The sequence below is a fragment of the Gemmatimonadaceae bacterium genome, assembly GCA_019752115.1.
Lineage (GTDB): Bacteria > Gemmatimonadota > Gemmatimonadetes > Gemmatimonadales > Gemmatimonadaceae > Gemmatimonas.
The window spans coordinates 57,672-113,687 of sequence record JAIEMN010000004.1; the positions used below are offsets into that span (position 1 = coordinate 57,672).

The 56,016-nt window shown below is 68.3% G+C and carries 53 protein-coding genes (2 of these 53 running past the window's edge); 16 read left to right on the forward strand and 37 right to left on the reverse strand.

Features of this window, described 5'->3' with window-relative positions:
* Positions 1–578: the final stretch of a PAS domain S-box protein gene (locus K2R93_02005; GenBank protein MBY0488591.1), read on the forward strand. It extends 1,543 nt beyond the left edge of the window; 578 of the gene's 2,121 nt are visible here — the last part of the coding sequence; its start codon lies beyond the left edge, outside the window; its stop codon occupies positions 576–578.
* A gap of 184 nt (positions 579–762) precedes the next feature.
* Positions 763–1,689, forward strand: a complete 927-nt coding sequence (locus K2R93_02010) for a helix-turn-helix domain-containing GNAT family N-acetyltransferase (protein ID MBY0488592.1) — start codon at positions 763–765, stop codon at positions 1,687–1,689.
* A gap of 157 nt (positions 1,690–1,846) precedes the next feature.
* On the opposite strand, the gene K2R93_02015 is transcribed toward K2R93_02010, so the two are convergent.
* Positions 1,847–2,383: a GNAT family N-acetyltransferase gene (locus tag K2R93_02015; GenBank protein ID MBY0488593.1), complete on the reverse strand. Its 537-nt coding sequence runs from the start codon at positions 2,381–2,383 to the stop codon at positions 1,847–1,849.
* Between the two features lie 55 nt (positions 2,384–2,438).
* On the reverse strand, positions 2,439–4,175 hold the full coding sequence (locus tag K2R93_02020) for an amidase (protein MBY0488594.1): 1,737 nt from the start codon (positions 4,173–4,175) through the stop codon (positions 2,439–2,441).
* A 128-nt stretch (positions 4,176–4,303) separates the two neighbouring features.
* Here K2R93_02020 and K2R93_02025 point away from each other — a divergent pair, with 128 nt between their 5' ends.
* Both K2R93_02025 and K2R93_02030 read left to right on the forward strand, forming a co-directional pair.
* Positions 4,304–4,807: a hypothetical protein gene (locus tag K2R93_02025; GenBank protein ID MBY0488595.1), complete on the forward strand. Its 504-nt coding sequence runs from the start codon at positions 4,304–4,306 to the stop codon at positions 4,805–4,807.
* 5 nt (positions 4,808–4,812) lie between these two features.
* Complete coding sequence (locus K2R93_02030) at positions 4,813–5,283, forward strand: DUF1569 domain-containing protein (GenBank protein ID MBY0488596.1); 471 nt, start codon at positions 4,813–4,815, stop codon at positions 5,281–5,283.
* A 28-nt stretch (positions 5,284–5,311) separates the two neighbouring features.
* Here the strand turns inward: K2R93_02030 and K2R93_02035 are convergent, their stop codons facing one another.
* Positions 5,312–5,704, reverse strand: a complete 393-nt coding sequence (locus K2R93_02035) for a DoxX family protein (protein ID MBY0488597.1) — start codon at positions 5,702–5,704, stop codon at positions 5,312–5,314.
* Between the two features lie 113 nt (positions 5,705–5,817).
* Between K2R93_02035 and K2R93_02040 the strand changes: the two genes are divergently transcribed.
* The gene (locus K2R93_02040) at positions 5,818–6,315 is read left to right on the forward strand and encodes a MarR family transcriptional regulator (GenBank protein ID MBY0488598.1); all 498 of its coding nucleotides are present in this window, start codon (positions 5,818–5,820) and stop codon (positions 6,313–6,315) included.
* A gap of 227 nt (positions 6,316–6,542) precedes the next feature.
* Here the strand turns inward: K2R93_02040 and K2R93_02045 are convergent, their stop codons facing one another.
* The 9 genes from K2R93_02045 to K2R93_02085 form a co-directional block, all read right to left on the reverse strand.
* Entirely contained in the window at positions 6,543–7,394 is an 852-nt protein-coding gene (locus tag K2R93_02045) for an alpha/beta fold hydrolase (GenBank protein ID MBY0488599.1), read from the reverse strand.
* 2 nt (positions 7,395–7,396) lie between these two features.
* On the reverse strand, positions 7,397–9,127 hold the full coding sequence (locus K2R93_02050) for a hypothetical protein (protein ID MBY0488600.1): 1,731 nt from the start codon (positions 9,125–9,127) through the stop codon (positions 7,397–7,399).
* Between the two features lie 143 nt (positions 9,128–9,270).
* On the reverse strand, positions 9,271–9,570 hold the full coding sequence (locus K2R93_02055) for a hypothetical protein (GenBank protein MBY0488601.1): 300 nt from the start codon (positions 9,568–9,570) through the stop codon (positions 9,271–9,273).
* A 113-nt stretch (positions 9,571–9,683) separates the two neighbouring features.
* Positions 9,684–11,030 carry a hypothetical protein gene (locus K2R93_02060; protein ID MBY0488602.1) on the reverse strand — a complete coding sequence of 449 codons (1,347 nt, stop codon included), beginning with the start codon at positions 11,028–11,030 and terminating at the stop codon, positions 9,684–9,686.
* Positions 11,031–11,217: 187 nt separating this feature from the next.
* On the reverse strand, positions 11,218–12,606 hold the full coding sequence (locus K2R93_02065; GenBank protein MBY0488603.1) for an FAD-binding oxidoreductase: 1,389 nt from the start codon (positions 12,604–12,606) through the stop codon (positions 11,218–11,220).
* 14 nt (positions 12,607–12,620) lie between these two features.
* Positions 12,621–13,412 (reverse strand): SDR family NAD(P)-dependent oxidoreductase, encoded by a 792-nt coding sequence (locus K2R93_02070; protein MBY0488604.1) that lies wholly within the window; start codon positions 13,410–13,412, stop codon positions 12,621–12,623.
* 4 nt (positions 13,413–13,416) lie between these two features.
* On the reverse strand, positions 13,417–13,935 hold the full coding sequence (locus K2R93_02075) for a hypothetical protein (protein ID MBY0488605.1): 519 nt from the start codon (positions 13,933–13,935) through the stop codon (positions 13,417–13,419).
* A gap of 14 nt (positions 13,936–13,949) precedes the next feature.
* On the reverse strand, positions 13,950–17,090 hold the full coding sequence (locus tag K2R93_02080; protein MBY0488606.1) for a hypothetical protein: 3,141 nt from the start codon (positions 17,088–17,090) through the stop codon (positions 13,950–13,952).
* 5 nt (positions 17,091–17,095) lie between these two features.
* Complete coding sequence (locus K2R93_02085; GenBank protein ID MBY0488607.1) at positions 17,096–19,165, reverse strand: hypothetical protein; 2,070 nt, start codon at positions 19,163–19,165, stop codon at positions 17,096–17,098.
* Between the two features lie 75 nt (positions 19,166–19,240).
* Between K2R93_02085 and K2R93_02090 the strand changes: the two genes are divergently transcribed.
* A complete protein-coding gene (locus K2R93_02090; protein MBY0488608.1) occupies positions 19,241–20,629 on the forward strand; it encodes an alpha-L-fucosidase in 1,389 nt (462 codons plus the stop codon).
* Here K2R93_02090 and K2R93_02095 read toward each other — a convergent pair.
* The 3 genes from K2R93_02095 to K2R93_02105 are packed head-to-tail and all read right to left on the reverse strand — an operon-like array spanning position 20,619 to position 23,532.
* On the reverse strand, positions 20,619–21,542 hold the full coding sequence (locus K2R93_02095) for a hypothetical protein (protein MBY0488609.1): 924 nt from the start codon (positions 21,540–21,542) through the stop codon (positions 20,619–20,621). The two genes, K2R93_02090 and K2R93_02095, sit on opposite strands and share 11 nt — an antisense overlap.
* On the reverse strand, positions 21,539–22,525 hold the full coding sequence (locus K2R93_02100; GenBank protein MBY0488610.1) for a hypothetical protein: 987 nt from the start codon (positions 22,523–22,525) through the stop codon (positions 21,539–21,541). The genes K2R93_02095 and K2R93_02100 overlap by 4 nt, the downstream gene beginning before the upstream one ends.
* Positions 22,522–23,532: a hypothetical protein gene (locus tag K2R93_02105; GenBank protein MBY0488611.1), complete on the reverse strand. Its 1,011-nt coding sequence runs from the start codon at positions 23,530–23,532 to the stop codon at positions 22,522–22,524. The genes K2R93_02100 and K2R93_02105 overlap by 4 nt, the downstream gene beginning before the upstream one ends.
* Positions 23,533–23,675: 143 nt before the next feature.
* Here K2R93_02105 and K2R93_02110 point away from each other — a divergent pair, with 143 nt between their 5' ends.
* Both K2R93_02110 and K2R93_02115 read left to right on the forward strand, forming a co-directional pair.
* Positions 23,676–24,044, forward strand: a complete 369-nt coding sequence (locus tag K2R93_02110) for a metalloregulator ArsR/SmtB family transcription factor (GenBank protein MBY0488612.1) — start codon at positions 23,676–23,678, stop codon at positions 24,042–24,044.
* A gap of 3 nt (positions 24,045–24,047) precedes the next feature.
* The gene (locus K2R93_02115) at positions 24,048–25,025 is read left to right on the forward strand and encodes an SRPBCC domain-containing protein (protein MBY0488613.1); all 978 of its coding nucleotides are present in this window, start codon (positions 24,048–24,050) and stop codon (positions 25,023–25,025) included.
* 3 nt (positions 25,026–25,028) lie between these two features.
* Here the strand turns inward: K2R93_02115 and K2R93_02120 are convergent, their stop codons facing one another.
* Positions 25,029–25,631 carry a YbhB/YbcL family Raf kinase inhibitor-like protein gene (locus K2R93_02120; GenBank protein ID MBY0488614.1) on the reverse strand — a complete coding sequence of 201 codons (603 nt, stop codon included), beginning with the start codon at positions 25,629–25,631 and terminating at the stop codon, positions 25,029–25,031.
* Positions 25,632–25,674: 43 nt separating this feature from the next.
* A complete protein-coding gene (locus K2R93_02125; protein ID MBY0488615.1) occupies positions 25,675–27,378 on the reverse strand; it encodes a DUF885 family protein in 1,704 nt (567 codons plus the stop codon).
* 94 nt (positions 27,379–27,472) lie between these two features.
* Between K2R93_02125 and K2R93_02130 the strand changes: the two genes are divergently transcribed.
* Positions 27,473–30,115, forward strand: coding sequence for a hypothetical protein (locus K2R93_02130; GenBank protein MBY0488616.1), 2,643 nt, complete (start codon positions 27,473–27,475; stop codon positions 30,113–30,115).
* Positions 30,116–30,134: 19 nt separating this feature from the next.
* On the opposite strand, the gene K2R93_02135 is transcribed toward K2R93_02130, so the two are convergent.
* Both K2R93_02135 and K2R93_02140 read right to left on the reverse strand, forming a co-directional pair.
* Positions 30,135–30,536, reverse strand: a complete 402-nt coding sequence (locus K2R93_02135) for a VOC family protein (protein ID MBY0488617.1) — start codon at positions 30,534–30,536, stop codon at positions 30,135–30,137.
* Entirely contained in the window at positions 30,533–31,051 is a 519-nt protein-coding gene (locus K2R93_02140) for a helix-turn-helix transcriptional regulator (GenBank protein MBY0488618.1), read from the reverse strand. Before K2R93_02140 ends, K2R93_02135 begins: the two co-directional genes overlap by 4 nt.
* Before the next feature lie 140 nt (positions 31,052–31,191).
* On the opposite strand from K2R93_02140, the gene K2R93_02145 reads away from it, so the two are divergent.
* Both K2R93_02145 and K2R93_02150 read left to right on the forward strand, forming a co-directional pair.
* Complete coding sequence (locus K2R93_02145) at positions 31,192–33,777, forward strand: protein kinase (GenBank protein ID MBY0488619.1); 2,586 nt, start codon at positions 31,192–31,194, stop codon at positions 33,775–33,777.
* Positions 33,778–33,857: 80 nt separating this feature from the next.
* Positions 33,858–35,276, forward strand: coding sequence for a sulfatase-like hydrolase/transferase (locus K2R93_02150; protein ID MBY0488620.1), 1,419 nt, complete (start codon positions 33,858–33,860; stop codon positions 35,274–35,276).
* Between the two features lie 15 nt (positions 35,277–35,291).
* Here the strand turns inward: K2R93_02150 and K2R93_02155 are convergent, their stop codons facing one another.
* From K2R93_02155 to K2R93_02180, 6 genes are read right to left on the reverse strand one after another with little or no spacing between them, the layout of a single operon-like run.
* Entirely contained in the window at positions 35,292–35,849 is a 558-nt protein-coding gene (locus K2R93_02155; GenBank protein ID MBY0488621.1) for a hypothetical protein, read from the reverse strand.
* Between the two features lie 10 nt (positions 35,850–35,859).
* Positions 35,860–36,912, reverse strand: a complete 1,053-nt coding sequence (locus K2R93_02160; GenBank protein ID MBY0488622.1) for a DUF1028 domain-containing protein — start codon at positions 36,910–36,912, stop codon at positions 35,860–35,862.
* A gap of 29 nt (positions 36,913–36,941) precedes the next feature.
* Entirely contained in the window at positions 36,942–37,412 is a 471-nt protein-coding gene (locus K2R93_02165; GenBank protein ID MBY0488623.1) for a GNAT family N-acetyltransferase, read from the reverse strand.
* Positions 37,409–37,765 carry a DUF2200 domain-containing protein gene (locus tag K2R93_02170; protein ID MBY0488624.1) on the reverse strand — a complete coding sequence of 119 codons (357 nt, stop codon included), beginning with the start codon at positions 37,763–37,765 and terminating at the stop codon, positions 37,409–37,411. Before K2R93_02170 ends, K2R93_02165 begins: the two co-directional genes overlap by 4 nt.
* A 28-nt stretch (positions 37,766–37,793) precedes the next feature.
* Positions 37,794–38,159 (reverse strand): hypothetical protein, encoded by a 366-nt coding sequence (locus K2R93_02175; GenBank protein MBY0488625.1) that lies wholly within the window; start codon positions 38,157–38,159, stop codon positions 37,794–37,796.
* Positions 38,135–38,521 (reverse strand): VOC family protein, encoded by a 387-nt coding sequence (locus K2R93_02180; protein ID MBY0488626.1) that lies wholly within the window; start codon positions 38,519–38,521, stop codon positions 38,135–38,137. Before K2R93_02180 ends, K2R93_02175 begins: the two co-directional genes overlap by 25 nt.
* Before the next feature lie 179 nt (positions 38,522–38,700).
* Here K2R93_02180 and K2R93_02185 point away from each other — a divergent pair, with 179 nt between their 5' ends.
* Complete coding sequence (locus tag K2R93_02185) at positions 38,701–39,252, forward strand: PadR family transcriptional regulator (protein ID MBY0488627.1); 552 nt, start codon at positions 38,701–38,703, stop codon at positions 39,250–39,252.
* 18 nt (positions 39,253–39,270) lie between these two features.
* On the opposite strand, the gene K2R93_02190 is transcribed toward K2R93_02185, so the two are convergent.
* From K2R93_02190 to K2R93_02220, 7 genes are all read right to left on the reverse strand, one after another.
* A complete protein-coding gene (locus K2R93_02190; GenBank protein ID MBY0488628.1) occupies positions 39,271–39,639 on the reverse strand; it encodes a hypothetical protein in 369 nt (122 codons plus the stop codon).
* Positions 39,640–39,771: 132 nt separating this feature from the next.
* On the reverse strand, positions 39,772–40,356 hold the full coding sequence (locus tag K2R93_02195; protein MBY0488629.1) for a hypothetical protein: 585 nt from the start codon (positions 40,354–40,356) through the stop codon (positions 39,772–39,774).
* 2 nt (positions 40,357–40,358) lie between these two features.
* On the reverse strand, positions 40,359–40,862 hold the full coding sequence (locus K2R93_02200) for a hypothetical protein (GenBank protein ID MBY0488630.1): 504 nt from the start codon (positions 40,860–40,862) through the stop codon (positions 40,359–40,361).
* Positions 40,844–42,058, reverse strand: a complete 1,215-nt coding sequence (locus tag K2R93_02205) for a DUF3179 domain-containing protein (GenBank protein MBY0488631.1) — start codon at positions 42,056–42,058, stop codon at positions 40,844–40,846. The genes K2R93_02200 and K2R93_02205 overlap by 19 nt, the downstream gene beginning before the upstream one ends.
* A 32-nt stretch (positions 42,059–42,090) precedes the next feature.
* Entirely contained in the window at positions 42,091–42,882 is a 792-nt protein-coding gene (locus tag K2R93_02210) for a dienelactone hydrolase family protein (GenBank protein ID MBY0488632.1), read from the reverse strand.
* On the reverse strand, positions 42,879–43,745 hold the full coding sequence (locus tag K2R93_02215) for an HAD hydrolase-like protein (GenBank protein ID MBY0488633.1): 867 nt from the start codon (positions 43,743–43,745) through the stop codon (positions 42,879–42,881). The genes K2R93_02210 and K2R93_02215 overlap by 4 nt, the downstream gene beginning before the upstream one ends.
* On the reverse strand, positions 43,738–44,301 hold the full coding sequence (locus K2R93_02220) for a DUF1697 domain-containing protein (protein ID MBY0488634.1): 564 nt from the start codon (positions 44,299–44,301) through the stop codon (positions 43,738–43,740). Before K2R93_02220 ends, K2R93_02215 begins: the two co-directional genes overlap by 8 nt.
* 111 nt (positions 44,302–44,412) lie before the next feature.
* Here K2R93_02220 and K2R93_02225 point away from each other — a divergent pair, with 111 nt between their 5' ends.
* The 3 genes from K2R93_02225 (at position 44,413) to K2R93_02235 (ending at position 47,355) form a co-directional block, all read left to right on the forward strand.
* Positions 44,413–44,955, forward strand: coding sequence for a hypothetical protein (locus tag K2R93_02225; GenBank protein MBY0488635.1), 543 nt, complete (start codon positions 44,413–44,415; stop codon positions 44,953–44,955).
* A gap of 67 nt (positions 44,956–45,022) precedes the next feature.
* Positions 45,023–46,297, forward strand: coding sequence for a beta-lactamase family protein (locus K2R93_02230; protein MBY0488636.1), 1,275 nt, complete (start codon positions 45,023–45,025; stop codon positions 46,295–46,297).
* Positions 46,298–46,317: 20 nt separating this feature from the next.
* On the forward strand, positions 46,318–47,355 hold the full coding sequence (locus K2R93_02235) for a zinc-binding dehydrogenase (protein MBY0488637.1): 1,038 nt from the start codon (positions 46,318–46,320) through the stop codon (positions 47,353–47,355).
* Between the two features lie 135 nt (positions 47,356–47,490).
* Here K2R93_02235 and K2R93_02240 read toward each other — a convergent pair whose 3' ends face one another.
* Genes K2R93_02240 through K2R93_02255 form a run of 4 tightly spaced genes read right to left on the reverse strand, consistent with a single transcriptional unit; the run spans position 47,491 to position 50,958 of the window.
* Positions 47,491–48,141: a hypothetical protein gene (locus tag K2R93_02240; GenBank protein MBY0488638.1), complete on the reverse strand. Its 651-nt coding sequence runs from the start codon at positions 48,139–48,141 to the stop codon at positions 47,491–47,493.
* Positions 48,141–48,845 carry a DUF1080 domain-containing protein gene (locus K2R93_02245; GenBank protein ID MBY0488639.1) on the reverse strand — a complete coding sequence of 235 codons (705 nt, stop codon included), beginning with the start codon at positions 48,843–48,845 and terminating at the stop codon, positions 48,141–48,143. Before K2R93_02245 ends, K2R93_02240 begins: the two co-directional genes overlap by 1 nt.
* Positions 48,846–48,896: 51 nt before the next feature.
* Positions 48,897–50,243 (reverse strand): hypothetical protein, encoded by a 1,347-nt coding sequence (locus tag K2R93_02250; protein MBY0488640.1) that lies wholly within the window; start codon positions 50,241–50,243, stop codon positions 48,897–48,899.
* The gene (locus tag K2R93_02255) at positions 50,230–50,958 is read right to left on the reverse strand and encodes an ABC transporter ATP-binding protein (protein ID MBY0488641.1); all 729 of its coding nucleotides are present in this window, start codon (positions 50,956–50,958) and stop codon (positions 50,230–50,232) included. The genes K2R93_02250 and K2R93_02255 overlap by 14 nt, the downstream gene beginning before the upstream one ends.
* A gap of 97 nt (positions 50,959–51,055) precedes the next feature.
* Between K2R93_02255 and K2R93_02260 the strand changes: the two genes are divergently transcribed.
* Positions 51,056–53,383, forward strand: coding sequence for a TonB-dependent receptor (locus K2R93_02260; protein ID MBY0488642.1), 2,328 nt, complete (start codon positions 51,056–51,058; stop codon positions 53,381–53,383).
* 147 nt (positions 53,384–53,530) lie between these two features.
* Here K2R93_02260 and K2R93_02265 read toward each other — a convergent pair whose 3' ends face one another.
* Positions 53,531–56,016, reverse strand: the 3' portion of a protein-coding gene (locus K2R93_02265) for an EAL domain-containing protein (GenBank protein ID MBY0488643.1). 223 nt of this gene lie beyond the right edge of the window; the window shows 2,486 of its 2,709 coding nt (coding positions 224–2,709); its start codon lies beyond the right edge, outside the window; the stop codon is at positions 53,531–53,533.

Consider the following 56,016-nt stretch of genomic DNA (forward strand, 5'->3'; position numbering starts at 1 on the left):
TGCCGCAGGGCGGGATGGTCGTGGTGGTGCGCGATATCTCCGACCGCAAGGCGCACGAACAGAAGCTCCGCGATCTGTCCATCCGCGACGAGCTGACCGGGCTCCTCAATCGCCGGGGCTTCATGGAGACCGCGCGGCCGCTCATCGCCGGCGCCCTGCGCGCCGGTGAGCCGTGTGCGATGCTCTACGGCGATCTCGATCGCTTCAAGCAGATCAATGACGTGCACGGTCATGCCTGCGGTGACACCGCGCTGCAAGAGATCGCGAAGCTGCTGCAACGCACCTTCCGCGATGCCGACGTCGTGGCGCGTCTGGGCGGTGACGAGTTCACGGTACTGGCCCCCGGCCTGGGCGCCGAAGACATCCCGCGCCTGATGGAGCGTCTCGAGCAGGCGATGGCCACGCACAACGCCGCGCGCGCCGACGACCCGTCGCAGAACTGGGTGCTCGGCATGAGCCTGGGCGTCGCGTGGGCGGAGCCGGGCGACAGCCATGATGTGGAGGCGCTGCTCAAGCGGGCGGATGCGGCGCAGTACGCGGTGAAGAAGACGCGGCGAGCGGGAGCGGTGGCGCGCTGAGGTGAGTAGTGAGGAACCCCTCAGGCATCAGGGTGGAGGGATACAGGGAGTGGGCGTCAGGACAGCACCAACCGCGGTCCTGACGCCCACTCCCTTTCGTCCTCCCACCTGACGCCTGAGGGGTTCACTCACCACCCCAAACCCAATACTTGCCAAAAGCAACTATTGCCCCCACTCTCCCCCCATGCCCGTCTCCCCCGCCGCCGTCTCAGCCATCCGCGAGCTCAACCGCACCGTCACCCAGCGGTTCGGGCTGCTCGCCGACCTCCCCTACGGTCGCGGGCTCTCGCTGCCGCAGGCGCGCATCATCTTCGAGTTGGCGCAGGGGGAACAGCCGCAGTCTGCCCTCGCGGACTCGCTCGGGCTCAATCAGGGCTACATCAGCCGTCTCGTCGCGCGCCTCGTGGCGCGCAAGCTGGTGCGGCGGCGGGTACTCCCGAGTGATCGACGCACGCGGCTCCTCTCGCTCACCGCCGTGGGGCGCAAGGCGTTCACCGCCGTGGATGAGGCCTCCCAGGCGCAGGTGCGGGACGTGCTCGCTACCGTACCCGCCACACAACGTGCGGCCCTGGTGAGTGCGAGTCGCTCGGTGACCACCCTGTTGGGTGGTCGCTACGAGCCGGAGGCGCCGTACGCGCTACGCGAGGCGCGCCCCGGCGACTACGGCTGGATCGTGAGCGTGCACGGCGAGCAGTATGCCGCCGAGTACGGATGGGATGGCACCTTTGAAGGCCTGGTCGCCGAGATCGCGGGGGCGTTTGCGCGGCAGCATGACCCGGCGCGTGAGCGGTGCTGGATCGCCGAGCGCCACGGGGACCGTGTGGGCTCCGTGATGCTGGTGCAGCACCCCGACCGCCCCGGTGTCTGCAAGCTGCGCCTGCTCATCGTCCTCCCCGAAGCCCGCGGCCTCGGCATCGGCAAACGTCTCGTGCAGGAGTGCGCCGCGTTCGCGAAGGCGGCCGGCTATCACACGGTCACACTGTGGACGAACAGCGTGTTGCATGCGGCGCGCGCGCTGTACGTGGCCGATGGCTACCGGCTGGTGGACTCGGCGCCGCATCAGAGCTTTGGCGTGGGATTGGTGGGGGAGACGTGGGAGCGGGCCCTTTAGGGTTTGGGGTTTTGGGCAACCCCTCAGGCGTCAGGGGGGGAGGGATAAAGGGAGTGGGCATCAGGACAGCACAAACCGCCGTCCTGATGCCCACTCCCTTTCGTCCTCCCCCCTGACGCCTGAGGGGTTACTCACCACGCATCTCCGACCTCTCACCTCAGGAGAGCCGCTCCCGTATCCCCTCCCAATTCTCCTTCCGCATCTCAAACACCACCCGATCTCCGCGCACTGCGTCCACCACCTGCCCCACGCGGGTGCCGCCGATGCGCTCCATCGCGGTCTGCGAGCGAATGTTGTTGGGTCCCACGTTGAACAGCACGCGGTCGACATACTGAAACGCGTGTTCGAGCATGAGCCGCTTCATCTCGCGGTTCCACGCGCCGCCCCAGTACGCACGCCCGAGAAAGGTCCAGCCGATCTCCACTTCGCGCGCCTCGGCGTTGTAGCCGTGATAGCGCGACGAGCCAATGATCGCGCCGGTGGCGTTGTTGATGGCCACGAACGCGCTGCCACCGGCGAGCGCCTCGTCCACAAAGGTGCGAAAGACCGCGAGCTCGTAGCGATTCCACGCCGGGTGCTGCGCCCAGATCAGCGGATCACTGGCGACGGCATACAGATCGTCAAAGTCGGCCTCGCGCAGCGGGCGGAGCGTGAGGTGCAAGCCGGTGAGTGTGGGCTGCGGGTTCCAGGACATGTGCGGGCGTGTGAGGTGGCGAACGCGAGAACGGTCGGGCGCAACGCGAGGCGGATCAGCGCGCCTGGCGTGGTGTGTGGTCGGCAAGCAGCCCCTGCTCCACCAACACGGGCGGCTTCCGCCACGTGCCTGTTCTGGCAAACGCGGCGGCGATACTCAGCAGATCACCGTCGCGCCAGGGGCGCGCGCTGAACTCCAGGCCGAACGGCAGGCCGCTCGCATAGAAGCCACCGGGCACGACGATGGCCGGCACGCCGATCATGTTCACCCAGCTCGTCGCGCTGTGCGGGCCGGTGCTGAGGACTCCATCCTGCGGCATCGACTCATCCGGCGGCGGCATCTGGATGGCGGGGTAGACGAAGCCGTCGAGCTTGAGGCGGTCCATCGTGGCGAGATAGGCATCAAGCACCGCTTTACGCGGTGCATGATACATGCGCTCCGCATCGGGGTCGGTGGCCAGCACGCGCTGCGTGAGGGTCACGCCCGGAAGCGTATTGAATCCCGATTCGGTGCCGATGGAGCTCGCGTACAGCGGCTGCCCGATCTTGGCCTGATACTCGGCGCTCGAGTGATATTCGGCGGGTCCGAAGTGCGCGAGGAACTGATCGGTGCCGTCGCGCATGTAGGCGTACGTCGCCACTCGGCTCGCGAGTCGCGCGAAATCGGCGCCGAGCACCGTGTCGCCCATGACGATCTCGGCGCCCGCAGCGCGCAAGGCGTCGAGCGTCTTGAGAAAGGCCGCCTTCGTCTCCGGGCGAAGTGGCATGTCGGCGGCATGGCGCATCGAGTCGGCCTTCGCCTCGGGCACGGCGTAGGGGATGCCGTGAAACGGCACACCGCGGCCGGTCATGATGAACGCCGGCACGCCAAAGCGCTTGCCCTTGAGCGAGGCGCCAGCGAGGGCACGGACCGACGGCAGCACGCGGGCTGAATCAGGCGCGGCCAGCGACGGCGCGTCGAGCGAGTCCTTGCTGGCCATCACCTGCAACGCGACGGTGGCGTCGTCGATGGTGCGCGCGATGGGCCCGGTGTTGTCGAGCAACCAGTCGAGTGGCGCGATGCCGGCGATGCTCACGAGCCCGCGCGTCGGGAAGATCCCGACCAGCGCGCTCGTCGCCGCGGGCATGCGAATGGAGTTGCCGGTATCGGTCCCATTGCCGAGCACCGCCATGTTGGCCGCGATCGCGGTGACCACGCCGCCGGACGAGCCGCCGGGGGAAAAGCGCACATCGTACGCATTGCCGGTGCGCCCAAAGCTCGTGCTGCGGTTGGTGTCACTGTTGGCGAGATCGGGCATGTTGGCGAGCCCCACGATGATCGCCCCAGCCGCCTTGAACTGCGCCACGATGGTCGCGTCACGCGGTGCGACGAGCTCATGCCCGGGCTTCGCGAATCCCGCCCAGCCAGCGGTGGTCACCTGCCCCCGCACACTGGTGTTGGCCTTGATGACCACCGGCACGCCCCAGAGCGGGCCACGCGTGGTATCGCCGCGCGCGACGGCGGCGTCGAGGCTGTCCGCGCGGGCGAGCGCCTGATCGCGCAGCACGGTTTCGATGGCCCCGTACACGCCGTTGTAACGATCGATGCGCGCGAGGTGCCATTCAGTGACCTGGCGAGCAGTGTACGTGCGGCTGGCGTAGAGCTGCTGCAGCTTCGCCACACTGACATCGAGGAGATCGGTGTCGATGGCTGGCGTACTGTCACGCGTCGAAGCAGACGGGGCCGTGTCACCCGCGCAGGCGACGAGCATCAGCGCGGCCAGGGGGCCAAGAAAGGCGTGTCGGAGGGTCATCCCGTCACGATACGGTCGAGCGGGGCGCCTCGCGAGCGCCAACGGACCGCGGACGCTGGCGCCGTGGGGACGCACCGCGCACCTTTTCCGCCTGCGGTCCCGCCCCTTCCCCTCCTCTGATCCCCACCATGGTTCTCGCGAAAGACGAACTCGTTGGCCTGCTGGCCCACGAAGTGAATGTGCTCCGCCACCTCATCACGAAGATCGACGACAGCTCGGTCAACTATCGCCCCACCGAAAAACAGCGCAGCTCGATCGAGCTGGTGCGCTATCTCGTGGTGCAGGGCCCGATCCTCGTGGGGGCCGTCAAGGCCGGCAAGTTCGACGGGGCCGCGTGGGGTGCCGCGCAGGCCGAGGCCGATGCGCTCGATCTCGCCGGCCTGGATGCCAAGCTGGCCGGTCAGGCGGCGTGGTATGCCAACGAGATCGGCGCCATGAGCGACGACGACTTCCGTGGCATCATTCAGCTCTTCGGCCCGCCGGGCTCGCGCGGCGCGCACATCGTGAGCATGATCCTCGGCAACTATGCCGCCTACCGCACGCAGCTGTTCTGCTACCTCAAGCTGTGCGGCAAGACGGAACTCACCACGTCGAACCTGTGGCGCGGCATGGACGCGCCGGCGCAGGCGTAACGCGCATGGGTGCGCCGGCCAACTATCCCGACCTGTTCGACGCGCGCACCCTCGACGCGACGATCGCGCGCATCAATGCCCTCACACCGGCGTCGCAGCCGGTGTGGGGCAAGATGAACGCGGCGCAGATGCTCGCGCACTGCTGCGTGACGTACGAAATGGTCTACACCGACAAGCATCCGCGCCCCAACCCGATCATGCGCTGGGTGCTGAAGAAGATCGTGAAAGCCAAGGTGGTCGGGCCGGATCCCTACCCGAAGAACACGCCCACGGCGCCGGCGTTTCGCATCACCGACGCGCGTGAGTTCGACGCCGAGCGCGAGCGTCTCATCGCGTACCTGCGGCGCGCGCAGCAGGACGGCCCACGGTTCTACGAGGGGCATCCGTCGCTGAGCTTTGGCCCGCTCACGGCGGCCGAGTGGCGCGTGCTGTTCGGCAAGCACCTCGACCATCATCTGCAGCAGTTCGGCGTCTAGCGCAATTCGGCGTCGAGCGCGGCCTGGCTCAGGCGGCGGCCGCGACGAGCCGCTGCTGACGCTGCCGGCGCCCGCGCAGCAGCCCCACACTCAGCGCAAGCACACCGAGGACCGCCGGGGCCACGGGCGGCTCCCCGCGGCGCAGGTGCGTCGCGGTCGCGCCGCCCATGAGGAGTGCGAGTCCAGTACCGGCCACGGGCGTGAGCACCGGAACGATCCCCGTGGCGGCGGGGAGGATCAGGCCGGCGGCGCCGAGGAGCTCCGCGCTGCCGATGGCGCGGATGTCGCCGTTGCTGAAATCCTGTGTCCACGCCATCTGGGGGTTGGCCCGCAGTGCATCGGGATTGGCGACCTTCATGCCGCCCGAGGCGGCAAAGGCGAGGGCGACGAGCGCCTGCAGGGTCCAGAGCAGCTTGTTCATGAGAGGTTCCGGTTGGAGGAATACCGTCAGCAGAACTGATCGTCAGTACTACTGATCATCAGCTGAGGGTACTATTATACTCCAGAAGCCGCCCGTCAAGTCCATCTTTCGCCATGCCCAAGAAGCGCCTCCCCACCGTGCCCGATCCGGACCAGCCGGCCCTCCCCAAGGCCGTGACCTCGAGCGTGGGGTTCCTCTGCGGTCAGGTCGCCGCGCTCTTTCGGGCGCGCTTCGAAGAGGACATGCGCGAGCACCGCCTGCACCCGCGGCAGTTCCTGATGCTCATGGTGCTGCGCGATGAAGGGACGATGCCGCAGCAAGCGGTCGGTCAGCGGCTCGGCATGGATCGCACGACCACGATGCAAGCCGCGCTCGGCCTCGCCGAGGCCGGCTACGTGGAGCGGCAGGACGATCCGGATGATCGTCGCGTCTATCAGCTCGCACTCACGCCCAATGGTCGCCGCCTCGTCGCCACGCTCGAGGGGCGCATGAAGCGCGTGGAGACGGAGCTGCTCGCGCCGCTCGCGGTACCGGAGCGCGCGGTGTTCGCGCAGCAGCTGCGCGCGGTACTCGCGGCGGCGGGTGAGGCGACGGACTGCACTGGCAGCTGAGCTGCGACGTATGCGCAGAGGATTGCGCGGATTGTTTGGATAACCGGGATAACAGAAACAGCCCTGGTGGATCACGCGGATTAAGGGGATCACTCCGTCCCAATCCGATAAATCCCCAAGATCCCTGCATGCTGTTTCAGTGATCCGCGAAATCCTGCGCCTCCGCGAGATCCACCGCAGCCGCCAGATCCACCGCGGCCGCCAGATCCACGGCAGCCGATGCCAGGTCAGCGAACGGTCGTCTCAAGCCAGGCGAGAATCTCGGCCGGCAAGCGTGTGTGCAGTGCCGTGCGATCAAACCCCGGCGGGTCCTGCGACGGCGGAAAGTCGGGGCGACGCAGTGCGTCGGGGAATGGCGTCAGAAAGGCGAAGTGCCCACCACCGGCGACCTCGCGCATGTCGCACGGCGTGTCGGGCGGCAGGTGCGCGAGCACTGCGCGCACCCGCGTCGGCGGCGTGACCGGATCGTGCTCGGCGACATACACCAGCAGCGGCGTGCGGACGCGCGCGAGTGCGTCGGGCGCCATGAACCAGTCCGTGGCCGGCGCCAGCAGCACGGCGGCGCGGACGCGGGGGTCGTGCTGCACGTCGAGCGGCACGCGCGCCATGCTCCACGGCTGCCCGCCCACCATCGTGAGGGCGGTGAGGCCCCCCATCGAGTGGCCGATCGCGGCGATGCGGGCCCGATCGACGTGCGCACCGAGCGCCTCGTGCGCGATGACCGCATCGAGCGCCAGCGACGCATGCCGCGCGCGGCGTGCCGCGGCGAGGTCGGTGTTCACCAGCGAGCGATCATTGCGATTGTCCCCGGGATGCTCGGGACAGACCACGATCCAGCCGTGCGCCGCGAGATGGGTCGCGATCGAGCGATAGAGCAGATGCGAGCCACCGCCGCCGTGCGACACGACCGCGAGCGGATGGATGCCGGCAGCGATGGGTGCATCGCGCGTGGCCTCGAACACATAAGGGCCGAGCATTGTGCCGGCCGATGTATCTGGGGTGGGATAGCACACGACGGCGGGATACTCGAGCCCGAGCTCGACGTCGTGCACCGTGATCGACCGCAGGCCAGCCGTCACGGTCAGGGGGGCCCCATCGGCACACACCCGCCGATGCTCTTGAGTTCGGGATCGGTTCGCCGCGCGACCCACTTGCCATTCTGGCGACGGACCTCGGTCACCACCATCACGTCGTAGCGCAGGCGGCAGCGGTTGCCATTCGCGGTGAACGGCGTGCTCCAGCGCACGCGCGTCGTCACGAGAGCGGGCTCACCCGGCGACGCAAGATCGCGTGTGAGCTGCTGCAGAGCGATCGTCACCGTATCGTCGCCCATGCGGCTACTGCTCGCGATCGGGAGGTTGCGCCGCACCATGGCGCGATGCAGCGGCGCCGCCACCAGCTGGCTCGTGACCGAGTCCAGCAACGTCAGCATGGTGGTCAGCCGCGGCACGTGCGCCGCCGTCTCGGCCTTGAGGACGGCCCCCATGATCTCGGCGGTGTCGGCGGCCAGCGCTTCCGCGGTGTTCATGCGGAGCACCCCACACTTCGCCGCCGTGGGGCCGTACCGACGCGCGATCGAGGGCGGCACCAGGGTGGCCGACGCAATCGCGTCGCTCAGGGTCGCCGGAATGGTCGCCGATTCATAGCGTCCGAGGTACACATCATCCAGAATCGCGATGGTGTTGGGTGCGATTTTGGTGACCGGTCGCTCGATCAGCAGTTGCGTCTTTGCCGCTTCCGCGACGGAGTCGGCCCCGCACGACGCCGGTGGCTTGGCCGTCACCAAGGTCACGAAGTCGGCGATCGTGCGCACGAGTCCCGGCGCCAACGGTTCGTTGGGATCGCGCCACGCCGCTTCCTGCTGGGCGAGTTCGCTGCCGCCCCGTTTGAGCGTATGCGTCATGCTGTCCACCGAGGCGCGCAGACAGAGCGGCTGCGCCTTGGCCAGCGTATCCGCTTCTGCGGCCGTCTGCTGCAGATCGTGAACACCATGCACGAGCAGACACGGGGCCAGGATGCGGCTCATCTCCGCGGCGGGATGATAGCGCATCCACGAGATGAGATACGGCTGCAGCGTGGGGCGAAAGAGCCCCGCGAGCTGAAAGGGCACCGCATCGACGATACTGTCGGCGCGCATGGCGCGAATGAGCGTATCGATGCGGGCGGCCACATCGGCCGGCTGCCCCGGCAGGAGCTGTTCGCGCAACAGTTCATCGGCCTGACGCGACGGCCCGCCGATGAAGATGTAGGCATCGGCCGGTACGCCACGCTGCGACACGGCCGCCACGAGCGCCCCCTCGTCGTGTCCGAGCACCACCACGGGCGCCATCGTCCGGCGGCGAAGCTCGTAGATCCACGCGCCCACATCGAGACTGAAGACGTCGAAGACGGTCTGATGCTCGGGGAGCGTGGCCGGGGCATTGGCGCCGACGCCGCGCTTGTCGTAGCGCAACGACGCGATCCCCCGTGTGGCGAGTGATTCGGCCAGCTGCCGGAACGCATCGGTGCGCAGGGGCGCCCCCGCCAGATTCCCGTTCCGATCGACCGGACCGGCGCCACCGACAAAGAGCACGATTGGCGGTTTGGAGACCCCGCGTGGCGTCAGCAGGGTGCCCACCATGCGGGCCGGATCACGCGTGACCTTGATCTCACTCGTGTCGAACGCGAACGGCGTATTCGGCTGCAATCGGACCACCTGCGCCGGGAGCAACCCCGCAACGCCGGCGAGCGCAACGAGGCCGAGTAACCCGGCACGCACCGCCACGCGCCAACGCGGCACCAGCGCAATCCATATAGGCAACAGAGCGACCATCCCCAAGAATGAACCCGCGCGGCAGAAGTGGCGAGCGCCGCCGTTGCCGCCATCGCGAGCGCGGGCGCCGCCCCGGGGATGACAGGGCGAACCGGCGACAGCGTTGCCGCACGGGCGCCGTGGACTGCGCGAACCGGCGCGCCTTAGCGCGGATACACCGTCACCGGGCCGGTCGCGCCGTCCAGCACCCCGGGGAGTTCCCGCACCGACGGAAACCCGTCGAGCACATCGGCGCCGTGATCCATGAGATCGTCCCAGCCGGGGGCGTCGTCGTGCGCGGTGAACGTTTTGCCGTTCTTGAGCTGCAGCCGCAGGGTGATGACGAAGCCCTCGCGCTGCAGTTCAGCGCGGACCACATCCTCCCATTGCCCCGAGGCGATGGGACGCGTGCCCTTGAGCAGGCTGAAGTCGACGTCGGTGGCGACGAGGAGTTCGGGGAGCATACGAAGCGGGGTGCGGGGCTCGGTCGGTGTCCCCGCGAACGTACGCCGCGGAACGCCCCGCCACAATTCCGTGACGGGGCGCCGCGGGCGGGCGCCAAGCCGGCGCCGTGCCCTTAGAAGAACATGAACGCGAACCGGCCGCCGCTGGCCCCGAGGCTGCTGAAGCGCTGGTTCACGATGGTGTTGTAGATCGAGCCGAAGGTGTAGCGGATGCCGATGTTCGTGGTGATGCGGAACCCGGTCTGAAGCGCCTGCCGCTGCAGCAGGATCTCCTCTTCGGTGTTGCCGGCGCGCGGCAGGTAGATCTGGTCGTTCACGCGCGCCGCCGAGCCACCCACGTTGAGCGAGAAACCGCGCCCGAGGCGGAGGTCCACATTGCCGCTCAGCGTGAGCGCGTGGCGGTTGAAGTCGTGGAGATAGTTGAGCCAGTCGAGCGACACATTGCTCGAGCCCCACGACTGACGCGCCACATACGACGCGGTCAGCTGCTGACTGACCCGCAGCTCGTGGTCCTTGTCGAAGACCGTCGTGCGCTGATAGTCGTAGTAGTTGGGCCCGACGTTGTAGAGGAACGTGAGCTGCCGGCGCGTCTGCTCGGTCCAGGGGAAGACGTTGTACTCCACCGCCGGCTGCGCGCGCAGCGCCAGATCCTGGTTCAGGAAGTCGGAGTACCCCGCGCCGAGCTTGAGACCGGCCGACCAGTGCGTATTGAGCGAGCGCACGATGAGCGAGTTCGCGTTGTACGTGCGCTGCTCATTCGTGACCGTGAACGCCGGACGCGTCCGCGACGCGGGAATCTCGAAGCGCTGCGCGTTCACATTCCCGCTCACCGACACGTTGAGCTTCCACTGCTCGGTGGCGCGGTTCGCCGAGAGGGCGAGCGAGCCGTTGATGGAGCGCTGCTGCTCCTCCGCACGAATGAAGGCGTTGAAGTTCGTGGTGTACGTCCAGAGGTTCCACTTGTCCTTCAGATTCGCGGCGGTGGCCTGTTGCTGCTGCGCCCCGAACGGCGGGATGTAGGCGAGCTGAATGCGCGAGGCGATAGGCGACTTCGCGACATAGCGCGCGAGCCCGATCTTGAAGGTGCGCGCGAGCTCGCGCCGAATACGATCGTCGGGATCGTTCGGGAGCGTGTTCAACACCAGCGTGTCGGCCATCCCCTCGAAGCGACGGCGGCCGATGAAGGTGATCGTGTTCTCGTTGCCACCGCCGCCATTCTGCAGGCCGGAGACGAGGATCTGCACGTCGGCATCGAAGCGATCGCGCATCCAGTTCACGAAGTTCACATCGGTGACGATGAAGTCGCGGTCGCAGCCGCGAATGCGCCCCTGGCAGTCGAGGAAGACGCGGATGGCCTGGGACTGCAGCGTCAGCGAATCGGGCGCCGCCGGACGTGCGGCGGCCGAGAGACCAGCCGGCGGACCGGCCGGGCGGCCCTGCGCCATGGCGGCGCTGGACACGCACAACAGAAGGGTCGCAGCTGTCGCCGCGACCCGAAAATGGGCACTGGACATGAACACACGGTCAGGGCCCGGCGCCGAACCGCGCGCCCGGCCGGTGGGGCGGGATGGTCGAACCTTGGCCAGCATCGGCCGCCCCAATAATGCCGAATTCCTTTGTCGGATTGCACTGCCCGCCAGGCCCGGCCTACAGCTGGCCGGTGCTTCCCCAGCGTTCGAGGCGGGCCAGATAGGCGGGATCGGCGAAGCGCCCGGGGGCGACGGCCGCGGCGTAGGGCGGTGATGGCACCCCCAGGATGGCATCGGCGACGATCTCCGCACAGGCCGGTGCGGCCATGAGCCCAAAGCCACTGAAGCCGGCGCAGACAAAGGCCCCGCGGGCCCCCGACGCCCCGACCAGCGGGCGATTCTCGACCGTCTTCGTGTAGTAGCCGCCGTCCACGTAGTTGTGCGGCAAGCGGTCGAGATAACGCGCGAGGCCGGGGGCGAGGCGCGTCATCCCGCGCAGCACCACTTCGGGATAGAACGGATCATCAGGGAGCGGATACTCGGGCGCGTCGAAGCGATGCGCGCTGTGATAATCCCAGAGCATCAGCACCGTGGTGCTCGCGCCGTACCCTTCGGGACGCAGGTGAATCCCGGCCGGGAGTGGCTCGGTGAGCCACCGCGTGCTGTCATCGGCCGCGAGCTCGGCGCGCTCGTCGTCGCTCCACTCGAGCGGCTGGGGATCATCCAGAATCACGAGCCCGGTGCCGCGATCGACGGCGCCGTGCGGATCTTCGATGCTCACCTTGTAGTGCGCCTCGGAGAAGAGCGGCAGGGTCTGCCCGGCGAGTGCGCCCACCGCTTTGGCAAACGGGCCGGCGCAGTTCACGAACGTGGGCGTCACGATATCGTGCGCGGTGCCGTCGCTCGCGAGCACCTGCACGCCAGCCACCGCACCGTTCGCAGTGTGCACCGCCGCAACGCGCCCGCTGACCAGCACCGCGCCGCGCGCCTTCGCGTCCTCGAGCAGATACGCACCCAGTTGCTGCCCGCTGAACCACCCGCAGCGCCGCGCATGCAGCACCGCCACCAGATCCGTCGCGAGCCAGGGGAACTGCGCGCGAATGACATCGGTGCCGAGAAAGAGGTCGGCCCCCGTGGGATGATCACGCCACCCCGTGGTCGCGCTTGGGGCGTACGCCGCGAGTTCCTCACGGGAACGGTAGACGCGCACCGGCCCGGCGCCCTGCGCACTGGCAAGCGCCGCCTCGGCTTCGAACTGCGCCGCGCGCTCAGCCCGCGCCGTGCAGTAGAAGTAGCCGCGGCGATTGAGGAGGAACCGATTGTGGCTCGCGTCGGCCCACTGCTCGAGCCGGTCGATGGCGCGGTTCATCAGCTGCACCATGGCGTCGTCGGGACCGGGCCACCAGTTACGATAGGCCTCGGTGCTCTTGTCGCTTGTGAGCGTGAGCGGCGCGCGGTCATCCACGAGCACGACGCGGGTGAGCCCGCGTCGCGTGAGCTCCTGCGCCACCGCCACGCCGGCGATCCCGGCACCGCAGATCACGGCGTCGGCCGTCGTCGGCCTCATCGTCTGCACGGTTGTCACACCTTCAAACGATCGCGGCGGTAGCGCTGGCGGAGTCCGCCGAGCACCCAGATCGCGTGCTTGAGGAAGAACACGATGAGCTTGAAGCGCTTGCCCGGCACGCAGACCACGGCCCCGCGCGCGTTGGCCTGCGCGAGACTCTCACTGACCACGCGATCGGCCGACAACCACGCCCAGGTGGGAATCCCCTTCCGCCCATTGCCGAGGCGATCGTGGAATTCGGTGTACGTGAAGCCTGGGCAGAGCGCCTGGATGTGCACGCCGGTGCCATCGAGTTCGGTGGCCAGCGCCTCGCAGTACATGCGCTGGTAGGCCTTGGTGGCGTTGTAGTTCACGTTGCCGGCGGTGGGGCTCCAGCTGGCGACGCTCGCGACCACAATGATCGTCCCCTGCTTGCGCTCCACCATACCGGGGAGCGCGGCGCTCACGAGCTCGTGCGTGGCCACCACATGCAGCTGGATCATCTGCCGCTGCTTGGCCGGATCCGCTGTGAGAATGGTGCCGCGCGTGCCGAAGCCGGCGTTGCTCACCAGCGTGGCAAGGCGCGATTCGCCGCGCAGCCGGTCCGCGAGGCGCGCGATGTCGGCCGGGTCGCTCAGGTCGGCGTTGAATGCTTCGGCGCCGATGCCGTGCTGCTTGGCCAGCTCCAGGCACACGCCCGTGAGGCGTTCGGCGTCACGGGCCACGAGCAGCAGGTCATGTCCACTGGCAGCCAGTTTCTGCGCGAAGACATGACCAATACCGGCGGTGGCGCCGGTGACCACGGCGAGAGGGCGAGAGGGCGTCATGCCCTCAAGCTATCGCGATTCGCCGACGCTGGCGTCTCCATACCGCGAGGCCGCCCAGTACGAGTGAGGCGGCGGCGACCAGCGCCCAGAGCCGCACATCCTCCCGGCGGAGCTGCGCCCGAACATCGCGAACCCCCACCTCCCGAATGCGCCGCAGATCGTCCTGCGTGGCGCGGATGGCATCGGCCTCCGCCTGCGTGCGCGGCGTCTGTGCGCCGTCCGCCCGGAAGGGGTTGAGATACATCGCCTGCCAGAGCGAATCCACCGGCGGGTCCGGCAACAGCGGATACTCCACCCGCACCGCGGTGCCGTGCAGCCGTGTGCGCAGTGCCTGCAGGGCGAGTTCGGTGGCGCTGTCGGGCGCTACGCCGCTGGCCACCAACCCCTGCCAGTAGTCGCCCGCGCGACGCTGCTGGGTGAGCACCCGCGTGGTGGCGCGTGCGTCCACCTGGGCCGTGGCGTTGGCCACGAGGCCAATCAGGCTCGCGATCACCACGAGCGTCGCCACTTCACTGCGAGGCACGCGCAAGACCTCCGTTATCGCCCGATCTTCTTGAGCAACGCGTCCACCGCCGCGTCGAGCTGCACATCCTTGCCGCTGTACGACTCGCCGACTGGCCGGGTGACGGGCACGTCAACCTGGCGCGGCACCAGCTCCATGTCCTTCCCCTCGTGGTCGAGGATGCGCGAGAACGGCAGACGCAACGAGCTCTGCCCATCGAGCAGCGTCACGTTGCTCGTGAAGATGATCCAGCCCGCGGTGGGCTCGCCGACCACGGGCCCGAGGCCGAGCGCGCGATAGCCTTCGGTGAAGTCTTCGGCGTCGGAGAGGGAGTGCTGATTCACCACCAACACCGTGGGCTTCTCGAGCGAGCGCTGCCCGAGCTGACTGCGAGCGGGAATGGCCGGCTCGCCGCGCGGCACCATGGTGAGGTAGCCCTTCCGCGTGAAGACATCGAGTGCATACGGGTTCACGAACCCGCCGTTGTTGTTGCGCACGTCGATGACCACGCCGTCCTTCCCGAAATTCTCGGCGTCAAGGTCCACGTACAGCTGCGCGAGCGACGGGGCACCCATGTCGAGCATGTGCACATAGCCAAGGCGCCCGTTCGACACCTTGGCGACGTAGGCGCGGCGTTCTTCGACCCACGCGCGGTACACGAGGTTCTTTTCAGCGGCGAGTGACACCGGGCGCACCGCGACGGTCCGCACGGCGCCATTGGCGGCCGCGACGCCGAGCTCCACGCGGCGGCCCGCGGTGTTCTGGAGCAGCGAGTCGATGTTCATCGCGCCATCGAGTGCGACGCCCTGAATGCTCCGCAGCTGATCCCCCACCGCGATGCCGCCGGCCAGCGCGGCGGGGCCCAGCGGAATGAGCTCGGCGACGCGATAGGTGCCGCGTTCGAGCGCCGCGCGATCGAAGCGCAGCCCCAGTCGACCAACCGGCTGCGGCGCCACCGGCGCCGGCCCGCTCACGCCCATGTGCGACGCATTCAGTTCGCCAACCATGAGCTGCAGGATGCGGCGCAGCTCATCCGGCGTTTGTGCGCCCGCCACATAGGGCGCGACGCGCTCGCGGACGCCCGGCCAGTCCACACCGTTCATCTGCGGGTGAAAGAAGTTGTTGGCCTCCCACCGCCACGCCTGCTCGAACACCGCCAGCTTCTCGGCGTGGAAGTCCACTTCCAGTTCGGCGGTCATGGCCACGGGGCGCGCATTGCGCGACTCCACGGTGAGCGCGGTGAGCACACCGCCATCCGTGTACCACAGTTCGCGGCTGTCGGGGCTCCACTGCACGTTGCTCTTGGGGCCGGCCGTGGTGGTGAGCTGACGCGCCACGGGGGCCTCGCGGGCGGTTTCGTCGAGCGACCAGAGATAGAGATTCGGCTGACCGGAGCCGCTGCTTACGAGCGCGAGCGACTTCCCGTCGGGCGAAATCGTCGCGGCATCCACCACCAATCCGGGCTGCAGCAGCGTCGCCCGATTGCGAATCCCGTCGAACACGATCTCGGTGCGGCGCAGTGCTGGCTTCGCGGTGTCGGGCGCGGCAAAGAGGTCGCGGAAGAGATCTTCGCGATAGCGCGGTGTGCGCGGCACGAGATCGACGCGCACGAGCTGCGCCTCTTCCGTACGCTGCGACGTCTGGTACAGCAGCCAAGTGCCGTCGGGTGCCCACTCGAGGCCCGTGGAAAAGCTGGAGGCCAGGAAGCTCACCTGCCGGGCCTCGCCACCGTCGGCGGCGACGACCCACACGTTGTCGAAGCCGCGCGTCCCGGTGTTGAGATAGGCAATCCAGCGAGAATCGGGCGACCACGCGATCGCCTTGCCACCGGCGAACGGCGCCCGTGAGAAGACGCCGCGCGCGAGCACGCGATCGTTGGTGCCATCGGCACCGACCACGTGCAGCTCGCCGCCGTTGCGCGTGTAGGCCACGAGCTTGCCGTCGGGCGACACGGTGAGATGCGCGTTGTCTCCGGTGGGGACGATCACCGTCTCCGTACCACCCAGCACCGGCGCGCGCACGATGGGTGAGGCGCCATCGCGCTGAGCGATGAAGAACACCGACCGGGAATCGCGCCCCCAGACCACCGGCCCATCGGCCGACAGACTGCGCGTGATGCGGAGCGCGTCGCCACCATCCTTGGTGCCAGCCGCGAACACCTCTCCGCGCGCGATGAACGCCACCTTCTTGCCGTCGGGGGCGATGCGCACGCTTTCCCAGCCGCGCGTGAGGGTCACCGGTTCGGTGCCGCGGCCAGCCACCGCACCGCGCAGGGTGATGGCCACGGTGCGCGCCGAGCCGGCGGCGATGTCATACGCCCAGATCCCGAAGTCGCGTTCGAAGACGATCGTCTTGCCGTCGGCCGCGATCTGTGGCCAGAGTACGCGCCCGTTGGTGAAACGCGTGAGCTGTTTGGCGGCGCCACCGGCCACCGGGCGGCTCCAGAGATTCTCCTGACCGCTGCGGTCGCTCATGTAGTAGAGCGTGGCACCGTCGGGGCTCCACTGCGGCCACGCATCCTTGGCCCCGCCGGGCTCACCCACCCGCCGATACTGCGGCACGTCGCCCAGCGTCACGACCCACAGCTCCGATTCATCGAGATGGCTGTGCCCGTGCCGCCACCACTGCCCGCTCACGTTGGCGCGGGCATTGATGGCGAGCGACTTGCCATCGGGGGACGGCTGCGCGAAGTACTCCGACGCATAGCGATCCCCCGCCACGACGGCCGGCGTGCCACCGGTGCTGCGCACGCGATAGACATCATTCATGCCGGCGATGTCGCGCGCGCTGCTCGAGAAGTAGAGCCACTCCCCATCGCGCGACCACGCATCGAGCTGCTCGGCGGCATCGTCGTACGTGATGCGCGTGAGCCGCCCGGTGGCGAGCTCCAACACGTAGACATCGCCGTTCCCCGTGCGGTTCGACACGAACGCGAGCCGCTTGCCATCGGGCGACCAGAGCGGGCGCGATTCGGTCGCGGGGTGCGCGACCAGCAGCCGCGCCTCGCCGCCGCCGAGCGGGACGCCCCAGAGGTCCCCGCCGCTGGCGAAGGCGATCTCGCCCTGCGGCGAGAGCGAGGGTTCGGCGAAGGCGGGGCGCGCGGCGACGCGCGCGGGCTGTGCGAACAGTGGCGTGGCCGCGAAGAGGGCAAGGCACGCGAATCGAATAGAACGCATGGCGCTCAGGGCAGTTGAGGAGAGCGTGAAGAACGCAGGACGTCGCTGGCGGCAGCAGCCTCGACGAGCGAAGCCGCGTCGACCGGAGTGAGGAAGCGCATCGCCACCGCACGCTCGGCCGCGCGGCGGACGGCGGCCACATAGCCGTCGTGATCGCCATAGCGCTCCTCCAGCGACAGCCGTGGATCACCGGTGGCCAGCCGCTCCGCCTTCGTGTTCGCGAACGGGATCATGCCGGCCGCATAACTGCACGCCTGTCCGGCAAAGAATCCCGACGCGGTGATGTTCCATCCGGTGTAGGTCCCCAGTGGCGCGTCGCGCAGCACGAGCGGGACACCACCCAATTCGTTGCCGTCGGCATCGACCTTGGGCACCATCATCGGGAAGACCTTGCGAATGCCGGGGGGCACCCGATCGACGATGCCGGAGCCGTCGACCCGATCAAAACGCGGCCCCCACTCGTAGTCGATGAACGGATTCACCAGCCCCGTCGGAGCAGTGGCGGGGAGCCCGGGGAGCGTGGGAAACCCCATGGCCTCTTTCGTCGCCGCGACGAGCGTCCCATCGCTAATGCGCGGCCACACACTTGGCGGGGGCTCCGTATTGGCCATGACCCAGGCGCGGATATGCACGCGCAGCGCGTTGACCGTCTCCGTGTGCGGCAGTGGGTTGGCAGCGAGCACCCCTGTCCCCCAGTTCCGCGACGGACAGAGGGCGGGCGGTGGCGGCTGCACACTGAAGCCGCCGCCGGCGCCGCCGTGTGCGGTCCCTGGGATGTAGTAGCGTCGCACGTTGTCGGGGAGCGGCAGATCGCGCGTCCCGTCGGTGCCGACCCACTCGGGCGACAGCTTGAGCCCCCACACCTCCGCGGCGCCGAAGTGTTCCACGATCTTGGGGCAGGTCGTGGTGCGCGTACAGCGATCGAGAATCCCGCTTTCGGGCAAGCCGCGCGCCGTGTCGCGCCACGGCCCCCACCACTGCGGCCCTTCGCTTCCTGCGCCGTACAGCGGCAGGATCCCATCGGGCAACGCAAAGCGGGTGTTCAACGAGATGCGACGGCCGGCGATGATGACCCACTCGCCATCGTGCACCCGCTTGCCGTCGAGGCCCTGATTGAAGCCCAGCTGCAAGAAGGCCCGCAGGAAATTGCCCGACTGCGAGATACCGCGACCGATCATCCAGCGGACCTGCGAGGCGAGCGGATTGGGCGTGCCCTGCGCATCAGTTGTGGCGGTGCGAAAGAACGTCGCCACATCGCGAAAGGCGGCGAAACCGATGCCGAGAATGGGCGGATCCTGCGCCGTGAACTCCACCTGATAGAGTCGGCCAGCATCGAATCCGTGGCGCAGGCAGATCTGCGTACTGTCCGGCACCCCGGGAAAGGGATGCTCGGCGGTGCACCGTGCCCACGCCCAGTCCGACGGCGGCACCACCACCTCGCCGGTGACGCGACCATCCGCGGTCTCTGACACGCGCGATACGAGCCGCGCTTGGCGCGTGTCGAGGGTACGCGGGCGATACGGCACCGGATTCACGTAGACATAGAGCGGCTGCGACGCCGGCCCCGTGGCGTTGAAGATGCGCCCGAGCACCCGGCCGGTGATCGGCGGGCCCGTGCGCGGACGGGCCCGTGGCACGGTGAGCACTTCGCGCCCGGGGGTATGTGCGGTCCCACCCGATTCGTCGCCCTGCCACCCGGAACTGATACCGATATCGCCGTTCTGCCGGTCGGCCTCACTCAGCACGATGCGCCCGCCACGATTGGGGACATCGTGCCACACGAGCCCACTGCTGCGGCGCATGTCCACCGGCTTCACCACGAAGAAGGTGGTCTGGTACTCTACCTTGCCGCGGGCATTGCGCGGTGCGAACCGCAGATCGGTCATGATCGTGTTGCGCGGGTCGTTCGGATCGAGCTCACCGAAGGCGCGCCCGGCCAGCGTTTCGTACGCCCCCGCCGTGCCGTACGTCGCGCCCCGAAAGGCCGGCGACACGACGGAGTCGATGATGATCCGGGTAATCTGGGCCTGCAATGGCGTCGCCCACAGCACGCTGGTGACGAGCAGTCTTCGCATGATGGCTCTCCGGTGAACCGCGCACATATCCCCGATGAACATGGCGCGAATCCGCACCGACGGATAGCGTAGCAGATGATGCTTCGTCGCGACTTCCTCCGAACCACCGCCGCGTCCGCGGCTGCCCTGTCGCTTGGCCGGCGGGTGCTCGGCGCCGACCCGTTTCCAGCCGCCGACCGCATGACGTGGTGGCGCGACGCCAAGTTCGGGATGTTCATCCACTTTGGCCTCTATTCCGGCCCCGGTGGCGAGTGGAACGGGAAGCCCACCGGCTCGCACGAGTGGATGCGGAACAACGCGAAGATTCCGCACGAGGAGTACATCCGCCTCGCCGAGACGTTCAACCCCACCGCACTCGACGTGGACGCGTGGGTGCGCACCGCGAAGGACGCCGGCCAGAAGTACATCGTCTTCACGACCAAGCATCACGAAGGGTTTGCGCTCTTCGACAGCGCCGTGTCGCCGTACACGGTGATGCACACGCCGTACAAGCGGGACATCTGTGCCGACCTGGCGCGCGCCTGCCGCAAGCATGACATGAAGCTCGGCTGGTACTACTCCATCATGGACTGGTATCACCCCGACTATCTGCCGCGCCGGGACTGGGAGCAGCAGGGGGCGACGCGACGGGACGCCACCGGCGCCGATTTCTCACGCTATCTGGCGTTCATGAAGGCGCAGCTTCGCGAGCTGCTCACCAAGTATGGGGACATCGCCGTGCTCTGGTTCGATGGACAGTGGGAGAGCACGTGGACGCACGCGGCCGCGCTCGAGCTCGAGGCGTACTGCCGGAAGCTCATGCCCAACGTGATCATCAACGATCGGATCGACGTCGGCATGCCCAAGGAGCCCCCCGAGGGCTATCGACGCGCCGGTGATTACACGACGCCCGAGCTCACTGTCCCCGAGCGCGGCCTTCCCGGGCAGGACTGGGAAACGTGCATGACGATGAACAAGAACTGGGGCTACGCGAAGGACGACAGCGAGTGGAAATCGGTGCCGGAGCTCGTGAAGCTGCTGGTTGGCACCGCGTCGCGCGGCGGCAATCTGCTGCTGAACGTGGGCCCCGATGGCAGCGGGCGCATTCCGCCCGAAAGCCTCGCCGGGCTCCGCGGCATGGGCGCCTGGCTGCGCACGAATGGCCGCGCGATCTACGGCACCAAGGGCAATCCGTTCGATCGCGGGCTGCTCGTCCAGCGCGCGGGCGTCCGCACACCAGTGCGCGTCACGCGCGGCGATCGTACGCTCAACCTCTTCGTGGAGGAATGGCTGGGCGGCCCGCTGGTGCTGCCGGGTGTGCGTCAGGCGCCACGGGCCGCTACGGTGCTGGGTGCTGCGGCGGTGCCGATCGAATGGGAGCAGACGCCGGCGGGACTGACACTCACGTTCGGCGAGCGTGGTCCGAATGCCGTGATGCCGGTGGTGCAGTTGCGCTTCGAATCGGTGTTGCGGATTACGGAGTAGACGTCAGCGGCACGCGGCGCCAATCGTCTCCGCCGATCGCGGCGCCGATGGGCCACCCGATGAGCCAGCCGTAGCCAGCACCAGCGACCGCGCCGAGGGCGAGACCGGCCGCCGCGCCTTGGCCGCCGCCCCAGCCACCGATCGCGGCGCCCATCACCCCGAGGCTGACGGTCCCGATGATCGCGCCGATCTTGCCACCACGTCGGCCGCCACCCTTCGCCGTGCGACCGGCGTAGCGCTCGAGCCGCGTGATCCCGGCCCAGTCATATGCCGTCACCGCGGCCCCATTGGTGATCCGCAGCGAATCCCTCTCAACCGCAGCGACGGTGCCGAGCACCCGTTTAGTAGTCGGCGTGGCAAAGCGCACGACCTGACCCGATACGAGCAGCGGGCGATCAGCGAGGAGGATCGGTGTTGCTGCGGACGTCGCCGCTACGGGTGCAGCTGTTGGCGTGGCGGCGGCCACCGGCGTCGCGGCGGGCACGGCGGGCGCCACGGGCGCACTCGGCAGCACCGCCGCCGTCCACGACTCACCGCCGATCACCGCGCCAAGGCCGGCCCCCACAGCGCCGCCCATAGCAATCCCCGCGCCGCCGCCGAGCAGTCCCACGCCCATCCCCCACAGCACGCCGCGCCTGACGCCGCCGGACGGCGTACGCCCGCGCGACCGCTGGACATCGGTGAGCGAGCCGATGAGCAGCGATTCCGCGTACCCCGCGTCGGTCTGCACCACCAGCGTGTCCCCACGCTGCGCGACCAGCGTGCCGGTGATGCGCTGCATCGAGGGGGTTCGTCGTACGCGCAGGCGCTGCTCCACGCGGATCGTATCGAGCGTCTGCGCCGAGAGGGGAGCGCCACTGGCGACCAGCGAGAATATCGCCACGAGTGGCGTCACGCGGAGTCGTCGAGTCATCGCCGGGAGGATTCCAGGTGAATGGTGCGCCAATCATCGCGGGGCATCGTCTGCCCGATCAGGCTTCCCAGGCCAGCGCCGATCCCGCCAAAGAGCGCCGCGCCCGCCAACACGCCGGTGGCCTTGCTGCTGTTGGGGTTGCACACATCAAAGCAGATGTTGGAGAGGGCCAGACCAACGAGCCCGCCCAGCGCCACGCCGATCGTGCCGCCAACGATGCTGCCGTGCACGGCGCCGGCCCGGCTGGTCTTTCCGTAGTAGCGCTGCAGGCCGACGACCTCGCGCAGCGGATAGCGCAGCGCGAGACCACCACGGTCGAGTAGCAGTGAATCGTCGGTGGCCGCGATGACCGTGCCGGCGACGCGCTCGGTGGCCCCGTTCGCGCGAAAGCGAATGACATCGCGCGGCGTGAGCGCGAGCAGGGTGTGTCGGAGGGGCGGCGGCTCGCTGGGTCGCGGTGTGACGCGATCCGGCGTCGCGGGAGCCAGCCCACTCGTGTCTACGGTCCTCCGCGCGACCGTCGTACCCGACGCGGGCATCGCCAGGACCGCGAGACGCCACCGCTCGGGCCGACGCAGGGCGCCAATGACGCCACCCAGGGCCGCCCATGTTCCAATGGCGCCGACCACCTCGGCGCCCTTCATGCCGTAGGCGCCACCGAGGGCCATGACGCCACCGCCAATCGCCGCCCCCCAGAGAGCATCGTGCCGCGCCCCGCGCGTGCGGCTGCGTCCGAGTGACCGCTCGAGCTGCTGCACCGAGCGGCCGAGGGCGCGTTGCGTGAACGCACCGCCGCGGAGCACCAGCGTGTCGCCGGTACGCGCCTCGAGCGTGGCCGTGATCGGTCGCATGTCGCCGGCGATCTCGACCCGCACCCGATCGCCAACGCGCACGGTGTCGCGGGGCTGGGCCTGTGCCGGGCGTGGTGAGGTGCCGTGTACCACGCCGAGCAGTAACAGGGCGACTTTCGTGCGCCGGTTCACTTGCGGAGATCCTCGCGCCGCACCGTGCGCCAGTCATCGGCGGGGTGCGCGGCACCCATCGGATAGGCGTAGGCAAAGCCGACACCGGCACCGAGCGCGCCCATCCCCAGCGCCGCGCCCGCGTAGTTCGGCTGACGCGTCGCCGCGCCCAAGCCGGCGAGGGCCATGCCGGTCAGCGCGCCCAGCACGCCACCCACGGCGGCGCCGCGGGCGCCCATGCGCATCCCGCCGGCACGCGCCGTGCGCCCGTAGTAGCGCTCCAGTCGGTCGATCGCGTCGAACGACAGCCGCTGCTCGATGCCGCCGCGCAGCACGCGCAGCGAGTCCTGCGACGCCGCCACCACCGTGCCCTGCAGGCGCGGCGCGGAGAAGCGCGAGTACCGAATGACATCACCCGGCGAGAGCACGCGCGAGGTGTGCAGCAGCGTTTCTGACGCGGGGATGGAATCGTAGACCACGCCGGCGGTCACGACCGGCCGCGTCGGCGTCGCCGCCGCGGTGACCGGGTCGGTCGGGCTCGCAGGTACGGCGGCCGCGGCAGACGCCACCGGGGCGGACGTGGCGATGGTGATGGAGCGCCACCGCTCGTCCGGCTTGAGAGCACCGGCCACGGCGCCGAGCGCGGTCCAGGAGAGCACAACGCCGGCCGTACTCTGCCCCCCCGGAAAGACGGCCTGGTTTGGTTCGCGAATGGCCGCCAACACGCCCCCCCCGATCGCACCAACCACCGCACCCTTCTTCGCGCTGGCCGAACTGCTCCGTCCAATCGACCGCTGCACATCGCGCATCGCCAACGGATGCAGCCGGTGGGTCATCCCGTCCGAATCGCGGATGACCAGGGTGTCCCCCCGCCGGTCGATCACCGTACCCACCAGCCGATGCGAATCGCCGAGTCGCCGAAAGCGCAGGCGGTCGTTCACCCGCACCTCATCGGAGGATTGTGCGCCAAGAACCGGCGGCAGGCAGACCAGGGCGACCAGAGCGAGGATGCGGTTGGGAGCGAGCATGGTGAGGAGCGCGGAGGGGGCGGGCCAGCGAACGCCGACAATCTGAGAAATCCGGGGATGAGCCGCGATACGTCATGTGACGCAGACGTACGTCACCCGCCGCCCCTTGCGCGGAGAGCGATTGGGCCACAAACTACAACCATATGGTTGTACGTTCTTCGCTCACCGATCCGGAACTCGACCGGCTCTTCCGCGCCCTCGCCGATGCCACCCGCCGCGACATCGTCGCCCGGCTGCTCGCCGGCGAAGAGGCCTCCGTCTCGGCGCTCGCCACCCGCTACGACATGTCCTTTGCAGCCGTGCAAAAGCACGTCGCCGCGCTGGAGGAGGCCGGCCTGGTGTCCAAGGAATCGCGCGGGCGGGAGCGGATCGTCCGCAGCAACCCCGAGCGCCTCGCGCAGGCGCGGGCCCTTCTCTTCCAGCTCGAGCAGCTGTGGATCGCCCGCTTCAGCCAGCTCGACGACGTCCTCGCCGATCCGCAGTTCGACTCCCCACCGCCTCGCCCGGCCTGAGCCATGCCCATTACCGACGTCATCTCCAACACGCAGGACCTCACCCTCACGGTGATCGCCGAGTATCCGGTGCCGGTGACGCGCCTCTGGGACGCCTACGCCGATCCGCGCCAGATCGAACGCTTCTGGGGCCCGAAGGAGTGGCCCGCCACCTTCACGCGCCACGACATGGCCGTGGGCGGCGAGTCGCACTACTACATGACCGGCCCGGATGGGCAGCAGTCGAAGGGCTACTGGAAGTTCCTCGCGGTCGAGCCGTATCAGTTCTTCGAGGTGCAGGACGGCTTCGCGAACGAGGCCGGCGAAGCGAACCCCGACATGCCCTCCATGCGCATGATCTTCCGCTTCGACAGCACCGCCACCGGCTCGCGCTTCACGAGCACCACGTGGTTCACGAGCCTCGAGACGATGGAGCAGCTCGTGCAGAGGGGGATGATGGAAGGGATGAAGTCGGCGATGGGCCAGATCGACGAGGTCGTCACCGACCTCCAGTCATACGCCGTCGATTGCGCGACCAACGCGCAGCTCCTGAGCGACACGCAGGTGCGTATCAGCCGCATCATTCGCGGCACGCCGCAGCAGGTGTGGCGGGCCCATCACGAACCGGCGCTGCTGCAGCGGTGGCTGCTGGGGCCGGATGGGTGGACGATGCCGGTGTGCCAGGTCGCCACGCACGTGGGCGACCGCTATCGCTACGAATGGCAGCACAGCGCCGACCCGCAGCAGCGGTTCGGCTTCGAAGGCGAACTGCTCGAAAGCGCGCCGCCCTATCGCGCGGTCACCACCGAGCGCATGGCGGGCACCCCCGGCCCGTCCACGCGCAATGAACTCACCATGACCGCCGTACAGGGCGGCACGCTCCTGAGCCTCGTGATTACGTACCCGAGCAAGGACGTGCGCGACATGATCCTGGGCACCGGCGTGACCACCGGCATGGAGACGAGCTACCAGCGACTGGAGCGCGAGTTGCTCGCCGGTTGACGCTTACTGCGGCCGACGGAACAGTCCCACGATGACCGCCTTGCCGAGCACGTGGCCCTGCATCGCCTTCATCACGGCGGCGCGGGTCTCGAGCGCCGCGGGCACCAGCTGGGCGTTCGTGGAGGCAGTGACGTCGATCATGGTATCGAGCGCGTAGAGCTCGAAGGTGTAGTGATGCAGCGGCCCCGTGGCCGCCGCGCCGGGGCCACGATACTGCAAGCCGGACGCACTGATCTGCCGACTGCCATCGGCGAGCTGGGCGCCCGGCTTGATCCCTTCCGGCAGTCCCGTCGCCGTGCCGGGAATGTTCCACACGATCCAGCGCGGCTGCGTTTCGGTGCCGCGCTGAATCGCCACGTCGGGGTCGATCATGTTGAGGACGAAGCTCACCGTGCCGGGGGGCACATTCGTCCACGTGAGCGCGGGGGACAGCTGTTCACCGGCCTGCGTGTACTTGATCGGAATGATCCCGCCATCGGGCCAGGCGGTCGTGGTGAGCGTGAGCGGCGGGACACGCGGGGCCGCTGGCGCCGGCGTTTGCGCGCGAGCCACGCTGGCGTGCAACACCAGCGCGACGGTGACGAGAGCGAATGTGTGACGACGCATAAATGGAAGTGGTGAGAGGGGAACGAACGACAGCCCGCAGACGTCAGCGGAACGGCCGCGGGCCCACGCCATCGCGCAGCTCGCGGAGCATGCGATCATCGCCGGTGAGTTCCCAGTACACCAGCGACACCGGGATCATGCCCACCGCATTCACTTCATCAAAGAACCGCTGCATGGTGAACGCCGCGCCGAGCTGACGGGCGCGCTCAGCCATCGTTTCCTCCATCAGCCGCCCGCCGGTGATGTAGCTCGCGCCATAGCCCGGCTGCCGCAGATACAGATGCTGTTCAAAGCCGAGGAGCGGATCGCGCCGCATCCACCCGCGCGGGGTCCACGATACATGCAGCGTGCCCGCCTCCGCCATGGTGAGTTCGTTGCTGTGCGCGTAGAGATTGCCCAACCCGCGCGCCGCACGGGCGGCCAGCATCGTCCACACGATCTCGCGTGACCGCGGCGACTGATCGTAGAGCCCGGCGTGCATCATCCACTCTTCCATGGACGTCGCCATCCCCTCGGCGCGGCTCATCCACACGTTGTACAGCAGGGGCGTGCGCCGGATGGGGCTCGCATGCGGATGCTCACGGAAGCGTCCGTTGTCCCACCAGTGCCAGAGATGAGTCCACAACGTGCGCGGATCGCGATGCGTGGCCTGGGCGAAGAAGTTGCGCGTGGGCTCCGGGCTGTAGGGCGGAAAGCGCTCGCGGAGCGCGCGCTCCATCCACGGTTCGACGGTGACGATCTGCTTGTCGCGCATGAACTGCAGATAGCCGGGCAGTGCGTTCGCCTGCAGGGCCGCAAACTCGGCGGGTGAACTCGCCACGGGCATCGGCGGGAGCGCGGCGTTGCGCGTCTCCTCGAGCCGGAGGGAGGCGTGCGCACGCGCGAGCTCGCGACGCGTGATCGTGACCTCTTCCTCCCAGGAGAGCGGCACGAGCAGCACGTTCCGCAGGAACCAGGTGTACGACGCCTTGCCGATGCCGGACGGGCCCGTGCGCTTGGGGGCTTCGACCCGCAACCACGCCGCAAAGTCCGCCGTTGCCGCCGAGGCGGAAGCAATGGCGGCCCGCAACGCGGTGTCGCCGGGCATCCGCGCCTGCGCGCGTTCGGCGAGCGTGCCCAGCGCCTCGTGCTGTTCCTCGAAGGCGCGCACGGCACCGATCCAGAGATCATGCGCCGTACCGCCGGCCAAATTACGCCGGGCCTGCGCCAGCAGGGGCGCCACGGTGCGCAGTTGACCCGCGAGCTGCGCCGATTCGGTGCTCGTCAACGCACGAACGGTATCGAGCGCGGTGCGCGGCCAGAGGCCGTAGCGCCAGAGGCGAACCGCCCCGTGAATGGTGGGCCCCTCTTCGGCCGGTGTATCGCTTTCCTCGGTGCGAATCGACGCGTAGTAGGCCGGATCGCGCGCAAAGGGCTGCAGTACCGTGAGGTGGTACTGCATCCCGTTCATCTCGGCGCGGACGAGGTGCCAATCCACCTGTTCGGGAATACGCCACCCGGTCGTATCGATACGCCGGAGCCGCGCCTGCAACGCCCGCAGTGCCAGCAGGCGGCGCGCATTGGTCGCGGGGCGATAGTCGGGAATCCCGTTGACGCGCGGCGGCTCTTCGAACGTGCGCCATTCCGCAAAGAGCGTGACGAGCTGCGCATAGGTCGGGCTGGCGGCTTGCGCCGAGGCCGCGAGGGCCGGCGCGAGGAGGAGCAGCAGGGCCAGCCGGACGGATCGGAACAGGTGGGTGCGGGACATGGGCGCGAATCTACATCCGGTCCGCCAGCGGGCACGACCGGCGCCGCGTAAACTTGAGCGACCGAAGTACTGTCGCCTTTTGCCCGGACTGCGGATGTCCCGTTCCCCTTTGCGCCTGCTGGTGGCCGCGTGGCTCGCGGCCGCGCCCTCGCTGATGGCTCAGCCCAAGCCGGCCGCCCGCGCCGCGATTCCCACCCCCGAATCGCACTTTGGCTTCAAGCCCGGCGCCGACAGCATGCTCTTCACGTACGACCAGAGCATCGACTACTTCCGCAAGCTCGCCAAGGCGCAGCCCACGCGCGTGAAGCTGCTGGATGTGGGCAAGACGAGCACCGGGCATGCGTGGACCGCCGTGCTGATCTCGTCGCCGCAGAACCTCGCGAAGCTCGAGCGGTACCGGCAGATCAATCAGCAGCTCGCGCGCCCGGAATTGCTCACCGATGCGCAGGCACGGGCGCTGGCCAAGGAAGGGCGCGCGTTCGTGGATATCAGCGGCGGGCTGCATGCCTCCGAGATTGCCGGGTCGCAGCACACCCCCGAGCTGGCGTATCAGCTGCTCGCGAAAATGAACGAACCGGACACGAAGGAGATCCTCGACAACGTGATCTTCTTCCTGTGGCCGAGCATCAACCCCGATGGGCAGGACATCGTGGTGAACTGGTGCAACGACCGGAAGAAGGGCACCGCTGGGCTGCAGGCGCCGATGGAGCTGTACCAGAAGTACGTGGGACACGACAACAACCGCGACAGCTACATGCTGAATGTGGTGGAGTCGCGCGTCGTGGCGCGCACGTGGCGGGAGTGGGAGCCGCAGATCATCTACGCCCACCACCAGAGCTCCCCCTTCCCCACGCGCATCTGGATTCCGCCCTTCGCCGACCCGATCGGCCTGTATGCGCCGCCGATCATGAGCCGGCAGGTGAACGCCATTGGCATGCGCATCGCTGCGGAGCTCGATGCGAACAACCAGCCGGGTGCCGTGCACATGCTGGCCACGTTCGACGCCTACTACCCGGGGTACATCGACTACATGCCGATGTATCAGAACATCGCGGCGTGGTGGACCGAAACGCAGGGCGGTAACTGCGGGCTGCCGCGCACGAGCACGCGCGCGGAGCTCCCCGAAGATTACAAGTCGCTGATGCCCACCTCCATGTACGCGAGCCCATGGGCCGAAGGGACGTGGCACTTCCGCGATCAGATCGACTACATGGTCACCGCGAGCATGGCCACGCTGCGCTACGCGGCGCGCTTCCGTGAAGAGCTGCTGTACAACCGCTACCAGAGCGGGCGCAACACCATTGCCCAGTATCGCAAGGGACCGCCGTACGCGTACGTCGTGCCGCAGGCGCAGCATGACCCGATGGCGCCGGTGGAGCTCCTGCGCCGGCTCGCGTTCCTCGGCCTTCGGGTGACGCAGCTTGATACCGACGCCATGTTCGACGGTACGACCTATCCCAAGGGCACGTGGGTGGTACCCATGGACCAGGAGTTCGCCCAGCTCGCGCGTGAACTGCTCGAGGTGCAGAAGTATCCCGAGCTCGGCGACGACCTGCCGTATGACGCGGCCGGCTGGACGCTGCCGATGCAGATGCACGTGAACGTGGTGGAGGTGAAGCAGCCGATTGCCGCCGCGACGCGCACGGCCATGAAGCCGGTGACCGGCAAGGCCGACACGTGGGGCGCGTCGGCGGAGTATCCGTTCACGACCAACGCGGTGGCCGCGGGCATTCTCCCGCCAGCGGGGGTGCTCACCGGCAGCGGCGACGCCATCGCGCTCGATCCACGCGAGAACAACGCGTTCAAGTTCCTCAATCGCGCCCTCAAGGCCGGCGGAACGGTGCGTGTGGACACGGCGGTGAATGCGCGCGGTGCGCGCTACGTGGTGACCGGCGTGGACGGCGCCAAGGCCGACGCGTGGGTGCGTGAGCTGGGCGTGCGCGCCGAACGCACCACCGTGAAGGCCACGGCCGCGGTCGCGCCGACGCGCGTGGCGCTCTACAAGGCGGCGCCCGGCAACATGGATGAAGGATGGACCGAGTGGCTGTTCGACACCCATGAGTTCCAGTACGCGCTCATCGGCCCCGAGGTGCTGCGTGCGGGCAAGCTCGGGGAGAAGTACGATGTGCTCGTGCTGGCGTCACAGGCGCTCGCGCGCACCGGCGGCTTCGGTGGCGGGCGTGGCGGCAGCGGTGGCAGCGCGGACACCGCGCTGGTCAACGCCGTCGCCGAATTCGTGCGCGGCGGCGGCACGGTGGTGGCATGGAATCAGGGCGCCACCGGCGCGATCAGCGCGCTCGGACTGCCGGTGAAGAACGTGCTGCAGGGGGTGAACCGGCAGCAGTACTTCACGGGCTCCTCGGTCATGCGCACGCTGGTGGACGCGGCACACCCGGTGATGGCGGGGATGCCCGATACCACCGATGTCATGGTCAGCAACAGCCCGGTCTTCACACCCGCCGAAGGCTTCAAGGGGTCGGTGATCGCCAAGTACCCGGTGGACGCGAATCCGCTGCGCTCGGGCTATCTCAAGGGCGCGGCCTACATGCAGGGGCAGGCGGCGGCGCTCGATGTGGAACTCGGCAGCGGGCACGTGGTGCTGATGGCGTTCCAACCACAGTGGCGCGGACAGCCTTCAGGCACGTTCCGCACGATCTTCAATGCGGTGTACTTCGCGCGGAACACCAACAAGGCCAAGCCCACGAACGGATTCTGGACGCCGCCGGTCATGAAGTGACCGGCGGCACCGGTGGGGCTCACCGCCCCTGAATCATCTTCCACCCGTTCCCTGACGGATCGCGGAAGCCAGCGTCGATCGTCCCGTAGCGATCGATGGGCTCCTGTGTGAACTCCACACCGCCCGCCTGCAGGCGGGCGTACTCGGCGCGGCAATCGCGCACGTAGTACACGAGCGGTGGCATCGCGCCCTTCGCCACCAGGGTGTTGAGCGCCGCCGCCGTATCCGCATCGTGCACCGGCGGGCCGGGGCGGAAGAGCCCGAGCTGGAACGACTGCTCGGGATGCTGCACGGTGAGCCAGCGGTAGTCGCCGTTGCGCACGTCGGTGTGCACGCGAAAGCCCAGCTGCTCCACATAGAACGCCAGCGCCGCGTCCTGATCGTGGACATAGATGCCAACCACGCCAACACCAGCACTCATGTCTGCTCCTTGGTAGGGGGAGCCGGATAGCTACGGTCGATCTCCCGCCGGCGCTTCTCCGAAACTGCCATGATGAGGTCGGGACGATCGGCGGCGCTCACGATGCAGGCCGGGATCTGCCAGCGCCCCTGGGCTGAGGCGCGCCCGCGAACGCGGTTCTCGCTGGGGCTTTCGCCGGTGATATCGCGAAAGGTGCGCCCGAACGTCCCGAGACTCTCCCACCCCGTCTGAAAGGCGATCTCGGTGATGGAGAGGTCGGTGTCGCGCAGCAGGGCGCACGCCCGCTCGATGCGCCGCGTGAGCAGATAGCGATGCGGCGGTACCCCGAAGGCGGTTTTGAACTCCCGGGCGAAGTGGGCCTCGGACACGCCGCTCACGGCGGCGAGGCGCGTGACGGGCCACGCTTCGTGCGACGCGGCGTCCATGCGGTCCTTGGCGCGCAGGAGGCGACGCAGCAACGCCGCGTCCTGCACGGGGAGCGCGCGGGGGCGCGGAGGCGTGTTCGATGTCGCCATATCGACAATTAATCCTCGCGCACCGATCCTGCCGAGGCCCTCGCCTCTGACCGTCCGAGCCCCGATCTCGTTTCCGACATCCGAGTCCATCTGATCCGTGTCTCCGAGCGGTTCGTCCCGCCACGGGCTACGTTTCCCCCGTGACTGACGCCCTCACCCGACTCACCCACGCCCTCGCGGACCGCTACCGCGTCGAACGCGAACTCGGCGCCGGCGGCATGGCCACGGTGTATCTCGCCCACGATCTCAAGCATGATCGTGACGTCGCCATCAAGGTGCTGCATCCGGAGCTCGGCGCCGCGTTGGGTGACGACCGGTTCCTGAGCGAGATCAAGACCACCGCCAAGCTGCAGCACCCGCACATTCTGCCGCTGCTCGACAGCGGCGCGGCCGAGGGACTGCTGTACTACGTCATGCCGCTCGTGACCGGCGAAACGCTGCGCGGGCGGCTGGAGCGGGAACGGCAGCTGCCGATGGCCGACGCGGTGCGACTCACGCGTGAGGTCGCAAGCGCGCTCGACTATGCGCATCGCCAGGGTGTCATCCACCGCGACATCAAACCCGAGAACATCCTGCTGCACGACGGCAGCGCCCTCGTGGCCGATTTCGGCATTGCGCTGGCCGTGCAGAGCGCGGGTGGAGGCCGGCTCACGCAGACGGGGCTCAGCCTCGGCACACCGCAGTACATGAGCCCCGAGCAGGCGATGGGCGAACGCACCATCGATGCGCGCAGTGACGTGTACGCCTTGGGCGCCGTCGCCTACGAAATGATCACCGGCGATCCGCCGTTTACCGGCTCCAGTGTGCAGGCGGTGGTGGCGAAAGTCATGAGCGCGGTGGTCGAGAAGCCGTCGCTCACGCGCAAGGCGGTCACACCGGGGGTCGAAGCCGCGGTGCTGCGTTCGCTTGAGAAGTTGCCCGCCGATCGCTTTGGCACGGCGGCGGAGTTTGCGGCCGCGTTGCTGGTGGAACCGGCGGCGGTGGCAAGCGCGCCGAGTGCTCCCGCGAAGCGCGGCTCTCGCGTGCTCCTCGCGAGTGTGGCTCTACTCGCGCTGGTCGCCGGCGCAGCCGGCGGGTGGTTCGCGCGTCGTGCGCCAGCCGCGAGTACGATCGGCGCGCGGCGCCCGACGCGTCTCACGCACGACGGCCGCGCGGGATGCGCGTCCATCGCGCCGGACGGTCGCCAGTTCGCGCTGGTGGTCGGTGACTTCTCCGATGAATCCCAGTGCGCCGGTGCACTCGTCGTACGACCCGTACCCACCGGCCCCGATGTCGAGGTGGCGCGCGTCGCGAATACCACCGAGTTCCAGTGGAGCCCCGCGGGCGACGCCGTCCTCTTCGTTGGCCGGCTGGTCGGCAAGGCGGAAGGCGTCTGGATCGTGCCGACCCGCGGCGGTGGCCCCCGGCTGCTGTTCTCTACGCGGGTCAGTGCGGCCGGCTTCCTCTCGGACAGCGCGACCTTCGTCATCACGCGGACTCCGCGCCAGTTGAACGATACGCTTTCGCAGGTGTGGCTCCGGACACTCGATGCGCGCTCGGGGGTGGTGGTCGACTCGGCGCGGCTTCCGGTGGAGCCGCGGTACCGCGCGCATGCGTCGTCCTCCGGTCGCTACCTCGTCATGGCGTCAAGCGAGAGCCCCGCGACGCTCATTGTCTCCCGCACCGGCCAGGTCACCGACAGCGTCATCAACCCTGGCGGACAGGTGAACCAGTGGGTTGGGGATTCGGCGATCGTGAGTTATCCGCAGCCGGACTGGCGGCCGGGCGACCTCGTGATGCGACGCGTCGACCCGGAACGCGGCCGCTTCGTTGGCGAGGCCACCACGCTCGTGGCCAACCTGACAGAAGTGCGCATGATGAACGTATCGACCACGGGGATGATGCTCTGGGTCACGCGGGCCATCACCGATGAGCTTGCGATCACGCCTATTCCGGTGGCCGGCAGCAGCCGCATTCTCACGCGCTCGCTCAATGCCTACTTGGGGAATCCGGTGTTTTCCCCCGACGGGAGACGGGTAGCCTACACGCGACAGGATGCCCTCGGCTCCAATGCGTATGCCATCGACCTTCAAACACGGGTCGAGACGGCGCTCACCGGCGACACGCTCCCCCTCATCAAGCTCTTCTGGCCGTCGGCCCAGCAACTCGTCCGCACGAACGACGGCCTCGACCTGCAGCTCCTGGATCTCGCCACGGGTCGCACCCGCACGCTGCCACTCCCCCGCGGTGAGGAGTTCCTCAAAGCGCACGGCAACACGCGGCTGATGGGTCGCAACAACCGCGGCACGCTCGTCTGGCGCGACTCGTTACTGCAGCACCAGCGGGTGATGCCCATCCCGTCAGATGTGCGGCGACACCTCAGTGGGGCCCTGTCCCGGGACGGCAAGCTGTATCTGGACCTCGGCGAGCTGCTGGACGGCCGGCCGGGCTACGCGCTCTTCAACACCGAGACGTTCACGTGGTCGCCGGCGGTGGCGCTCGACACAACCGCACTCTCTCTGGTGGCGCTCGCCAACGACGGCACGGCGTACTTCGCGCGCATTACCGATCAGACCGAGATCTGGCGTCTGCAACCGGGCAGGCCGCGGTCGCGCCTCGCGACGCTACCGGTGCACTGCTACCTCGGGAGTATCGAGGTGAACGGGGACGGCACGCTGGTCGCGTGCAACAAGACCACCAGCTTGCCGGATGTGTGGATGATGCCGTTGCCGGGCACGGGCCGCTAAGCGGTCGGAGGCGGGGCTGACGGCGAGCGCGGCTCAGAGTTACGGGATACGTTATCGGTCCCTCCCACCTTGAGTCCGCTATGCGTCGGTTTGCGACTGTTGGAGCCCTGCTCACCTCGTCGGCGATGATTGCCACCGCCCAGCGAGCGCCCACCGCCCGGTCGGCGGCGCCGGCGCGCCCCAACGTCATCATGATGTTCGCCGACAACGTCGGCTGGGGCGAAGTGGGCGCCTACGGCAGCGTGCGCGGTGTACCCACGCCCAACATCGACAGCATCGCCGCGCAGGGAATCCGGCTCGACAACTTCAACGTCGAGTTCTCCTGCACCGTGTCACGCGCCGCGCTGATGACCGGGCGCTACGCGATCCGCGCCGGCGCGGCGCAGCCCACCGGCATCACGCTGTGGGAAGTCACGATGGCCGAGGGACTCAAATCGGTGGGCTACACCACCGCCCTCTTTGGGAAGTGGCACCTGGGCGGGGCGAACTGGATCAACAACCGCACGCCCATCGATCAGGGCTTCGATGAGTGGTACGGCATCCCGAATACCAGCAACGAAGCGCTCTGGGCGAAGACCCCGTCGCTCGCCCCCAAGCCGGGTGACTCGAGCTTTGTGTGGGAGCAGAAGGCCGGGAGCCCGCCGCGGAAAGTGAAGCAATTCGATATCCCCGCGCGCTCCCTGGTGGACCGCGAAGCCGCGCAGAAGAGCGTGGAGTTCATGAGCCGCAGCGTGAAGGCGGGCAAGCCGTTCTTCGTGTACTACCCCATCACGCAGGCGCACTTCCCAGCGGTCGCGCACCCGGACTTTGCCGGCAAGACGGGCGCCGGTGATGTGGGCGACGCGATGGCCGACATCGACTTCAACGTGGGTGTCGTGTTGGCGGGGCTCAAGCAGCTAGGCGCCGACCGCAACACCATCGTGCTCTGGTGCACCGACAACGGGCCCGAAGCGCGTCGCCCGTGGCGTGGGAGCTCCGGACCATGGCGCGGCTTCTACAACACGGTGATGGAAGGCGGCATCCGCACGCCGTGCGTGATCCGCTGGCCGGCGCGCATGCCACGCGGGCGCACGTCGAACGCGATGGTGAGCGAGATGGACATCTTCCCCACGATCGCCGCCGCCGTGGGGGCGCCGCAGATCGTGCCGAGCGATCGCCCGATCGATGGCATCAACATCCTCCCGTTTCTCGAGGGGAAGACGAAGGATTCGGGGCGCGAAAGCCTCCTGTACTTCACCGGTCAGCAGGTGCGCGCCGTGAAGTGGAAGGATTGGAAGTTCCACTACGCCTTTCAGCCCGAGCCGCGCGTCACCGAACCGCCGCTCATGCGCCTCTTCAACCTGCGCGCCGATCCACGTGAGGAGTCGGACGTGAAGGATGTGAACCCGTGGGCGATCGGCGTCATGGACAAACTCGTCGCCGACTTCATGGCCACCACGGAGCGCTTCCCCAACGCGCCGGGCGGCGCGAAGGACCCCTACCTGCCCGGCAAGCGCTGACGGACGCGCGTCGCCTCAGCGCTTTCGCGTGTAGGTCGTCGTGACGCGGTTCGTTGGCGCCCCAGCGACGCCAACCCGCGTGGTGGTGATCTGCAGGGCGTCGGGCGCCGTGAGCACGAGCGCGCGCTGTACCTCGGCCATGACACCGGCGCCGCCGACTTCGGGCGGCACCGGCTGTCGCGTCACGATGACCAGCGTGTCGCCGCGCCACGCGGTGCGCGACTGCAAGCGGGTGACGCCGGGGCCGATCACGACCTCGTTGAGCGTTTCGCGTCCATCGAGCGCAAACTCGTAGCGCAGGGGCGCCATCCCGTCGTACGCCACGAAAAAGTGGTATTCGAGCAGCAGGCGATCGCCGCGGGTGGTGAGCGTGAGCGTCGTGCCCCAGCCGCTCCCCATGTCACCCACCTTGAAGGCGGCGTCGCCGCTTTCCGCCACGATGGTGGTGCGCGGTGCCTCGGAGACGTTGAGCACCCACGTGCCGTCGAGCGTGGGGTGCGCTTGTGCATGCACCGGCGCGATCAGTACGCTGGCGGCGATCGCGAGAGAACCAAGGCGGAGCGCGTGTCTCATGGCGCTGACGTTACCGTCGAATCATGGTGATGTCGAGCAGCTGCTTGCGCACGGCGTCCGCCTTCCCGGCCTTTGCCAACGCCGCCCAGAGCCGCTCCACCGTTTCTGCATCCACCAGCCCGGCTGGTGACCCACCCACCGCGGGGGTCCCCATTTTCTCGCTCGTGCGGAACGCATCCACCGCCGCGACCACGTCGGCCGTGAACAGGTTGGCATCGGTCATGCGCGGCGAGAGCGCCTCCTTGGGCGTGTAGAAGCCCAGCGCGTTGAGCATCACCTTGAGCTGATACACATCGCCGCCGGAGAACTGCTGCAGCGTGCGATAGCCGAGCGTTTGCGACACGGCGTTGTAGATGCGGCGGAGTTCGCCCACCGGGTTGTCGTTCTCGCACACATTGATGTTCACCGTCTGCCCGTCAGTGCGGCGTGACATCCCCGCGCGCGAGTCGGCCACGACGACCGCGGCCGAGGTTCGCAGACCGTGGCGCTTGTCGCCGCCCAGCTCGAAGCCGGCCATAATGGCGTCGATCAGGCGATCAGCGAGATGTCGCGGCGTGCCTTCGCTCGCTTCGAAGCTTTTCGCGACCGCGTCGATCACCTGTGGCCCGACGAGGATGTTCCCCTGTGTGACGTAGTTCTTGCCGGCGCGATGGCCGGCCCACGCGTTGGGGCCGGTGCCGGTGTGCTGCGCACTCCGCCCGTCGATGCTGATGACGCCGATCTGGCGCTGCTGAAAGCCGCTGTCCGCCGCCATGAGGCGCTTGAGCGCGGCATCTGGCGCCTCCCCTTTCTGCAGCGCGTCGAGGAGTTCATTGCCGTACTCCGTGCGCGTGCTCGCCTGCGTGGCGACGGCGCCGACCCCTTTGCGCACCCACGGCACGCCGTTGCCCACACAGGGCACGCGCGTGGTGACGGCCACGCCCACTTCGCCCGTGCGCGGATCGATGGCCGCGATGGAGAAGGTGTGAAAGACAAGGCCATCACGCCACGCATACGGCTCCTGCGCGCGGAGGGTCGCGGGCAACGAGACGAGTGCGCACAGGAGCGCGAGTCGAAGACGCATGGAAGGATCCGGGAAAGGGGGAAACGCGCTCAGTCCACGAGCGCGCACTTCATGCCAATGTGCGACGCAACGAATCCGAGCCGCTCGTAAAACCGCCGCGCGTCCGTGCGCGAGACGTTCGACGACAGCTGCATCATGGTGCAGCCGGCGTTCCGGGCGCGCGCCATCGCCTCGCGCACAAGCGCTTCGCCAAGCCGCTGCCCGCGGTGCGTCGACGCGACGCGCACCCCTTCGATCTGCGCCCGTGTCGCGCCCTGCAGACTGATGCCGGGGAGGATGATCAGTTGCAGGCACGCCACCACTTCGCCGTTGATCTCGCCGATCAGCAGTTCGTTGCCGCCCTGCTGCTCCATGGCCGCAAACGCATCGGCGTAGCTCGCCGGCAGTGGCGTCTCCGACCGCTCGCGGGCGGCGCCGAGGGCGTCATCAGCGAGCATCGCCACGACAGCCGGCAGGTCGGCGGCGGTCCCCCGTCGAAAGGTCAGCGCTCCCGTACTCATTGGGCGCCACGCAGGATCTTCGTCATCGGCCGCCCCTTGGCGAGTTCGTCGATGAGCTTGTCGAGCCAGCGGATCTTCTGCATGAGTGGATCCTCCACCGTTTCCACGCGCACGCCGCACACGACGCCCGTAATCAGGCTGACATGCGGGTTGAGCGCGGGCGCGTCGGCGAAGAACCGCTCGAACGACACGCGCGCCGCGATCTGGTTCTCCAGTGCGGCCTGGTCGTAGCCGGTCAGCCAGCGGATGATCTCGTCGACCTCGGCCTTCGTGCGCTGCTTCTTTTCGGCCTTGGTGACGTACGCCGGATACACCGACGCAAAGGGCATGGTGAAGATGCGGTGACCGGTCATCGCGTGAGCCACAGAGAACAGGACAGGTTCAGGGGACCGGCGCCGACTCGCGGCGAGCCCGAACAAGCAACGGAAGCAAAACCATGAGCGTCACGAGCAGCACGAGCGAGCTCCAGTCGACCCGGTGGTCCTGTTGCCACCAGCGGATCAGGCGTGCGCCGTGACTCTGCAGCTGCTGTAGCGTGACGAGCGCGAAGAGCGGGGCCACCCAGCGTTGACGCCGCCACTCGGCCCGCCCCAGCACCAAGGCGGCGCTGAGCGCGAGCACGAGAAAGAGGGCGTGACGCCACGGCGGGCTCGCCGGGTCTACCGACGGAACGGCGAGCGCGACGCCATGAAAGAGCGCGACGCCGACCGCGGCGAAGGCGACTACTGCCCAGGCAGCGGTTCCCATAGCTCGATCTTGTTGCCCTCGGGATCGACCACCCATCCGAACTTGCCGAAGTCGGGGTCGTCCACCGGATCGAGCACCTGGCACCCTTCCTCACGCAGCGCGGCGAGCAACGCGTGCAGATCGGCCACGCGGTAGTTCACCATGAAGGGCGCGGTGCCGGGCGCGAACGCCTCCGGACCCGCCGGCCGCAGGCACCACGCGGTGGACCCGCCCACCGGGGTGCCCTGGGCGTCGGTCCACGAAAACGCCGCCCCGCCCCACGGCTGCACATCGATCCCCAGATGGCGCCGATACCACTCGGCCTGGGCCTTGGGATCCTGGGCCGCGAAAAAGATGCCGCCAATGCCGGTCACGCGAGTCATGCGCTGGGCTCCGAAAGAGGTGCGGCAAAAGTACCGCCGATTCTTTCCCCTTGACCGCTATATCGTACGATATATCTTGCGATACAACGTGACGATATATCGCAGCGATATATCTTAAGGCCGCGGGAGTGTCCCGCCCCCTCGCATGCGATCGGCACGGGTCAATCAGGAGCGCCTCTATGCGGGGATTCGATGCCGACTTCAGCGCCTTCTTCGGCGGTGGCCGCGGGCGCCGCGGGCCGTTCGGCGGCGGGCGGATGTTCGATCAGGGCGATCTCAAGCTCGTGATCCTTCGCCTGCTCGATGAAAAGCCGCGGCACGGCTACGAAATCATCAAGGCGCTCGAGGATCGCTCGGGCGGTCGCTATACCCCCAGCGCGGGCGCGGTCTACCCGACGCTCACGATGCTCGAGGATCTGGGCTACGCCGTGGCCACCACGGAAGAGGGTGGCAAGAAGGTCTATACCATCACCGACGCCGGCCGCGCGCATCTCGCCGAGCACCGCACAGTGGTCGACGACCTGTTCGACCGGGTCGGACAGATGGGCGAAGCCGTTTTCGGCGACGGTGTGCGACCGGCGCGCGAGGCCATGATGCACCTCGCGCGCGAGTTCGGCGCCGCGATGTTCAATCCGCGGCGCACCGCGGAACACGCGGTGAAGATCGGGGAAATCCTCGAGGGCGCCGCCGCCGAGATCCGTGCGGTGCAACGCGACGACGCGGCGGTGTAGCGCGAACCGCGCCGCGCGTCAGCTCTCTTTCTTGCCGGAGATCTTCGACCCGTCTCCGGCCATGCCCCACTCACCCTCCACGGTGTTGTCGGGCTTCACCGTGAGGGTGACCCCCGCCGGGCCGCCTGGCGTCTGCACGCCAATCGTCATCGTGCGCCCTTCCAGCTTGAAGCTCGTGCTCGGAATGTCACCGAGCTCGGCGTTGCGGAAGACGCCCGAGAACGTGCCGTCGGCCTTCTTCTCGACGACCAGTGCCATGGTCATGGCCTGCCCGTCCACGGTGAGGGTGAGGGTGTAATTCCCTTCGGCTTTGAAAGCGGTATCGGAGACGGCGCGCGCCGCGGGCGCGACCGAAATGGTTGGGGCCGCCGCGGCGCTACGGGGCATCACAGCCATCAGCACGGGCAGCAGAGCAGCAAACGCGATTCGACGCATGGCAGTTGGCGGGATTGGGAATGCGTGATGATCGGTGGACACGCGGGCCACAGAGCATTCGACGCCAGAATGCGCCGCAAGGTTTCAGCCGGTGGTGATGGCGGCCCGGTGATGCGCCCAGAGTGCCTGTTCCACCATCACCGGCGACCACGCTGACCCCAACGCCTGCGCGCGCGTCACCAGTGCCTCGGCGTAGCGTCGATAGTAGGCGAGCGTCCACGCAACCGGGCCGAGTGCCGGCACCTGCTTCGCCACCTCTTCGTCGAAGAACGGGTAGCGCGACGGGTCCATGATGGCGAGTACGGCACTCGCCGTGGCGGGGCCGACCCCATCGAGTTCGGTGAACGCGCCGATCGCCTTGTTGAGCGTACCCAGCTGCGCCGCGGCAGCGCGGCCGGCGGCGTCAACGGCATCTGGCGTATTCGCCTTGACCTTGACCAGGTTGGGCGCCCGCCAGACCCCGCGGGCCATCTTCCACTCGGTGACCTTCACCATCTCCTCGTGCGTGATCGTCATCGGATCACGGGCGCGGATGGCCGCCGGCAACTCCTCGCGGTACCAGCGATCGAGCGCCTGCAGGCGGGCGACGGGATGCGCGGCAATCATGGCAGGATACGACGCGTGGGCAGCGTGCCACCGCGCGAGATCGTCGGCAACGAACAGCGTCATGCTCAGCCCCTCGGAACGGGAAGTACGGTGATGCGCTGCACGACCCACTCGTGCCGGATGCGCCGGAGGGTGAGTCGCCAGGCGTTGCGACAGTGCTCGCCGCAGGCGCGGCCCACCACGATACTCGCGTCGTTGCCCTCCACGCGCGGCGCCGCCACCTCGATCAGCCCACCATTGGCCGGATTCGCCGCAAACCAGGCGTCCCACCCCGTCCGATGCGTGCGGAAGAACGCCTCCATCTGATGCTGATCCGCGACGTGCGTGGGGATGGGGAGCGCGAGCGTCGCCGAATCGAGTGGCAGCCGCTCGCGCGCGTCGGCATCGGGCAGCGCACGCAGCGTGAGCGAGAGCGTGTCGCGCCACAGCGTGAGGGCCTGCGCCCGCTCACGGGTGAGGAAGAGCTGGCGAATGGCCACGCGGGCGATGTCCACCTGCGTGACCGCAGCGGGACGGCCACAGGCCATCACGCCGCACGCCAGCAGCGCCGCTACAGCGCCGCGGGCCACGATGTCGCCGGCGTGCGCATGGCACTGCGGACACCGGGCTCGCGGGGCGGCACCGGAAACTGATCGGTGCCGGGCTGGAAAGACCGCCAGCTGTGCCAGAACTCCTGACTCGCGGCGAGCGGCGCGAGCGTGCCGTGCGGCCCGGTGCCGTTGAAGCCGTACTTTGCCGTCCCCGCCACCAACGAGTCGCCGTCGAGACGGAACATCATATCGGCCGAAGGACGCACGAAGGCAAAGAAGCTGGCGCCGTCTCGGGCCAGGGCCAACACGAGCGGCGTGCCATGGAGCACATCGTTGATGACACGATGCCGCTGAAGATGATTCCAGTCGTACGCCCGACTGGCCCCGCCGATGGTGATCCCCACCACCCAACTCTTCTCTTCCCACGAACGCGGATCGGTGCCGGTCAGCGATCGCCGGCTGGTCCCGCGCTCATACGCGTAGTCATTGGCATACGCCTGCACGAAGGCCGGATCCGCCTGCATGATGCCGCTCTGGGGATACAGCGCGAGCCACTGCTGCAGGGTGACCTGACGACTGGGCACTTCGGCGAGCCGCACCCCCTTGCGAGGACCAATCACCGCTTCGCCGTTGGCCTGACGCCACCAGCTCCTGGTCTCGACATCCTCCAACATCGCGTTAAAGGTGTTCATCCCCACCAGTCGGAACTGCTGCCGCGCGCCTTTGATGAACGGCTGATACACACGCCCGGTGCGGCACACGGTGCAGTAGGTCACCAGCAGCTCCTGCCCGCCCACACGATCGCGCACCTGATGGTGATACCCGATGAACTGCAGCGGATAGGCGCGTGCCTCACCATTGATCACCACGCCAACCACCAGACGATCCATGGCCACCCGATTCTGCGCCGACGGGACGACCCGCACCACCGTGGGCGGCCGAAAGACCGCGTCAGCCGCGATGCGCAGATTGATGAATGCCGGCACGCCCACCGCGAGCAGCATCAGCGGCGCCACGACGAGCCACCGCCGGGCACGGCTGCTCCACTGCGCCGGCACGCCGGCCAGCATCAGTACCGCAAGCCCCGCGCGCACCCACCACCGCCAGCTCCAGAGCGTGTAAGCCAGCGACAGACTGCGCATGCGCTGACTGCCCGGAAACGGCATGAGGAAATACACGGTGGCCAGCTCGAACAGCACGAGCGACAGAGCGGCGAACGGCAACAGACGGCGCATACGGAGAAGCTTAGCCGGGTGCCGAGGCGCGGCTAGTGCGCGCGCCGGAAGAAGCGCACGCTGCGGAGGAGCGCGTCGGCGCTGGCCGAATCGCTCAGCGTATGGGACTCGTGCGGATAGACATGCAACTGCGCCGTCCGTCGATTGGCACGCAGCGCCTGCAGCAACCGCTGCGCGTCGCCGATGGGCACCACATCATCCTCGGCGCCATGCAGCAGCAGCGCCGGTGGGGCGTGCCGCAGACTGTCACGCACGGAGGGCTCGAGCCCGGATCCGATCAGGGCCACGCGATGGACCCGCGGATCGACCGCTCCCACGCCGACGCCGATCCAGGCGCCGAGCGAGATCCCCAGCAGCTCGACCTGCCGCTCGTGCACGTACGGCTGGCGGAGCGCCCAGCTGATGCCGTCGCGGACCTGCCGCACCCAGGTCCAGTAGTACGCGCGTTCGTCGTCGTCGGACGCCGTGAAGTGGCCGGTGCCATCGAAGTAGTGCACGACCAGCGCGGTAAAGCCGAGCGAGGCCAGCGTTCGGGCGTAGCGCGTGATCTGCTGCGGCCCCAGATCGTGGATCCCTGCTGAACTGTGGAGCAGCAGGATGGTGTGGTGCCGCGCCGACGCTTCGGGGCGATAGACATCGACCTGGATCTCGGCGCCGTCGCTGACATAGCTCGCGGAGGCCTCGATCACGGGGTGCTGCAGGACGCTCCCCGGCAACGGCAAGGCCGCGCGGTTGAAACAGGCGGTGCAGAGCACCAGCAGCAGCGCCCACGCCGCGCCGCGTGGCGAGGCCAGCCAACGCCGCTCGCCCGCGCGCGTCGTCATCCCGCCAGGTCGGCGAGCAGGTACGTTGGCGCGTGCGCCCCCGCCGCGAGGGCCTGCGCCTCCGTCGTGACGCCTGTAAGCACGATGGCACTGCTGATGCCGACCCCCTGCGCACCCGCGATGTCGGTGTGCAGCGTGTCGCCGAGCATCACCGCGTGGCGCGTGCCCAGGCGCGCGAGCGCGGTTTCGAAATGCATCGCGGCGGGCTTCCCCAACACCTCGAAGCGCGGGGCATGGGCGCCGACCAGCAGCTGCAGCGCGCGCTCGAGCATGCCGGCCAGTGAGCCAGCGGTGAAGCCGAACGCCCCTGGCCCCGACGGATAGACGAGATCGGGATTGGCAAGGAGCAACACCGGCGGGCGGCCGCGTTCGCAGCCGCGCAACACCATGGACAGCACATCGTCCATCACGTCGAGCAGGTTGAAGCCGCCTTCGTCGGCCACCACCAGCACGTCGGCTGGACTGTCGGGGTTCGGACTTTCGACCGTGGCGCCAACCGCCGTCGCATAGGCCGCCGAATCACCGGTCCCGAGCACCACCACGCGAGCGCGGTCGAGCCCACGTTCGATCAGCGCCGGTCCGATGAGCATCCCCGACGAGAGAATGTGGTGGGGGCTGACCGGCATGCCGAGGCGCTGCAGGCGATCGGCCGCACGCTCCGGTGACCGCGAGGCGTCGTTGGTGACCACGAGAAAGGGGACGCGATCGTTCACCAGGGCCGTGATGGCGGCCGGTGCCGTCGGCAAGGCACCCGATGCATCGACGAGGACGCCATACGCGTCGAAGAGGATCGCATCGTAGCGTTCGACCAGCTGCCCCAGCGTGGCACGCGTCACCGCCGGTACGGCGGGTATCTCAGGCATCGCCCATCATCTCCAGCAACGTGTTCATCGTGGTCCAGTTGCGACTGGTAACCCCTGCCCCCAACTGTCGCCCCAGCTGTTCGAAGGGCTTGCTCGTCGAGATCCCCGCGGGCAGCGAAAAATAGACGGCGTCCTCACCGACGGCGGCGCGTTCCACGGTGAAGGGCACACTCGTGATCCGCGCGGCAAGGTCAGCCGTGATGGGACCGTCGAACAGCATCACCAGAAACGCCGACGGGTGCGCCGCCGCCTCGTGGCGGAGCGGATTCGCCTCGATGAGGCGGGCCAGCTCGGCGCGCGTGCGTACGAGCACCGGTGTATCCACCGCGCAGCGATCGGCGAGCCCGGCCCGAATGCGACGGGCTGCTGTCGCCGTGGTGGCGCGTGGTGCGCGAAAGATCACGTTTCCGCTGTTGAGCAGGGTGCGGGCCGCCGAATAACCACAGGCCTCCACGATGGCCTTGAGCTCGGACATCGGCACACGCTTGTTGCCCCCGACATTGACGCCACGCAGAAACGCCACCATCCAGGCGGCCGACGGGTGCGAGTTGGGCATGCGGTAAATTAGTAGGGCGCGTGCGTTGTTCAGGGGGCACGACCCGGCTAGATTTATTGGAACGGGTCTACCGGATGCCATCGCGTCGCGATTGCAGGTGTCGACTCGCCCTTGAGCCGTATTGCCATGATCGAGCGCGCCCCTGCTTCTTCCCAGGCGACCGAGGTTGATCGCCACGCGTTCCTCGGCTCGCATCGCGCGATTTCCGTCGGCGCGCGCGAGTTCACCCGGCTCTCGGAAGCCCTCGTCGCCGCCGCCAAGCAGATGGCCCCGGCCCATGGGGCCGAGCCGCCGACGTCGCGGCTCTCGCCCGACCGCTGCATCGTGCAGGTTGGTCCGGTCGCGCTCACGGTCCTCTACATCCGCAATGGCACGGACGTGCCTGCGGGCGGCCAGCTGCTTGCCATGGTGTGGCGCGGAACGATTGCGGCGCGCGGCGACCATGTGCCCGAGCGCATGCCGGCGCGGCGCGTGACCCCGCAGCCGGTGGCGGTGTGGGAGGAGACCCATGTGGTCTCGGCCGACAACGAAGCGTCGTGGCATTGGCACCCGAAGTCGCTGCTGGAATGCGGCTATACGTCGCCGGAGCTCGCGGATCGGTGCATGGAACAGCTGCGCGCCGCGCTGGTCGAGTCGGCGCCCGTCGTTGCCTGAATGAGGCACGCGGCGTCACGCCGCGGCGGAGTTGACGAGTCAGGGGAGGGCACGCGTTCTTAGGCGAATGCGTGCCCTCTCTTTTTTTGCGACCGTCGCGGCGGTCGCCCTCGTTGGCATCCTGCCATCGGCGACACCGATCGCCGCCCAAGTCATGGTCGGCCGTGCGCCCATCGCGCCGGCCACGGTCTTTCATCCGGCGCGACTCACGCGGCTCGACAGCACCCTGAAGCAGTGGGTACGCGACCAGCGCATTCCGGGCGCTGCGGTCCTCATCGTGAAGGACGGCCATGTCGTGCTCGATACCGCGTACGGCGTGCGCGATATCGGGACCAAGGCGCCGCTCCACTCCACGGATCTCTTCCGGCTGGCCTCGCAGACCAAAGCGGTGACCTCGCTCGCCGTCCTGATGCTCTGGGAAGAAGGGCGTTTCGGCCTCGACGATCCCATCGGCCGCTATCTCCCGGAGTTCCGTCGCCATACGGTGCTGACGAAGTTCAATCCGGCCGACTCGAGTTTCGAATCGCGTCCGACCGCGCGCCGCATCACGATCCGCCAGCTGCTGACGCACACCAGCGGCATCGACTACGCGCAGATCGGCAGTGAGGACATGAAGGCGATCTACGCCAAGGCTGGCGTCACGGCGGGGATCGACGATCACGGCACGCTGGCCGACAAGATGAAGATCCTGGGCAGTCTGCCACTCAAGGCGGAGCCGGGCGACCGCTTCATCTACAGCCTGTCGATCGATGTCCTCGGGCGCCTGGTGGAAGTGATCAGTGGCATGTCCCTCGATCAGTTCTTCCGCACACGCATCTTCACGCCGCTCAGGATGAAGGACACCGGCTTTGCGCTCGATGCCGCGCATGCCGCGCGCCTCGTGGCGCTGCATGAAGAGCGCGACGGCAAGCTGACCGTATCGCACACGGCCACGTCGGGCTCGAATCCGGACTGGCCCGCCGGCAAGGTGACCTACTTCTCTGGCGGTAGTGGCCTGTCCGGCACCACCCTGGACTACGCGCGGTTCCTGCAGCTGTTCCTGAACGGCGGCGAACTCGATGGCGTGCGCCTGCTGTCGCGCAAGACGGTGGAGATGATGCTCACCAATCAGATCGGCACGATGCAGCCCAACTTTGGCCTGGGCTTTGGGCTCGAGACCGAGCAGAACGACAGCCGTTCGCCGTTGACGATCGGCTCGTTCTCCTGGGGCGGGGCGTTCAACACCACGTACTGGGCGGATCCCAAGGAAAAGCTGATCGCCCTGATCTACACCAACATCTTCAACTCCACCGTGCCGCTCGGCGACACGTTCAAGACGCTCGTCTACTCCGCCCTCAAGTGACCGCTCCCCTTCCCTCCACCATGCGCGCCGTACGCCTGGTCGCGCCGGGCCAGCCGGTGGCGCTGCACGAGATCCCGGTGCCGCCGATCGGGCCCCACGATGTGCTCGTGAAGGTGATGGCCGCCGGCATCTGCCACTCGGATGTGCACTACCGCGCCGGGCGATCGCGGGTCGAGCCGCTGCCGCTCACCCTGGGCCATGAAGTGGCGGGCGAGGTCGTGGCGGTTGGCGAGCATGTGTTGCGACTCAATGTCGGCGACCGGGTGTGCCTGCATTACCTCGTGATCTGCGAGCAGTGCGAGCACTGTCTGGCCGGTCGCGAGCAGTTCTGCGTGCAGGGGCTCATGCTCGGTCACTTCACCGACGGCGGATGGGCGGAATACATCGCCGTTCCGGCACGGAACGCGGTACTGCTTCCCGACGACGTGCCCTATGCGCACGGGGCGGTGATGATGTGTTCGTCGGCGACGTCGCTGCACGCGCTCCGCAAAGGGCGACTCGCCCGCGGGGAGACGGTGCTCGTGGTTGGTGCCGGTGGACTGGGACAGAGCGCGGTGCAGATCGCCCGCGAACTCGGGGCCGCGCAGGTCATCGCCGTGGATCGCGATGCCGCCAAGCTGGCACTCGCCGAGCGCTTCGGCGCGGTGACCGTGAACGCCAGCGGCCTGTCGGTGAGCGCGGTGGTCGAGGCAGTGCGCGCCGCCACCGGCGGCCGCGGGGTCGATGTCGCGCTCGAACTCGTGGGCCACGGCGACACGGTCCAGATCGCGCTCAAGAGCGTAGCCCCCCTCGGGCGCGCGGTCGTGGTCGGCCTCAACGACGTCACCGTCCCCATCGACACCTACCGCGACCTGATCGGCCGAGAAGCGGAGCTCATCGGCTCCAACGATCACTTCCTGAGCGAACTCGAGGAGCTGTGCGCGATGGCGCGCGCAGGGTCGCTGGTGCTCGACGACGTCGTGACCGCCGAGGTCCCGCTCTCGGCGGAGGCGATCAATGGGGTACTCGATGCGCTGGAGGAAGGGCGGGCGCCGGCGCGGACGGTGGTCGGGTTCTGAAGGAGCGGGATTATTGCCTTGGAGAGGCGAGTGGCGAGTGGGGGTTTGAGACATGCGCGGGAGTGATGAGCTCACCACTCCCACACATCACCCAAACCCCCACTCGCCTCTCGCCTCTCCAAGGCAACCCACCCCCTACCTCCTCCCCCTCGCCCAACACTCCGAACTCGAAACCCGCGGCAGCCACGCCCCTTCTCGACGCATGTCCACATGCTCAGGATCCTCGAGCCGGTACATCTGCAGCGCGCCGCTCGCGGTGCGCGTGAAGTGGGTGCCGTAGAGCTGCCCGCGTCCCTGACGCACGCGGTTGGCGTCTTCCATCACCGCCACCTCGGCGGGTGAGGACTCGCCGAGTCCGGCTTCCATCATGCGGCGCTGGGCGGCGATGCTGAGCACGCTGTCGCCCTGCGAGAGGAGCCACGCGGCGTGCACGCCGGCAGCACCCACAGCGGCGCGCGACGGCCATTGACGCTTGGCAGCCATGGCGCGCAGAGTGGCGAGAACGGCCGTGTCCTTGGCCACGACCGTGGGCGTCTCCCCGATGATGCGGAAGCCCAGTTCGGGGGTGAAGGCCGCCTGACTGTCGTAGCCGGCGGCGGCGAGCAGCTGCTGGCGCAGCGCCGGATCGGTGAAGGTGGCGCCGGCACTGTCGGCAAAGCTCCGCTGCTTCACGAACCAGTCGGCCTTGGGATTCACCGGCGCGCAGGCTGCGGGCCGCTTGGCTGGCTGCGCCGAGAGCACCGATGTTGCGATCAGCGACGCGAGCGTGACGACGAAGCGGCGCATCACTTTCCCTCCGGCGTGACCACGAACGCGTCGAAGAGCGTCATGCTGTCGGTCTTGGACCAGAGCCCGACCTTGCCGCTGACCGGCTCGGGCAGCGTGAACTCCACCGCCAGCTGTCCATTCAGATAGGCCTTGAAGTCGGTGCCCTTCACGGTGACCGAGAGGGTGTTCCACGTGCCCAGCTCGAGCGGGTACGAACCGGTGCCACGCTTTACGAACGAACGCACTCCGTTCTTGAAGGTCCAGAGCACCACGTTGTCTTCGGTGCCGTTGAAGCGTACGGTGAGATAATCGCCGTTCGGCTTCACGTTGAAGAGAATGCCGCCGCACCGATCGAGCGCACCGCCGATCATCTTGAACTTCACGGTGATCGTGCCGTTGCTGAAGCTCGGCACGGCCTTGTTCACGGCAATCGGGAAGTACGCGAACGCCTTCACGTTGTCGATGAATTCCTCGTGCTCAGCGCCGTAGATCGCGCGCGCCTTGTCGGCGAGACCGCCCGCCGGTTGCCCCTTCTTCCAGATGCGGCCGTCCACCATGAGCACATTCTTGCCGCCATCCTTGGTGACCACCCAGTTGCCCACCATCGGGAGAAACTGAGTGGGCTCCTTGCCGACGGCGTCATTGGCAAAGGCGAAGGACTGGGCGGACAGCGGTGCGGCGACGAGCAGTGCCGCGAGGGCGAGAGGTCGGAGGTGGCGCATGCGAGGGTTGCGGTGACAGGTGGCAGAACGCACGGGGATTGGTGGGCCGCCCTACTGCCGGCGGCGCCACCATGCGGCGGCAACAAACGCGGGCCACCCGATGCCGCAGAGCAGCATCTCCCACAGGCTGGCCGTGATGCGGCTGGGATAGCCGGGGTACACCGGCGCGCCGCCGGTCGGCGGTGCGACCTTTGCGAGCTGGTAGATCGTTTCGAGCACAATGTTCGGGACGGTGGAGCGGCTCGCTTCCTTGGCCCCGCCAAGCTCGTACCAGATCTCGCCGTAATGAGCCTCGTTGCCGGCGAACAAGCCGGTGCTGCTCTGCGCGGCATACTGCACGGTGACGTGCGGCATGGTGCGCACGAGCTTCTGCAACACGCCACGTTCAAGGTCGGCGCGGCGCGGATCACTGGGCCCGAGATGGACGGTGATCGTGAGCGGCTGCGTGATGGCGGCCAGCGCCTGCTCATCGGCGGGTGCGAACGAGTTGCGGCGATCTTCACTCAGGTCGCGCCCGCCGTGCAGGCGTGCCGCGAGGGGGAGGAGAAGCGCACTGGCCAGCAGCACCACCCCCGTGTGCTGCAAGGCGCGCGCCCGGCGCTGCGCCGATTCAAGCCAGATCACCGTGAGCGCCAGCAGCGCTCCGATGAGCACGAGCGCGACGGCCACTTCGTTGACCACCACCAACCCGTGCTCGAACGAGCGCAACATGGCATCGGGCGTATACGGCGCGAGCACCGCCGCGAGCCCACCGCGCACACTGGCGGTAAAGTCCACCGCCCAGGCCCCGAGGGTGACGGCGAGGGCGACCACCGCCGCACTGGCGGCACTTTCGGTGATAGCGGCACTGGCCAGGCCGAGCGCAGCCACGAAGGCGCCATGCAGCAGGTGGCCGAGCAGCACCCCGGCGGTTTCGGTGGCATCGAGATGGCCGCCCCGGGCGCGCCACACCAGCAACAGGAGCACGCCGGGGATGAGCCAGAGCGCCCACGTGCCAAGCAGGGCCGCAAACCGTGACAGCACCTGACGCCAGAGGGGCACCGTGGTCTGCAGCAAGAGCCCGTGCGCGCCGCTCGCCTTCTCCGCCGCGACGGTGCGAATGGCCACGAACGGCAGCAGCAGCGTGGCGATGACGGCGTACGCGCCCAGCACTGGGGCCACGATCCCATCGAGTGGACTGAGCGCGCCGGCCAGTGCGGCCGCGGCGTCACCCGGCGTTCCGCTCATCTCCGTGTAGATCGACGCCGCCTCGCGCCAGGCGAGGCCAACGAATGGACCAATGGCGAGCGCCACCAGCAGCCACGCCCGTGAGTGGCGAAGCGTACGCCAATCCTTGGCAAGCAATGCCCGCCCCACGCGCGGTGTGATCACGGGCGCGAGTGCGTCAGGTGAGCGCAAGGAAGATCTCCTCGAGCCCCGCGTCGGACCCCACCTGCGCAGTCTCCTGCAGCACGGGCAGCGGGCCGTGGGCCAGCACGCGCCCTTCGTGCAGCAGCAGATGCGCATCACAGGTGCGCATGGCATCGCCGGCCGAATGGATCGACAGCACGAAGGTGCGCCCCGCCGCGGCCGCCGTGCGCACCACCCCGGTGAACGCGCGGGCCTGCCGCGGGTCGAGCCCCTCGAACGGTTCGTCGATGAGGGTGACCGCGCGCGGAATCAGCATGGCCATCGCGAGCAGCACCCGCTTGCGCTGCCCCTTCGAGAGGTCGCCGAGTCGCTGACGCACAAGCGCATCAATCGAGAGCGCCTCGGCGAGCGCCCCGCGCCAGTCGCTCGTCGCGCCGTACGCGTCGCGCGCAAAATCGAGGACCCATCCCGCGCGCTGATCGTCCCACGGGGCAATACCGTCGGGGAGAAAGAACATCTGCGCGCGCCGCGCGGCGGCACGACACTCACGCCCCGCAACGCGAATGCGACCCTGCTGCGGCTCAGCCACCCCCGCCAGACAGGCGAGCGCCGTGCTCTTCCCCGCGCCATTCGGACCGATGACGCCGAGCACCGAACCTTGCGGCACGATGAACGAGACATCGCGAAGCGCGTGCACCGGCCCGTAGGCTTGGTGCAACCGTTCTGCGTGTAGCAGCGGGAGGGATTCCGTTGGCGACAGCATGCACGCAACGTACGCACGAGTCGTTGCGTATGCTCACCGCCTGTGGTGGTAACGGTCCCGCCCCGTCAAACCGCTTCACTCTGGGGCCGCTCCACCGATGTCATTAATCTCCCGTCAAGGTTTCTCCGTCGCGCTCGTTCGCGGGGCCCTGTTCACCGCGGCGCTCGCGCTGGCGGCGGCACCCGTCTCCGCGCAGGCGCGAGGCCGCATCAGCGGTACAGTGAAAGGCGCCACCGGCGCACCGGTGGCCGATGCCACGGTGTCCATCACCACCCCCGCCCGCAGCAGTCTGACCGGCTCCGATGGCCGCTATACGCTGCGCGACCTCGCCGCGGGCAGCTACGAAGTGACGGTGACCGCCGTCGGGCTGGCGAGCCAGCGGGCCACCGTCGCGGTGCAGGCGGGGCAAACGGCGACCCTCGACTTCTCGCTCAAGGCCGGCTCCATCCTGCTGCCGGGGTATGTCGTGTCGGCGACCAAGCAGCCGATCGAAGCGAACAAGGTCGCCGGCACGGTGAATTTCCTCACGCCCGAGCAGGTTCGCACGACGCCGGCGCGCGAAACGCAGGACATGCTGCGCGAGATCTCGGCGATCGAAATGCCCCGCACGAGCAGTCAGGTGGGCGGCACCGCACAGATCGTGTCCATTCGCGGCGTGGATGAGGGGCGCACGGCCGTGCTGCTCGACGGCATTCCCCTCAATGACGCGTGGGGCGAATGGATCGACTGGAACCGCGCGCCGCGCGGCAGCGTGGAGCGGGTGGAAGTGTTCGAAGGCGGCGGATCGAACCTGCATGGCAACGGCGCGATGGGCGGCGTGATCTCGCTCTTCTCCAAGCCGATCACCCCCGGGAGCTATCGCGTGTCGGTGGACGGCGGTTCGCGCGGCGGCCGCCACAGCTTTGGCACCGTGGGCGTGCCGCTCACGCACGGCCTCACCCTGGGGCTCACCGGCGACTATGGCGATGGCGGCGGCTATCAGCTCGTGCGCAAGGCCAACGCCGGTCCGATCGACGGCGAGTCGGAAGCGATCGTGCGCAACGGCATCGCCAAGCTGGAGTACGCACCAAGTGCCACGTTCAGCGTCTTCGCGACCTATCAGAAGTTCGGCGACACGCGCGCCCTGGGCACGCCGCTTACGCGCGCGCGGCGTGAGGATGACGCCGTGACCGCCGGGGTGAACCTGGGCGCCGCCGACCAGGGGCTGCTCTCGCTCCGTGGCTGGACGCGCGAGATGACCGAGCGGAACGTGAACTCCACGCTGCTCACGGTGAACAGCGTGGCCCGCGCCGGTGAGCGCTACAACACAACGGCCGAGATCCCGAGCCAGGACCGTGGCGTGACCGTGTCCTGGACGCGCAACCATGTCCTGGGCTTCGAAAGCGTGGCCGCCGGAGGCGACTATCGCTTCTACGGTGGCCACTATGTGGAGCAGGCGTACGCCAACAACGCCGCCAATGCCAAGACCACCACGATCGAAAGCGGTGGTGATCAGGCCTTGAGTGGCATCTTCGTGAGCGGAGTGCTCGCGCCGATGCCGCAGGTGCGCGTGGAGCTGTCGGCCCGCGGTGATCAGTGGGGCAACAACAACGGGTATGTGATCGATGCGTCCGGCCGCACGGCCTACGACAACCAGACGCGCCGCGCCTTCTCTCCGCGCGCCGGTGTGCGCTGGCAGGCGCTGAGCAGCCTGGCGCTGCACACCGCGGCGTATCGGGCGTTCCGCGCCCCGAACCTGGCGGAGCTCTATCGCCGCCAGACCAGCACCAGCACGATCTCCCTCCCGAACCCGGGGCTCAAGCCGGAGTACGCCAACGCGTGGGAAACCGGACTCGATTGGCAGCCCGCCACGTTCCTGCAGCTCAAGGGGACGTTCTACCGCGCCGATTACAAGGACTTCAATACCTTCGTCACGACGAGCGCAACCGGGGTGACACCGGCCACGCGCCAGCGCCAGAATGTGACGCAGACGCGCAGCCAGGGCGGTGAGGTCTATCTCGCGGTGATTCCCGTGAAGGGGCTCACGATCTCGGGGAGCCTCAACTACAACGACTCGAAGATCACCGACATGGGCAAGGCCACGCCCACGGCCACGCTCTTCAAGGGCTCCCGCGTGGCGCGCGTCCCGACGCAGAAGTCCACGACGCGCATCGCGTACGACCACCCGCTGCTCGGCACGCTGACGTTCCTGTACCGCACCGAAGGCATCGTGACGACGTTCGGCAACACCTTCACGCTTCCGAGCTTCCGCGTGGCCGACGCCTCCTACCGCCGCGGCGTGGCGGGCGGCGTGTCCGTGTTCGGCTCGGTGGAGAACATCGGGAACACGGAGTACTTCGTGGGGCTCTCCGGCGCGGCCGCGTCGCCGATTGCGACGTTGGGGTTGCCGCGCACGGTGCGCGTGGGGGTGGAGGTGGCGCGCTGACGCGCGCGTTTTTTCGCTGGAGAGGCGAGAGGCGAGAGGGAGTGTGGGTGGTGTGCGGGAGTGGTGAGCTCATGACTCCCGCGCATCTCTCACACTCCCACTCGCCTCTCGCCTCTCCATTGCAACCCCAGCGAAGCCCTCCTCCAGTCAGGCGGCCATGCTCCCCGCCCCCAACCGCGCCCGCATCCCCTCCACATCCCACGCGCGCAGGAGCGCGGCGACGGCCTGGCGGTCGCCGGGGCGGGCGATGACGAAGCCCTGGGCGTAGCCGCAGCCAAGTCGGACCAGCTGATCGAGCTGGCGTTCGGTCTCGACGCCTTCGGCGACCGTGCGCAGCCCGAGGCTGTGACCGATCGAGACGATGGCGCGGGTGACGCCGTCGGCGGTGATGTCGGCGTCGTGGTCGGCGAGGAAGCTGCGATCGACCTTGAGGATGTCGATCGGGAAGCGGCGCAGATAGGCCAGTGAGGAATAGCCGGTGCCGAAGTCGTCGAGCGCGATCTGGACGCCGAGCTCGCGCAGGACCTTCAAACGCTCGGCGATGATCGACTCATTTGCGGCGAGCACCGTCTCGGTGATTTCGACCACGAGCGCCTGCGGATCGCAGTGGGCGTCGTGGATGGCCTGCTGGATGTCGGTCACGACCTCCGGCAGCAACAGATGGCGCGGCGACAGGTTCACGGCCACCTGCAGGGTGGCCGCGGCCGGCGACGTGCCGCGCAGCCACACCGCGTCGCGCGCGGCCTGCCGCAACGCCGTGCGGCCAATCTCCACGATAAGGTCGCTCTCCTCCGCCACCGAAATGAATCGGCCCGGGGAGATGGGTCCCTTCGTGGGATGATCCCAGCGCATCAGCGCCTCGACACCGGTGATCTTCCCGGAATGGAGATCGAGCACCGGTTGATAGACGAGATAGAGCTCCTCGCGCGCGATGGCGTGCCGCAGCTCGCTCTCGATCTCCATGCGCTCGCGCGCCGTCGCGCGCATGGCACTGGAGAAGCCCTGGATACGCCCGCGCCCGGCCTGCTTGGCGCCGTACATGGCGGCGTCGGCGTCGGCGAGCAGATCATCCACATCGTGTGTCTCGTGGGCATGCGCAATGCCGATGCTGGCGCGCGCGTACACCTCGCGATCGTCGATCACGATGGGCCGCTCGAGCGCCTGCTGGATACGCAGCGCCGCCGCTTCGGCGTCGCTTGGCTCGAGCATGTCCTCGAGGAGGACGGCAAACTCATCGCCGCCCAGTCGCGCGATGGTGTCCGACGTGCGCAATACCGCAGTGATGCGCCCGGCGACCGTTGTCAGGAGCGCATCGCCCGCGGCGTGCCCCAACGTGTCGTTTACGATCTTGAAGTGATCGAGATCGAGGAAGAGGACCGCCATGAGGTTGGCGCCGCGCTGATGCCGCGCCAGCGCATGCTCCACGCGATCGCGGAACAGCCGTCGATTGCCCAGCCCCGTGAGTGGATCCCGCAGCACCTGATCGAGGAGCCGCGCCTCCATCGCCTGCCGCTCGGTGACGTCGCGGCCATTGAGCACGATCGCGCCGATGCTCGGCTCATCACGCAGGTCGGTGGCGAAGCCGTCGATCCAGCGCCACGACTTGTCGGCGTGACGTACTCGGAAGGTCACGGCAAACGCCCCCTGTTCACCCTTCACCAGCGACGCGAACGCGGTCTGCACCTTGGGGAGATCGTCGCGGTGGATGCCGTCGAAGAGATTCTTCCCGACCAGCCACTCGGCGCTGTGGCCCATCGTGATCTCATGCGACGGGCTGGCGAAGCGCAGCGTGCCGTCGGGGTCGATGATCGACAGCAGGTCGGTGCCGTGGCGCACCAGCGCGGCCAGCTTGCCCTCGGCGTGCAGCGAGGCCCGCTCTTCGTACAGGACTTCGAGCTCGCGGGCGGCGATGTACTGGCGCGCCAGGACGAGGATCGTCACGATGCCGACGCAGAGCGTGACCAGCTTCATCAGCTCGTGATTATCGCCCGTGACGGCCAGGACCAGCGCGATGTACGCCGCCGTGACCATCAGATACGGCAAGCGCGAATGCTGGACCCGCGCGATCGGCACCCGCAGTCGCGGCCGCATCGCCAGGGCCGCGGCATAGGCATGGGTGCCCCAGCTGCCGTACCAGGCCATGCGCACGAACCAGGGCGACGGATGCCCCACGCTCCGCGGCATGGCGTAGTACACGTCGCCGATCATGCCGATCAGCAGCGACCAGCCCAGCCACATGGCCCACGCCGGGACGTCGGTGTAGTCGCGGCGCACCCACAGCACCGCGAGGCCACCCAGCGTCAGGAGACCGGTGACGGGATCGAGCACCTTGAGGAGATCGCTCGGACGCGTGAGCACATGGAGCGCCCCACCCGCGGCGAAGAGCGTGGCCAGGAGCGTCGTGAGCGCGATGAACACCACCGTGGTGTCGATCGCCGTGCGCCAGCCGTCGGCGCGATCGATCACCTTCAGCCGTCCGCGCAGGCTGCCGATCAGCAGCATCGGCGCGAAGAGCAGGCTGACGACATCCTCGGGATCCCACGCGAAGTTCTTGCCGGCGGCCCAGCCTACGAACCACCACATCTCGTAGGCGTAGAGGCCAAGCGTGCCAACCAAGATCCACTTCCACGAGG

What these genes read in the sequence shown, in the direction of transcription:
- K2R93_02010 (MBY0488592.1), top strand. Translation starts at nt 763, where the DNA reads ATGCCCGTCTCCCCCGCCGCCGTCTCAGCCATCCGCGAGCTCAACCGC.
- K2R93_02015 (MBY0488593.1), bottom strand. Translation starts at nt 2,383, where the DNA reads ATGTCCTGGAACCCGCAGCCCACACTCACCGGCTTGCACCTCACGCTC.
- K2R93_02020 (MBY0488594.1), bottom strand. Translation starts at nt 4,175, where the DNA reads ATGACCCTCCGACACGCCTTTCTTGGCCCCCTGGCCGCGCTGATGCTC.
- K2R93_02025 (MBY0488595.1), top strand. Translation starts at nt 4,304, where the DNA reads ATGGTTCTCGCGAAAGACGAACTCGTTGGCCTGCTGGCCCACGAAGTG.
- K2R93_02030 (MBY0488596.1), top strand. Translation starts at nt 4,813, where the DNA reads ATGGGTGCGCCGGCCAACTATCCCGACCTGTTCGACGCGCGCACCCTC.
- K2R93_02035 (MBY0488597.1), bottom strand. Translation starts at nt 5,704, where the DNA reads ATGAACAAGCTGCTCTGGACCCTGCAGGCGCTCGTCGCCCTCGCCTTT.
- K2R93_02040 (MBY0488598.1), top strand. Translation starts at nt 5,818, where the DNA reads ATGCCCAAGAAGCGCCTCCCCACCGTGCCCGATCCGGACCAGCCGGCC.
- K2R93_02050 (MBY0488600.1), bottom strand. Translation starts at nt 9,127, where the DNA reads ATGGTCGCTCTGTTGCCTATATGGATTGCGCTGGTGCCGCGTTGGCGC.
- K2R93_02055 (MBY0488601.1), bottom strand. Translation starts at nt 9,570, where the DNA reads ATGCTCCCCGAACTCCTCGTCGCCACCGACGTCGACTTCAGCCTGCTC.
- K2R93_02065 (MBY0488603.1), bottom strand. Translation starts at nt 12,606, where the DNA reads ATGAGGCCGACGACGGCCGACGCCGTGATCTGCGGTGCCGGGATCGCC.
- K2R93_02070 (MBY0488604.1), bottom strand. Translation starts at nt 13,412, where the DNA reads ATGACGCCCTCTCGCCCTCTCGCCGTGGTCACCGGCGCCACCGCCGGT.
- K2R93_02080 (MBY0488606.1), bottom strand. Translation starts at nt 17,090, where the DNA reads ATGCGTTCTATTCGATTCGCGTGCCTTGCCCTCTTCGCGGCCACGCCA.
- K2R93_02085 (MBY0488607.1), bottom strand. Translation starts at nt 19,165, where the DNA reads ATGCGAAGACTGCTCGTCACCAGCGTGCTGTGGGCGACGCCATTGCAG.
- K2R93_02090 (MBY0488608.1), top strand. Translation starts at nt 19,241, where the DNA reads ATGATGCTTCGTCGCGACTTCCTCCGAACCACCGCCGCGTCCGCGGCT.
- K2R93_02095 (MBY0488609.1), bottom strand. Translation starts at nt 21,542, where the DNA reads ATGACTCGACGACTCCGCGTGACGCCACTCGTGGCGATATTCTCGCTG.
- K2R93_02105 (MBY0488611.1), bottom strand. Translation starts at nt 23,532, where the DNA reads ATGCTCGCTCCCAACCGCATCCTCGCTCTGGTCGCCCTGGTCTGCCTG.
- K2R93_02110 (MBY0488612.1), top strand. Translation starts at nt 23,676, where the DNA reads ATGGTTGTACGTTCTTCGCTCACCGATCCGGAACTCGACCGGCTCTTC.
- K2R93_02115 (MBY0488613.1), top strand. Translation starts at nt 24,048, where the DNA reads ATGCCCATTACCGACGTCATCTCCAACACGCAGGACCTCACCCTCACG.
- K2R93_02120 (MBY0488614.1), bottom strand. Translation starts at nt 25,631, where the DNA reads ATGCGTCGTCACACATTCGCTCTCGTCACCGTCGCGCTGGTGTTGCAC.
- K2R93_02125 (MBY0488615.1), bottom strand. Translation starts at nt 27,378, where the DNA reads ATGTCCCGCACCCACCTGTTCCGATCCGTCCGGCTGGCCCTGCTGCTC.
- K2R93_02130 (MBY0488616.1), top strand. Translation starts at nt 27,473, where the DNA reads ATGTCCCGTTCCCCTTTGCGCCTGCTGGTGGCCGCGTGGCTCGCGGCC.
- K2R93_02135 (MBY0488617.1), bottom strand. Translation starts at nt 30,536, where the DNA reads ATGAGTGCTGGTGTTGGCGTGGTTGGCATCTATGTCCACGATCAGGAC.
- K2R93_02140 (MBY0488618.1), bottom strand. Translation starts at nt 31,051, where the DNA reads ATGGCGACATCGAACACGCCTCCGCGCCCCCGCGCGCTCCCCGTGCAG.
- K2R93_02150 (MBY0488620.1), top strand. Translation starts at nt 33,858, where the DNA reads ATGCGTCGGTTTGCGACTGTTGGAGCCCTGCTCACCTCGTCGGCGATG.
- K2R93_02155 (MBY0488621.1), bottom strand. Translation starts at nt 35,849, where the DNA reads ATGAGACACGCGCTCCGCCTTGGTTCTCTCGCGATCGCCGCCAGCGTA.
- K2R93_02160 (MBY0488622.1), bottom strand. Translation starts at nt 36,912, where the DNA reads ATGCGTCTTCGACTCGCGCTCCTGTGCGCACTCGTCTCGTTGCCCGCG.
- K2R93_02165 (MBY0488623.1), bottom strand. Translation starts at nt 37,412, where the DNA reads ATGAGTACGGGAGCGCTGACCTTTCGACGGGGGACCGCCGCCGACCTG.
- K2R93_02170 (MBY0488624.1), bottom strand. Translation starts at nt 37,765, where the DNA reads ATGACCGGTCACCGCATCTTCACCATGCCCTTTGCGTCGGTGTATCCG.
- K2R93_02175 (MBY0488625.1), bottom strand. Translation starts at nt 38,159, where the DNA reads ATGGGAACCGCTGCCTGGGCAGTAGTCGCCTTCGCCGCGGTCGGCGTC.
- K2R93_02180 (MBY0488626.1), bottom strand. Translation starts at nt 38,521, where the DNA reads ATGACTCGCGTGACCGGCATTGGCGGCATCTTTTTCGCGGCCCAGGAT.
- K2R93_02185 (MBY0488627.1), top strand. Translation starts at nt 38,701, where the DNA reads ATGCGGGGATTCGATGCCGACTTCAGCGCCTTCTTCGGCGGTGGCCGC.
- K2R93_02190 (MBY0488628.1), bottom strand. Translation starts at nt 39,639, where the DNA reads ATGCCCCGTAGCGCCGCGGCGGCCCCAACCATTTCGGTCGCGCCCGCG.
- K2R93_02195 (MBY0488629.1), bottom strand. Translation starts at nt 40,356, where the DNA reads ATGACGCTGTTCGTTGCCGACGATCTCGCGCGGTGGCACGCTGCCCAC.
- K2R93_02205 (MBY0488631.1), bottom strand. Translation starts at nt 42,058, where the DNA reads ATGCGCCGTCTGTTGCCGTTCGCCGCTCTGTCGCTCGTGCTGTTCGAG.
- K2R93_02210 (MBY0488632.1), bottom strand. Translation starts at nt 42,882, where the DNA reads ATGACGACGCGCGCGGGCGAGCGGCGTTGGCTGGCCTCGCCACGCGGC.
- K2R93_02215 (MBY0488633.1), bottom strand. Translation starts at nt 43,745, where the DNA reads ATGCCTGAGATACCCGCCGTACCGGCGGTGACGCGTGCCACGCTGGGG.
- K2R93_02220 (MBY0488634.1), bottom strand. Translation starts at nt 44,301, where the DNA reads ATGCCCAACTCGCACCCGTCGGCCGCCTGGATGGTGGCGTTTCTGCGT.
- K2R93_02230 (MBY0488636.1), top strand. Translation starts at nt 45,023, where the DNA reads ATGCGTGCCCTCTCTTTTTTTGCGACCGTCGCGGCGGTCGCCCTCGTT.
- K2R93_02235 (MBY0488637.1), top strand. Translation starts at nt 46,318, where the DNA reads ATGCGCGCCGTACGCCTGGTCGCGCCGGGCCAGCCGGTGGCGCTGCAC.
- K2R93_02240 (MBY0488638.1), bottom strand. Translation starts at nt 48,141, where the DNA reads ATGCGCCGCTTCGTCGTCACGCTCGCGTCGCTGATCGCAACATCGGTG.
- K2R93_02245 (MBY0488639.1), bottom strand. Translation starts at nt 48,845, where the DNA reads ATGCGCCACCTCCGACCTCTCGCCCTCGCGGCACTGCTCGTCGCCGCA.
- K2R93_02255 (MBY0488641.1), bottom strand. Translation starts at nt 50,958, where the DNA reads ATGCTGTCGCCAACGGAATCCCTCCCGCTGCTACACGCAGAACGGTTG.
- K2R93_02260 (MBY0488642.1), top strand. Translation starts at nt 51,056, where the DNA reads ATGTCATTAATCTCCCGTCAAGGTTTCTCCGTCGCGCTCGTTCGCGGG.